Origin of the sequence: Paractinoplanes rishiriensis (assembly GCF_016862375.1) — a bacterium.
Lineage (GTDB): Bacteria > Actinomycetota > Actinomycetes > Mycobacteriales > Micromonosporaceae > Actinoplanes > Actinoplanes rishiriensis.
Window position 1 is genome coordinate 114,855 of the sequence record NZ_BOMV01000039.1, and the last position, 57,421, is coordinate 172,275.

General features: G+C 71.2%; 53 protein-coding genes (2 of these 53 only partly in view). 19 read left to right on the plus strand and 34 right to left on the minus strand.

Annotated elements, in window-relative coordinates:
- A protein-coding gene (locus tag Ari01nite_RS17415; RefSeq protein WP_239162816.1) for an LCP family protein crosses the window boundary here: on the plus strand, nt 1-544 show its 3' end. It extends 554 nt beyond the left edge of the window; the window shows 544 of its 1,098 coding nt (coding positions 555-1,098); the start codon falls outside the window, past its left edge; it ends in the stop codon at nt 542-544.
- Here the strand turns inward: Ari01nite_RS17415 and Ari01nite_RS17420 are convergent.
- From Ari01nite_RS17420 to guaB, 3 genes are read right to left on the minus strand one after another with little or no spacing between them, the layout of a single operon-like run.
- A complete protein-coding gene (locus tag Ari01nite_RS17420) occupies nt 534-1,955 on the minus strand; it encodes a M1 family metallopeptidase (RefSeq protein ID WP_203782307.1) in 1,422 nt (473 codons plus the stop codon). The two genes, Ari01nite_RS17415 and Ari01nite_RS17420, sit on opposite strands and share 11 nt — an antisense overlap.
- A gap of 9 nt (nt 1,956-1,964) precedes the next feature.
- Complete coding sequence (locus Ari01nite_RS17425; RefSeq protein ID WP_203782308.1) at nt 1,965-3,083, minus strand: GuaB3 family IMP dehydrogenase-related protein; 1,119 nt, start codon at nt 3,081-3,083, stop codon at nt 1,965-1,967.
- A gap of 20 nt (nt 3,084-3,103) precedes the next feature.
- Nucleotides 3,104-4,591, minus strand: coding sequence for an IMP dehydrogenase (gene guaB / locus Ari01nite_RS17430; RefSeq protein WP_239162817.1), 1,488 nt, complete (start codon nt 4,589-4,591; stop codon nt 3,104-3,106).
- A gap of 122 nt (nt 4,592-4,713) precedes the next feature.
- Here guaB and Ari01nite_RS17435 point away from each other — a divergent pair, with 122 nt between their 5' ends.
- A complete protein-coding gene (locus Ari01nite_RS17435) occupies nt 4,714-5,118 on the plus strand; it encodes a DUF5319 domain-containing protein (RefSeq protein ID WP_203782310.1) in 405 nt (134 codons plus the stop codon).
- A 35-nt stretch (nt 5,119-5,153) separates the two neighbouring features.
- On the opposite strand, the gene Ari01nite_RS17440 is transcribed toward Ari01nite_RS17435, so the two are convergent.
- Nucleotides 5,154-6,002 (minus strand): response regulator transcription factor, encoded by an 849-nt coding sequence (locus tag Ari01nite_RS17440; protein ID WP_203782311.1) that lies wholly within the window; start codon nt 6,000-6,002, stop codon nt 5,154-5,156.
- A gap of 231 nt (nt 6,003-6,233) precedes the next feature.
- On the opposite strand from Ari01nite_RS17440, the gene Ari01nite_RS17445 reads away from it, so the two are divergent.
- On the plus strand, nt 6,234-6,623 hold the full coding sequence (locus Ari01nite_RS17445) for a WhiB family transcriptional regulator (protein WP_203782312.1): 390 nt from the start codon (nt 6,234-6,236) through the stop codon (nt 6,621-6,623).
- A gap of 171 nt (nt 6,624-6,794) precedes the next feature.
- On the opposite strand, the gene Ari01nite_RS17450 is transcribed toward Ari01nite_RS17445, so the two are convergent.
- From Ari01nite_RS17450 to ybaK, 8 genes are all read right to left on the minus strand, one after another.
- Complete coding sequence (locus Ari01nite_RS17450; protein WP_438872188.1) at nt 6,795-8,528, minus strand: molybdopterin-dependent oxidoreductase; 1,734 nt, start codon at nt 8,526-8,528, stop codon at nt 6,795-6,797.
- 14 nt (nt 8,529-8,542) lie between these two features.
- The gene (locus Ari01nite_RS17455; RefSeq protein ID WP_203782313.1) at nt 8,543-10,231 is read right to left on the minus strand and encodes a peptidase M16 family protein; all 1,689 of its coding nucleotides are present in this window, start codon (nt 10,229-10,231) and stop codon (nt 8,543-8,545) included.
- Nucleotides 10,228-11,184, minus strand: coding sequence for a hypothetical protein (locus Ari01nite_RS17460; protein ID WP_203782314.1), 957 nt, complete (start codon nt 11,182-11,184; stop codon nt 10,228-10,230). The genes Ari01nite_RS17455 and Ari01nite_RS17460 overlap by 4 nt, the downstream gene beginning before the upstream one ends.
- 45 nt (nt 11,185-11,229) lie before the next feature.
- A complete protein-coding gene (locus Ari01nite_RS17465) occupies nt 11,230-12,408 on the minus strand; it encodes an ROK family protein (protein ID WP_203782442.1) in 1,179 nt (392 codons plus the stop codon).
- A 48-nt stretch (nt 12,409-12,456) separates the two neighbouring features.
- On the minus strand, nt 12,457-13,713 hold the full coding sequence (locus Ari01nite_RS17470; protein WP_203782315.1) for a sugar ABC transporter permease: 1,257 nt from the start codon (nt 13,711-13,713) through the stop codon (nt 12,457-12,459).
- Complete coding sequence (locus tag Ari01nite_RS17475) at nt 13,710-14,525, minus strand: ATP-binding cassette domain-containing protein (protein WP_203782316.1); 816 nt, start codon at nt 14,523-14,525, stop codon at nt 13,710-13,712. Before Ari01nite_RS17475 ends, Ari01nite_RS17470 begins: the two co-directional genes overlap by 4 nt.
- A gap of 125 nt (nt 14,526-14,650) precedes the next feature.
- On the minus strand, nt 14,651-15,757 hold the full coding sequence (locus Ari01nite_RS17480) for a substrate-binding domain-containing protein (RefSeq protein ID WP_203782317.1): 1,107 nt from the start codon (nt 15,755-15,757) through the stop codon (nt 14,651-14,653).
- 345 nt (nt 15,758-16,102) lie between these two features.
- Nucleotides 16,103-16,588: a Cys-tRNA(Pro) deacylase gene (gene ybaK, locus Ari01nite_RS17485; RefSeq protein ID WP_203782318.1), complete on the minus strand. Its 486-nt coding sequence runs from the start codon at nt 16,586-16,588 to the stop codon at nt 16,103-16,105.
- Between the two features lie 153 nt (nt 16,589-16,741).
- Here ybaK and Ari01nite_RS17490 point away from each other — a divergent pair, with 153 nt between their 5' ends.
- Nucleotides 16,742-17,305, plus strand: a complete 564-nt coding sequence (locus tag Ari01nite_RS17490) for a hypothetical protein (RefSeq protein WP_203782319.1) — start codon at nt 16,742-16,744, stop codon at nt 17,303-17,305.
- A gap of 113 nt (nt 17,306-17,418) precedes the next feature.
- Nucleotides 17,419-19,062, plus strand: a complete 1,644-nt coding sequence (locus Ari01nite_RS17495) for a hypothetical protein (RefSeq protein ID WP_203782320.1) — start codon at nt 17,419-17,421, stop codon at nt 19,060-19,062.
- A gap of 38 nt (nt 19,063-19,100) precedes the next feature.
- Here the strand turns inward: Ari01nite_RS17495 and Ari01nite_RS17500 are convergent, their stop codons facing one another.
- Entirely contained in the window at nt 19,101-20,294 is a 1,194-nt protein-coding gene (locus tag Ari01nite_RS17500; RefSeq protein WP_203782321.1) for a class I SAM-dependent methyltransferase, read from the minus strand.
- 233 nt (nt 20,295-20,527) lie between these two features.
- Between Ari01nite_RS17500 and groES the strand changes: the two genes are divergently transcribed.
- From groES to Ari01nite_RS17515, 3 genes are all read left to right on the plus strand, one after another.
- Nucleotides 20,528-20,836: a co-chaperone GroES gene (groES, locus tag Ari01nite_RS17505; RefSeq protein WP_034215116.1), complete on the plus strand. Its 309-nt coding sequence runs from the start codon at nt 20,528-20,530 to the stop codon at nt 20,834-20,836.
- 69 nt (nt 20,837-20,905) lie between these two features.
- On the plus strand, nt 20,906-22,558 hold the full coding sequence (gene groL / locus Ari01nite_RS17510) for a chaperonin GroEL (protein ID WP_203782322.1): 1,653 nt from the start codon (nt 20,906-20,908) through the stop codon (nt 22,556-22,558).
- Between the two features lie 83 nt (nt 22,559-22,641).
- Nucleotides 22,642-22,929 carry a DUF1707 SHOCT-like domain-containing protein gene (locus Ari01nite_RS17515; protein WP_203782323.1) on the plus strand — a complete coding sequence of 96 codons (288 nt, stop codon included), beginning with the start codon at nt 22,642-22,644 and terminating at the stop codon, nt 22,927-22,929.
- 928 nt (nt 22,930-23,857) lie between these two features.
- On the opposite strand, the gene Ari01nite_RS17520 is transcribed toward Ari01nite_RS17515, so the two are convergent.
- From Ari01nite_RS17520 to Ari01nite_RS17575, 12 genes are all read right to left on the minus strand, one after another.
- A complete protein-coding gene (locus tag Ari01nite_RS17520) occupies nt 23,858-25,636 on the minus strand; it encodes an ABC transporter ATP-binding protein (RefSeq protein WP_203782324.1) in 1,779 nt (592 codons plus the stop codon).
- Nucleotides 25,633-27,315 (minus strand): ABC transporter transmembrane domain-containing protein, encoded by a 1,683-nt coding sequence (locus Ari01nite_RS17525; RefSeq protein WP_203782325.1) that lies wholly within the window; start codon nt 27,313-27,315, stop codon nt 25,633-25,635. The genes Ari01nite_RS17520 and Ari01nite_RS17525 overlap by 4 nt, the downstream gene beginning before the upstream one ends.
- 57 nt (nt 27,316-27,372) lie before the next feature.
- On the minus strand, nt 27,373-27,627 hold the full coding sequence (locus tag Ari01nite_RS17530) for a hypothetical protein (RefSeq protein WP_203782326.1): 255 nt from the start codon (nt 27,625-27,627) through the stop codon (nt 27,373-27,375).
- The gene (gene tsaD, locus Ari01nite_RS17535) at nt 27,624-28,688 is read right to left on the minus strand and encodes a tRNA (adenosine(37)-N6)-threonylcarbamoyltransferase complex transferase subunit TsaD (protein ID WP_203782327.1); all 1,065 of its coding nucleotides are present in this window, start codon (nt 28,686-28,688) and stop codon (nt 27,624-27,626) included. Before tsaD ends, Ari01nite_RS17530 begins: the two co-directional genes overlap by 4 nt.
- The gene (rimI, locus tag Ari01nite_RS17540; protein ID WP_203782328.1) at nt 28,681-29,115 is read right to left on the minus strand and encodes a ribosomal protein S18-alanine N-acetyltransferase; all 435 of its coding nucleotides are present in this window, start codon (nt 29,113-29,115) and stop codon (nt 28,681-28,683) included. Before rimI ends, tsaD begins: the two co-directional genes overlap by 8 nt.
- Nucleotides 29,115-29,783, minus strand: coding sequence for a tRNA (adenosine(37)-N6)-threonylcarbamoyltransferase complex dimerization subunit type 1 TsaB (gene tsaB / locus Ari01nite_RS17545; RefSeq protein WP_203782329.1), 669 nt, complete (start codon nt 29,781-29,783; stop codon nt 29,115-29,117). Before tsaB ends, rimI begins: the two co-directional genes overlap by 1 nt.
- Nucleotides 29,784-29,793: 10 nt before the next feature.
- The gene (locus tag Ari01nite_RS17550) at nt 29,794-30,468 is read right to left on the minus strand and encodes a uracil-DNA glycosylase (protein WP_203782330.1); all 675 of its coding nucleotides are present in this window, start codon (nt 30,466-30,468) and stop codon (nt 29,794-29,796) included.
- Nucleotides 30,465-30,938, minus strand: a complete 474-nt coding sequence (gene tsaE, locus Ari01nite_RS17555; RefSeq protein ID WP_203782331.1) for a tRNA (adenosine(37)-N6)-threonylcarbamoyltransferase complex ATPase subunit type 1 TsaE — start codon at nt 30,936-30,938, stop codon at nt 30,465-30,467. Before tsaE ends, Ari01nite_RS17550 begins: the two co-directional genes overlap by 4 nt.
- On the minus strand, nt 30,935-32,011 hold the full coding sequence (locus tag Ari01nite_RS17560) for an alpha/beta fold hydrolase (protein WP_203782332.1): 1,077 nt from the start codon (nt 32,009-32,011) through the stop codon (nt 30,935-30,937). Before Ari01nite_RS17560 ends, tsaE begins: the two co-directional genes overlap by 4 nt.
- A complete protein-coding gene (alr, locus tag Ari01nite_RS17565) occupies nt 32,008-33,138 on the minus strand; it encodes an alanine racemase (RefSeq protein ID WP_203782333.1) in 1,131 nt (376 codons plus the stop codon). Before alr ends, Ari01nite_RS17560 begins: the two co-directional genes overlap by 4 nt.
- A gap of 72 nt (nt 33,139-33,210) precedes the next feature.
- Nucleotides 33,211-34,680, minus strand: coding sequence for an NAD(P)H-hydrate dehydratase (locus Ari01nite_RS17570; RefSeq protein WP_203782334.1), 1,470 nt, complete (start codon nt 34,678-34,680; stop codon nt 33,211-33,213).
- Nucleotides 34,681-34,752: 72 nt separating this feature from the next.
- Nucleotides 34,753-35,121, minus strand: a complete 369-nt coding sequence (locus Ari01nite_RS17575; protein ID WP_203782335.1) for a holo-ACP synthase — start codon at nt 35,119-35,121, stop codon at nt 34,753-34,755.
- Between the two features lie 144 nt (nt 35,122-35,265).
- Here Ari01nite_RS17575 and Ari01nite_RS17580 point away from each other — a divergent pair, with 144 nt between their 5' ends.
- Both Ari01nite_RS17580 and Ari01nite_RS17585 read left to right on the plus strand, forming a co-directional pair.
- On the plus strand, nt 35,266-35,553 hold the full coding sequence (locus tag Ari01nite_RS17580; protein ID WP_203782336.1) for a hypothetical protein: 288 nt from the start codon (nt 35,266-35,268) through the stop codon (nt 35,551-35,553).
- Nucleotides 35,550-37,115, plus strand: a complete 1,566-nt coding sequence (locus Ari01nite_RS17585) for an alpha/beta hydrolase (protein ID WP_203782337.1) — start codon at nt 35,550-35,552, stop codon at nt 37,113-37,115. The genes Ari01nite_RS17580 and Ari01nite_RS17585 overlap by 4 nt, the downstream gene beginning before the upstream one ends.
- Nucleotides 37,116-37,120: 5 nt before the next feature.
- On the opposite strand, the gene glmS is transcribed toward Ari01nite_RS17585, so the two are convergent.
- Entirely contained in the window at nt 37,121-39,004 is a 1,884-nt protein-coding gene (glmS, locus tag Ari01nite_RS17590) for a glutamine--fructose-6-phosphate transaminase (isomerizing) (RefSeq protein WP_203782338.1), read from the minus strand.
- A 186-nt stretch (nt 39,005-39,190) separates the two neighbouring features.
- Between glmS and Ari01nite_RS17595 the strand changes: the two genes are divergently transcribed.
- Complete coding sequence (locus Ari01nite_RS17595) at nt 39,191-40,093, plus strand: MmpS family transport accessory protein (RefSeq protein ID WP_203782339.1); 903 nt, start codon at nt 39,191-39,193, stop codon at nt 40,091-40,093.
- A 16-nt stretch (nt 40,094-40,109) separates the two neighbouring features.
- Nucleotides 40,110-41,294 carry a pyridoxal phosphate-dependent aminotransferase gene (locus tag Ari01nite_RS17600; RefSeq protein ID WP_203782340.1) on the plus strand — a complete coding sequence of 395 codons (1,185 nt, stop codon included), beginning with the start codon at nt 40,110-40,112 and terminating at the stop codon, nt 41,292-41,294.
- Between the two features lie 157 nt (nt 41,295-41,451).
- Here Ari01nite_RS17600 and glmM read toward each other — a convergent pair whose 3' ends face one another.
- The 3 genes from glmM to rplM form a co-directional block, all read right to left on the minus strand.
- Nucleotides 41,452-42,801 (minus strand): phosphoglucosamine mutase, encoded by a 1,350-nt coding sequence (gene glmM, locus Ari01nite_RS17605; RefSeq protein WP_203782341.1) that lies wholly within the window; start codon nt 42,799-42,801, stop codon nt 41,452-41,454.
- A gap of 144 nt (nt 42,802-42,945) precedes the next feature.
- Entirely contained in the window at nt 42,946-43,443 is a 498-nt protein-coding gene (rpsI, locus tag Ari01nite_RS17610; RefSeq protein WP_239162818.1) for a 30S ribosomal protein S9, read from the minus strand.
- A gap of 20 nt (nt 43,444-43,463) precedes the next feature.
- Nucleotides 43,464-43,907 (minus strand): 50S ribosomal protein L13, encoded by a 444-nt coding sequence (rplM, locus tag Ari01nite_RS17615; RefSeq protein WP_203782342.1) that lies wholly within the window; start codon nt 43,905-43,907, stop codon nt 43,464-43,466.
- A 597-nt stretch (nt 43,908-44,504) separates the two neighbouring features.
- On the opposite strand from rplM, the gene Ari01nite_RS17620 reads away from it, so the two are divergent.
- Nucleotides 44,505-45,650, plus strand: coding sequence for a uroporphyrinogen-III synthase (locus tag Ari01nite_RS17620; RefSeq protein WP_203782343.1), 1,146 nt, complete (start codon nt 44,505-44,507; stop codon nt 45,648-45,650).
- Nucleotides 45,651-45,653: 3 nt separating this feature from the next.
- On the opposite strand, the gene Ari01nite_RS17625 is transcribed toward Ari01nite_RS17620, so the two are convergent.
- Genes Ari01nite_RS17625 through Ari01nite_RS17640 form a run of 4 tightly spaced genes read right to left on the minus strand, consistent with a single transcriptional unit; the run spans nt 45,654 to nt 50,186 of the window.
- On the minus strand, nt 45,654-46,274 hold the full coding sequence (locus Ari01nite_RS17625; protein WP_203782344.1) for a GTP-binding protein: 621 nt from the start codon (nt 46,272-46,274) through the stop codon (nt 45,654-45,656).
- The gene (locus Ari01nite_RS17630) at nt 46,255-46,614 is read right to left on the minus strand and encodes a DUF742 domain-containing protein (protein ID WP_203782345.1); all 360 of its coding nucleotides are present in this window, start codon (nt 46,612-46,614) and stop codon (nt 46,255-46,257) included. Before Ari01nite_RS17630 ends, Ari01nite_RS17625 begins: the two co-directional genes overlap by 20 nt.
- 30 nt (nt 46,615-46,644) lie before the next feature.
- Nucleotides 46,645-47,052 (minus strand): roadblock/LC7 domain-containing protein, encoded by a 408-nt coding sequence (locus Ari01nite_RS17635; RefSeq protein WP_203782346.1) that lies wholly within the window; start codon nt 47,050-47,052, stop codon nt 46,645-46,647.
- Nucleotides 47,049-50,186, minus strand: coding sequence for a sensor histidine kinase (locus Ari01nite_RS17640; RefSeq protein WP_438872192.1), 3,138 nt, complete (start codon nt 50,184-50,186; stop codon nt 47,049-47,051). The genes Ari01nite_RS17635 and Ari01nite_RS17640 overlap by 4 nt, the downstream gene beginning before the upstream one ends.
- Nucleotides 50,187-50,614: 428 nt before the next feature.
- Here Ari01nite_RS17640 and Ari01nite_RS17645 point away from each other — a divergent pair, with 428 nt between their 5' ends.
- The 6 genes from Ari01nite_RS17645 (at nt 50,615) to Ari01nite_RS17670 (ending at nt 56,331) form a co-directional block, all read left to right on the plus strand.
- On the plus strand, nt 50,615-51,742 hold the full coding sequence (locus Ari01nite_RS17645) for an ABC transporter substrate-binding protein (protein ID WP_438872193.1): 1,128 nt from the start codon (nt 50,615-50,617) through the stop codon (nt 51,740-51,742).
- 146 nt (nt 51,743-51,888) lie between these two features.
- Entirely contained in the window at nt 51,889-53,118 is a 1,230-nt protein-coding gene (locus tag Ari01nite_RS17650; protein WP_203782349.1) for a hypothetical protein, read from the plus strand.
- Between the two features lie 50 nt (nt 53,119-53,168).
- On the plus strand, nt 53,169-53,609 hold the full coding sequence (locus tag Ari01nite_RS17655; RefSeq protein ID WP_203782350.1) for a ribonuclease domain-containing protein: 441 nt from the start codon (nt 53,169-53,171) through the stop codon (nt 53,607-53,609).
- 57 nt (nt 53,610-53,666) lie between these two features.
- A complete protein-coding gene (locus tag Ari01nite_RS17660; RefSeq protein WP_203782351.1) occupies nt 53,667-54,758 on the plus strand; it encodes a Gfo/Idh/MocA family protein in 1,092 nt (363 codons plus the stop codon).
- On the plus strand, nt 54,740-55,648 hold the full coding sequence (locus Ari01nite_RS17665) for a DUF6807 domain-containing protein (RefSeq protein WP_203782352.1): 909 nt from the start codon (nt 54,740-54,742) through the stop codon (nt 55,646-55,648). Before Ari01nite_RS17660 ends, Ari01nite_RS17665 begins: the two co-directional genes overlap by 19 nt.
- The gene (locus Ari01nite_RS17670; RefSeq protein WP_203782353.1) at nt 55,645-56,331 is read left to right on the plus strand and encodes a cupin domain-containing protein; all 687 of its coding nucleotides are present in this window, start codon (nt 55,645-55,647) and stop codon (nt 56,329-56,331) included. Before Ari01nite_RS17665 ends, Ari01nite_RS17670 begins: the two co-directional genes overlap by 4 nt.
- Here Ari01nite_RS17670 and thiC read toward each other — a convergent pair.
- Nucleotides 56,310-57,421, minus strand: the 3' portion of a protein-coding gene (gene thiC, locus Ari01nite_RS17675) for a phosphomethylpyrimidine synthase ThiC (protein ID WP_203782354.1). The gene runs 388 nt beyond the window's last position; 1,112 of the gene's 1,500 nt are visible here — the last part of the coding sequence; its start codon lies beyond the right edge, outside the window; the stop codon is at nt 56,310-56,312. The two genes, Ari01nite_RS17670 and thiC, sit on opposite strands and share 22 nt — an antisense overlap.

Sequence of the window (57,421 nt, forward strand, 5' to 3'; positions counted from 1 at the left end):
CGACCAGCTGGGCGGCGTCGACCTGCGGATCGACGAGAGGGTCGAGTCGCGGCACCGCAAGCCGGACGGCTCGATGCGGACGCTGCGCGGCGGCGATTACGTCGGGCCGCAGGCCGTCTACCAGCCCGGCGAGCGGCACCTGGAGGGCTGGCAGGCAATCGACTTCGCCCGGCAGCGGTACGGCCTCGACGACGGCGACTACGACCGCACCCGGCACCAGCGCCAGCTCGTCGAGGCGATCCTGACCAAGGCGCACGACCAGGGCCTCGGCCAGAACCTCAGCCAGCTCGAGGGCATCATCTCGGCGCTCGGCGACACCCTCGTCTACCTGGGCGGGCGCACCCCGCTGGAGTACGCGTACGCGCTGCGCGAGCTGACCGCGGACGGGATCACCGTGGTCGACCTGCCCGGCGCCGGCGTGGGTCGCGGCGGTGGCTACCTGGGCGAGCAGCTCACCGCCGAGAGCCGGGGCTTCCTCAAGGCGCTGGTGGCCGGCAACCCGGACGGATACCTGGCGAAGCACCCCAAGCTGATCAATAAGTAGGCTTCTTCTTGTCGTAGAGCCAGGCCTGGAAGAACGCGTCCAGGTCCTGCCCGGAGAGCCGCTCGGCCAGCGCGATCATGTCGTCGGTGTTCGCGTTGACGTCGCGGAACTCGCTGGTCCAGGTGGTCAGCAGCTCGGCGAACGCCTCCTCGCCGATGGTCTTGCGCAGCGCGTGCACGGTCATGCCGCCGCGCTGGTAGACACCGTCGCCGAACAGCCGGGCCGCGCCCGGGTCGCCCGGCGTCTGCTTCCAGTCGAAACCGGCGTAGGTGCGGTCGAAGCTCCGCTGCACGCTGCGGCCACCGTCGTGTTCCTCCCAGAGCCATTCCGCGTACGTGGCAAAGCCCTCGTTGAGCCAGATGTCGCGCCACTGCTCGATACCCACGCTGTTGCCGAACCACTGGTGCGCGATCTCGTGCGCCACCACCACCGCGTTCTCGCCGCTGGAGAAGAAGCCGGCACCGTACGCCGGGCGGGTCTGGGTCTCCAGCGCGTACCGGATCCGCTCGTCGGCCACCACGAAGCCCCCGTACGAGTCGAACGGGTAGGGCCCGAACTCGGTGGCCAGGAAGTCGGCCACCTCGCCGGTGCGGGCCAGCGACCTGGCGGCCGGGCCGGTCGCCGGCAGCGACTCGGGGACCGCGATCACCATGGGCTTGTCGTCGTGCGTGCTGGTGGTGACCCGGTACTGGCCGATCGCCACGGTCGACAGGTAGCTGGCCAGCGGCGAGCTCTCGGTCCACTGCCAGGTGGTCCAGCCGCCGGAGCTCTTCCGCTCGCCGGGGACACCGATGCTGATCACCTCGAGGCCGTCCGGCACGGTCATCGCCAGCTTGAAGGTGGCCTTGTCGGACGGGTGGTCGTTGACCGGGAACCAGGTGCTGGCCGATTCGGGCTGGCCGAGCGCGATGGCCCCGGCACCGGACTTCAGCCAGCCACCCTCGCCCAGCGTCTTGTTGGACAGCTGGCCGGGCTTGCCGCCGTAGTCGACCACCACGGTGAACGACCGGCCGCGGACCAGGCCGGCGGCGGGCGTCACGATCAGCTCGTTGCCGTCCTGCCGGGCGGTCGCTTTGGTGCCGTCCACCCGCACGCTCTTGGTGGTCAGGCCGGCCAGGTCGAGGTGGAAGCCGGCCAGGTCCTGGGTGGCCGTGGCGGTGATGGTGGCGGTGCCGCCGAGCTCGCCGCTCTTCGGGTCGTACCGGAGGGCGAGGTCGTAGCCGGCCACGTCGTAGCCGCCGTTGCCGTAGGTCGGGAAGTAGGGGTCACCGGCGCCGGGCGCACCCGGCCGGTACGCGATGCTGGCGGACGGACCGGCGACCGCTACGCCCGGTTTGTCGGCGGCGGGCGAACACGCCCCGCCGCCGATGAGCACCAGACACAACAGTCCCGACAGCCACACTCGCCTCATGCGGCGAGGTTACTTGTCGAGGACGAGAGCCACCTTCTGGAACTCCTTGACGTCGCTGTACCCGCACTTGGCCATCGCCCGGCGCAGGCCGCCGAACAGGTTGAGCTGACCGTCCGGCCGGTCGGCCGGTCCGAACAGCAGCTCCTCCAGCGTGCCGTCGGGCTCACCGGCGATGCAGAAGCCACCGCGCGGCAGCGACGGATGGCTGGCCGACGAGTGCCACCAGGCCCCGCCGGCGGGCGATCCGGCGGCCAGCGAGAGCGGCTCGCCCAGCATCACCGCGTCGGCGCCGCAGCCGATCGCCTTGGCGATGTCACCCGACGTGCTGATGCCACCGTCCGCGATCAGGTGAACGTAGCGGCCGCCGGTCTCGTCCAGGTAGTCCCGGCGGGCGGCCGCGGCGTCGGCGATCGCGGTGGCCATCGGCACCCGGATGCCGAGCACCGTGTCGGTGGTGGACCACTCGTCGGCGCCCACCCCCACGATCACCCCGGCCGCGCCGGTGCGCATCAGGTGCAGCGCCGTCTTGTAGTCGGTGCAGCCGCCCACGATCACCGGCAGGTCGAGGTCGGCGATGAACTCCTTGAGGTTGAGCGGCTCGTCCGTGGTGGACACGTGCTCGGCGCTGACCAGGGTGCCCTGGATGACGAGCAGGTCGACGCCGGCGTCCAGCACCACCGGGGCGAGCGCCAGGGTGTGCTGCGGCGAGACCCGGACCGCGACGGTGACGCCGCCGTCCCGGACCGCCTTGACCCGCTCGGCGATCAGCTCCGGCCGGATCGGCTCCGCGTACACCTCCTGGAGCCGCTTGGTGGCGTCCGCGTCCTCACCCAGCGAGGCCAGCTCCTCGAGAACCTTGGTGGGGTCCTCGTACCTGGTCCAGAGGCCCTCGGCGTTGAGCACGCCCAGGCCGCCGAGGCGGCCCAGGGCGACGGCCGACTCCGGGCTCATGGTGGCGTCGGACGGATGCGCGACGCAGGGGATCTTGAACGGGTACGCGTCGACGCGCCACTCGGTGGACACGTCGTCCACGTCGCGGGTGCGCCGGCTCGGGACGATGGCAATGTCGTCCAGGTGGTAACCGCGCTGAGCGGTCTTGCCGAGACCGATCTCCACGACGTCACGCATTTGGAATCCTCAAAGGTTTCTTAGCGGGAGTGATAATTCGGAGCTTCGACGGTCATCTGGATGTCGTGCGGGTGGCTCTCCTTGAGACCGGCAGCGGTAATCCTGATGAGCTGCCCCCGCTCCTGCAAGTCGGTGATGGTCTCGGCACCCGCGTACCCCATTGCCAGCCGCACGCCGCCGACCAGCTGAGCCACCACCCGCGACAGCGGACCGCGGTACGGGACCTGACCCTCGACGCCCTCCGGAACGAGTTTCTCCTCCGGCACATCATGCTGGAAGTACCGGTCCTTGGAGTACGACTTCGCCTGACCACGGGACTGCATCGCGCCCAGCGAGCCCATCCCCCGGTACGACTTGTACTGCTTGCCGTTCACGAAGATCAGATCGCCCGGGCTCTCCTCGGAACCGGCCAGCAGGCCGCCCAGCATCACCGTCTCGGCGCCGGCCACCAGCGCTTTCGCGATGTCGCCCGAGTATTGAATGCCGCCGTCGGCGATCACCGGTACGCCGGCCGGCTTGCACGCGCGGGTCGCCTCCATCACCGCGGTGATCTGCGGTACGCCGACACCGGCCACGATCCGGGTGGTGCAGATGGCGCCCGGGCCGACGCCCACCTTGACCGCGTCGGCACCGGCGTCGGCCATCGCCTTGGCGCCCGCGTAGGTCGCCACGTTGCCACCCACGATGTCGGTGGCGGTGTCCCGCTTGAGCCGGGCGATCATGTCGAGCACCTGACGCTGGTGACCGTGCGAGGTGTCCACGATGATCACATCGACACCGGCGTCGATCAGGCCGCGGGCCCGCTTGTACGACTCGTCGCCGACGCCGATCGCGGCCGCCACCCGCAGCCGGCCCTGGCCGTCCTTCGTGGCGTTCGGGTACTGCTCGCTCTTGGTGAAGTCCTTGACCGTGATCAGCCCGCGCAGCCGGCCACCCTCGTCGACCAGCGGCAGCTTTTCCACCTTGTGCCGCTGGAGCAGGGCCAGCGCGTCAGGCTTGCTCACCCCGACCGGCGCGGTGATCAGCGGCGACTTGGTCATCACGTCGCGCACCTTGGCGCTGTGGTCGGAGACGAACCGCATGTCCCGGTTGGTGACGATGCCGACCAGCGTGCCGTCGCCGTCGACCACCGGCACCCCGGAGATCCGGTATTTCGCGCAGAGCGCGTCGACCTCGCGCAGGGTGTCGTCGGGGCTGCAGGTGACCGGGTTGGTGATCATGCCGGACTCGGACCGCTTCACCAGGTCGACCTGGGCGGCCTGGTCCTCCGGCGACAGGTTGCGGTGCAGCACGCCGATGCCGCCCTCGCGGGCCATGGCGATCGCCATCCGGGCCTCGGTGACCGTGTCCATGGCCGCGGACAGCAGCGGGATGGTCAGTTCGATGTTCCGGGTGAGCCGCGTGTTCGTGTTGACCCGGCTCGGCACGATGTCCGATTCGCCTGGCTGAAGCAGCACGTCGTCGAAGGTCAGACCGAGCGGAACCGTGCGGGCCGAGTCAGTTTCCACGAGCATCCCTTAAAGGCCGGAGGAGGAAGAGTTCATGTTACCCATCCGCCTCGGGGGCTCTCGTGCGACGGACAGGACGTGCGGGCCAGCACACATCCGCCCGAGGTGAGTACGGTAAGGGGGTGCACGAAGAGCCCATCGACCCGTTCAACGGCGATCCCGCCGACCCGGCCGCCGGTCTCGACGACCTCACCGAGGACGCCGAGAACGAACCGCTGACCGAGGCCGAGCGGCAGGACGTCCTCGAGGACCTCTCCGACCTGGAGATCTACCAGGCGCTGCTGAGTCCAACGGGCATCCGCGGGCTGGTCATCGAGTGCGAGGACTGCCACGAGCCACACTATTTCGACTGGGATCTGCTCCGCGGCAACCTGCGGCACCTGCTGACCAGCGGGCGCCCGCGCGTGCACGAGCCGGCCTACGACCCCGATCCCGACCACTACGTCACGTGGGAATATGCCCGTGGCTACGCCGACGGCGTCCACGACACGTTGACCGAGGGCACCGACGAGGACCAGCAAAAATAGCCGGCGCCCGGAGGCGCCGGCTATTCACACCGGAATCAGGCGACCAGGCCGGCCCGGAAACCGGCGGCCACCGCGTGCGCCCGGTCGCGGGCGCCCAGCTTGCGGAACAGGCGCCGGGCGTGCGTCTTGACGGTGTCCTCGGAAACGAAGAGTTCCCGTCCGATCTCCGCGTTGCTCTTTCCGTCGGCCATCCCGCGCAGCACCTGCAGCTCGCGCTCGGTGAGCGTGAGCCGCCGGCCGGCCGGAGCCGGTTCGGCGACGCCCACCTGGGCCTCGTTGCCGGGCCAGGCCACCACGGGCCGCCCGGTGACCGGGTCGATGGGTGCGTCGCCACGCTGCGCCGGCACCATCGGCGAGTTCGGCAGCATGGCCGGCACGGCCGCCGCGTTCGGCGCGCCCATGCCCATGCCGTTCTGGTACGCGCCGCGGGCCGCGGTCGAGTTGCTGTTCCGGGCGCCACCGGCCACCGCGGCCGGCTGCGCGTTGGTGCCGTTGATCGGCATGCCCTGCGGGCGCACCGGCAGCAACAGCAGAAGTAGGGCCTTGGCGACCACACTGACCAGGTCGTGCTCGACGCCGCGGATCACGCCGCGGGCGCCGGCCGCCACGGCCGCTGCGGCGACTCGTGGATCTTCGGCACCGAAGAGCACCACCTGCGCCTGCGGGGCGCGGGCGAGGACGCGACGGGTGAATCCGACGCTGTCGGGACGGGTCACGGCGGTGTCGGCCAGGACCACTTCGGCCGGCCGTTCAGCCAGTCGGATCATGGCCTCGGTCTCGCTGACCGCGGTCCGGACGACGCCGGTCATGCCGAGCCGGGCCGCGGTGGACGCGACGGTCTGGGCCGCCAGCGGGGTACGGACGCACACGAGGACGGTACGCACAGTGATCCTCCTTCTCTCTCAGAGGAGATCACGCGAGGGCCGCAGCATTACGCGCTTTAGATGGAAAAAATGGGAAAGATCGGTATGAGTTGCTTGCCCGATGTCATGCACCTGCGGAACACATCGACGAGTCGGGTGTGAGTGGCCCACCACCGGGGTAAGAGCGCGGCAGGCCTGAGCAAGGCCCCTCAGAACGACACTCCGCGGTGCCGCGCGGGAGGAGGGTGTTTTATGTCGAACGTACGCAGACTGCCCGGGCCCATCGCTGACCTTTGGGACTGGCAGAGGCTGGGTCTCTGCCGCGGCCGGGATAGTGCGCAGTTCTTCCACCCGGACGGCGAGCGCGGTTCGTCCCGCAACCGCCGGGAGGCCAAAGCCAAGAGCATGTGTGGCGCCTGCCCGGTTCGGGCCGAGTGCGCTGCGCACGCCCTCGCCGTGCGGGAGCCGTACGGGGTCTGGGGAGGTTTCAGCGAAGCGGAGCGGCTGCGGCTGCTCGCGGTCGGCTGGGAGGACCTCGCCGACCGCCATCACGGACGTGTCGACCTTGCTCGGCTCGAGGCTCGTCTCGGCCGGCCCCACAAGTCGGCCGTGCCGGCGCAGCGGCAGGCACCCGCGGCCTGAGTCCGCACGGCCCGAGTTCGCGCGGCACCGGGCATCACCCCGACGACCCGGTCCCCGTAAGGGGGCCGGGTTACGTTGTTCGACGGTTCTTCAGCAACCGCATCGGTGGACATGCAAGCCACCGTATGAGCGACTTGCGGATTCGAGTCGGACCGCAAGTGCGTCCTTCAACTAACCGGCACGTACCCGGATCGTGTGCCATCCGGTAGCCCCGTCGGGTGCCGTCGACGAGGGTGAACTCGGCTGCGTCTCGCCTCGCGTGTCGGTCGCGCGTACCCGGATCGTGTGGTCTCCCGGCGCGGCCGCCCACCGATGGCTCCACTGCCGCCAGGTGTCGCTGGACACCGTGGCGGCGAGCGTCGCCTCCACCCATGGACCCTCGTCGACCTGCACCTCGACCTTCGCGATGCCACGCTGCTGCGCCCAGGCCACGCCCGCCACCACCACGGTCCCGCCGGCCACCGGGTCACCGTCGCGCGGCGTGTCGATCCGGGACTGTGTCTTGATCGGTGCCTTCGGTGCCCACCCGCGCGGCACCCAGTAGGCGTCGAAGTCGGCGAACCGGCTCAGCTCCAGCTCGGTCACCCACTTGCAGGCACTCACATACCCGTACAGTCCCGGCACCACCATGCGCACCGGGAACCCGTGCGAAACCGGCAGCGGTTCGCCGTTCATCCCGATCGCGAGCAGCGCGTCCCGCCCGTCCCGCAACACCTCGGTCGGCGTTCCGCAGGTCCACCCGTCCACCGACCGCTGCACCACCTGGTCGGCTCCCGGCAGCGGCTCGGCGCGGTCGAGCAGGGCCTGCACCGGCGTACCGAGCCAGAGCGCGTTCCCGACCAGGTCGCCGCCCACCTCGTTGGACACGCAGGCCAGCGTCACGTACCGCTCGATCATCGGCAGCTGCAGCAGCTCCGCCCAGGTGATCGTGATCGGGTTCCGCACCAGCCCGTGGATCTTCAACTGCCAGGTGGCCGGATCCACCTGCGGCGGGTACAGCGCGGTGTCGATCCGATAGAAGTCCCGGTTGGACGACACGAACGGCACCGCTCCCGGCGCCTGCACATCACTCGCCAGCGGAGCCGCCACCTGCCGCGCCACCGGCAGCACCACCGCATCCCGCGCACCGCTCACCGCCCGCCGCGCGGTCAGCAGCCGCCCGGCCACCCCACCGACGACCGCCAGGCCCGACGTGATCCCGAGAGCCCGGAAAAAGACCCGACGATCAAAATCAATGCGAACGTACGCGTCGGCACGAGCGCCCCGGTCTTGCGCATCGGCGCCGTCGTCCTCCCGGCCGTCGGCGGCCGCCGGGCTCTCCTGCGTGCCCACCCCGCCGCCCGAACCCGGCGCCCCCAGGTCCCCGGCCCCCGCCTCCCCCACGGAAGCCGGAGCCCGCCCGCCCAAGTCCCCACCCGAAGCCGCGCGTCCGCTTTGAGCCGCGCCGCCGACCGCAGCCGCTCTCCCGCTTCCCAGGTCCGCCCCTGCCAGTTTCAGCAGATAGCGCAGGACGACCGCGGCCAGCACCCCACCCACCAACGCCGGCAGCGCCGCGACCACCCCGGCGTCGTGCCGGGTCACCGCCGCCGCCACCCCCACCGCGGCGAACAGCGCAATCCCCGCCAGGGCCAGCCGCCACGAGCGCAGCGCCACCACCCCTAGCCCGTAGGCATACGCCGCCAGCAGCAGCGCGGTCCCGGTGATCAGGGCCGTCTTGTCGTGCACGCCGAACACCGCGACGCCGAAGTCCTTCACCGCGGGCGGCACCGAGTCGACCACCACCCCGCCGACCGCCAGCAGCGGCGCCGACAGCGGCCCGGTCCGGACCGCCACCAATTCGGCCGCCGCCATCGCCACCGCGGCCGCCACCACGCCGGACAGTCCGGCGCGTACCGAAAGCTTCACCCCACCATGGTGACTCAGCGGCCGAAGCGCCGCCTCCGGGCGGAGCGCCGGATGAAGTACCCGCCCAGCGCGGTCACGCCGAGACACATCAGCGCCACCGCGATGATCAGGCCGGCCTCCTCGGTGTCGGTGGTCAGCGAGATGAACAGCAGCGCCGCGATCGCACCGAAGAACAGCGAGACCGGCCACCAGAAGAGCAGACCGGCCATGCCGACCACCCGGTCCTCGGTGGTGGCGGCGCCGAGCGGCGGGACGTGCGGCTGCGGCTTCGGGATGCGTTCCGGATCGCGGGCCGGCTGGTCGACCCGCACCTCGGCCCGGACCCCGGCGTCGATGGCCGGCACCGCGGTGTGACCGTCGGCGAACAGGGTGGGCTCGATCCAGACCACGATGCCGTCCGCGCCGACGAACTGCCGGCCGCCGTCCGGCCACGCCCGCACGATGACGCAGTCCTGGTGGCGTACGGTCAAAATCTGCCCGCCCTCGACGAGGCTGACGCCCGCCGGACCCACCACCAGCGTCTCGCTGGGGTTTTCCAGCGAGACGAACGAGACCCCGGCCACCGCCGACTCGGACCGGCTCGGCGCCAGGGTAAAACCGGCCCACTCGCCGCGGGCCGGCGACATCATCAGCCCGGCCGGCCAGGCCGCGGCCGCAACCTTCGCCACGTCGGCCACGGTCACCGCTCGTACGTCCGCAATCATCTGCTCGACGTCCTGGACCTCGCGCCCCACCAGCAGGCCGAAGGCCTGTCCCGGCAGCCGCGCGCCGACGTCGTCGGCGTGCTGCATGGCGTCCACCCGCTTGTTGACCACCGCGGTCACGTCGGCCGGGTCGATCCGGCCGGCCCGCAGCGTGGCCAGCACGTCGACGAACCCGCCGACCACCGCGCCCTGCTTCTCGGGCAGCGCGTCGGCGACCGCGGTGACGATCACGCTGTCGGTGCTGAACGGCTGGTAGTCGGTCTGCACCGTGTAGGACAGGCCGGCCTCCTGCCGCAACTCGCGGAACAGCATCCGCTCCAGCACCGCGGTGTAGACCCAGGTGGCGGCCGAGCGCGGCAGCACGCTGTCCCACACCACGCCGCCGGCCGAGCCGCAGAAGTAGGCGGGCGTCTCGGGCAGCGCCGACGAGGGTGCCGGCGTCGGCTGCCGGACGCCGGACGGCAGGTCCAGCCGCAGGTCTTCGGGCACCGCGTCGCCGGCCACCCACAGCACCGCGTTCTCCCTGGTGAAATAGCGATCCACCCAGGAGCGCAGGTGGTCCGCGGTGATCGCCGGCAGCCCCCACTCGGGATAGCTGACCGTGCCGTAGTCGAGGGCGCCGTGCCGCCACAGCGCCATCTGGTCGGCCACGCCCTGGCTGCGCCCGTTCGCCTCGGCCTGGAGCAGGTCCTTCTCCACCGCGAGCCGCTGCATCGGCAGGTTGCGCAGCGACGCGCAGACCCCGTTGAGGAACGCGACGATCTCGTGCTCGGCGCCCTGCATGTGGAAGAAGGTGAACTCGATGCCGGTGGCGCCGTTGTAGTGGTAGTCGGTGATGCCGACCGAGTGCAGCGCCAGATGCTCGATCAGGTGGGTGATGCCGCGCCGGGCCAGGGGTTCGTCGGCGAACCCGACCCGGAAGGCGAGTCCGGCCTGTGTCGGTCCGGTGGTCGGCGCCAGCAGCGTGTCGACGCCGTCGACCACGAGCCGTTTGATCATGTTTCTCCTCCCGCGCCCGCCAGCGCCCAGTGCCGGCGGGTGTTGAAGTTGTCCAGCGCGCCGCCCTGCAGGTAGCCCCACGGTAGTTCGGTCGCCAGATTGCCGAGCATGGCGAACACCGAAGCCGCGGCGCGCTGGTCGTCGAGGAGACCGAACACCATGGCGAAGCCGTTGGCCACCTGAACCCAGCCGGGGTCGCGGCGGAAGTCGGGATGCCAGACGGATCGCTGTGCGGCCTCATAGATCTCGGCCCGGACCGGACCGTCCTGCAGGTAGCGCAGGCTGGGTTCGTCGCCGTCGAGGTCCAGCCAGTGCTCGATGTGCCCCTCGACCACAAGGCCGGCCTGCAGCGCGCCGGGCGGTGCGGCCAGCATCGCCTCGCGGCACCACGGGTGCAGCAGTTCCCAGCTGCCGCTCCACTTGGGACACAGACGCTGCAGGAACTGGATCTGGCCGGGCAGGTGGTGCGGGTCGAGCGCGGCCAGCTTGTGGTAGCGGCGGCGGGTCTCGGCCAGGCCCATCTCCAGGCCGCGGGCCGAGATCAGCCGGGCCGTCCAGAGCGCCGGGTCCGCCGGGTGCCGGGCCAGGCCGTCGAGCAGCACCACCTCGGCCCGGCGCAGCCAGTCGTGGAAGGTCGAGAACTGCTCGGACGAGACGTGCTGGGCGCGGGCGCCGGAGCGGATGCCCCAGCCGATCCGGATCAGATGCATGCCGAGCATCGCGGCCGCGCCGCTGTCGTCCGGGTCGGTCAGCACCACGTACCGCAGAAGGTCCTCGAGGTCGTCGCTGTCCGCACCGATCCGCAGCAGCATCGTCCGGCCCACCGGCGACGCCGCGTCGACGACCCGGCGCACCCCCGCCCAGTCCCGCGCGGCCAGCGCCGCGCGGACCGCGTTCACCTCAGGATATGCGGCCGCCGGGTCGAGTGTCGCGGCAGTGGCGGTGTCGGACATGCGCGGCAGCATAAATGAGTCGGACCATTTACGGTGCCCCATATCTCAGGGCACCAGCGGGTCCTCCAGCAGCCGCTCGAAGGCCAGCTCGGCGGCGCCGATCAGGGCCGCGTCGTTGCCGAGTTCGGGGGTACGCAACCGGATGTGCTCGCGGCACGCGGGCAGCGCGATCGCGTTGAGCCGGCTGCGGATCTGTGCGGCCGCGACCAGGTAGAGGTCGCGCAGCGTGCCGCCGAAGATGACCGCCTCGGGGTTGAAGATGTTGACCAGGTTGCCGACGCCGAAGCCGATCCACTCGCCGATCTGGCGCACCGCGAACTGGGCCTGGCTGTCCCCGCGCATGGCCGCCTCGACCACGCCGAGCACCGCCTCGCGGCCCGTCTCGTCGCCCCGGCCGGCGTGCTTGAGCAGCGCGTACTCGCCGATCTCGGTCTCCCAGCAGCCGCGCGAGCCGCAGCTGCACTCCCGGCCGTACGGGTTGACCACCATGTGGCCGACCTCACCGCCGTACCCGCCATGCCCGGCGATCCGCCGGCCGTCCGCGATGATCCCGGCGCCGACCCCGACGTCGCCGTACAGGTAAATGACGTTGTCGCAGCCCACCGCAGCGCCCCGGCTGTGCTCGACCAGCGCGGACACGTCGGCGTGGTTGCCGACCGTGAGCTTGCCGGTGTCGCCCAGCTCGGACCGCAACGCGGCACCCACCGGCTCCTCGACCCAGCCGATCGTGGGCGCGAGCCGGACCACGCCGTCCTCCCGCCGCACCATGCCGGCCACCGCCACCCCGGTGCCCACGTAGCGGGCGTCGCCGGGCACCTCGCGGCGCATCTCGTGGACGAACTCGGCCAGCGGCTGCACCGCGTCCAGTACCTGCATGCCGCGCGGCCGGTCGGTCTCCCGGCTGTCCAGGATCTGCCCGCCGAGGCCGACCCGGGCCGCGCGCAGCCGGTCCACCTCGATGCTGAGCGCGTACGCGTAGACCTTGGCCGACTCCGGCCGGACGACCAGCGAGGGTCGCCCGGCCCGGCCGGTCTCCCGCGGAGTCCCCTCGGAGACCAGGCCCGCGGTGGTGAGCTCGGCGGTGAGCGCGCCGATGGTGCTGCGGTTGAGCCCCAGCACGGTGGTGAGTACCGCCCGGGACGTCGCGCCGTGCACGTGTACGTACCGCAGCAGCGTCCCGAGGTTGTGCCGGCGGACCTCCTCCTGACTGGGGGCCGGACGCATCAGCGTGCCGCCCCCCATCCGAGGCTATCGTTCATCGGATTCCGGCGTTCATCGGTTTCCGGTTGCTGCCGCCCTGCGCCGGGCGAAGGCGTCGACACTCGCCGCGATCAGCAGGATGATGCCGGTGAAAATGTACTTGGCACCGGACTCCAGGCCCATCAGGCCCATGCCGTTGTCGATCACGGCGATCACCGCCCCACCGACGACCGCGTTGATCACCTTGCCCTTGCCGCCGAAGAGGCTGGTGCCGCCGATCACGGCCGCGCCCACCGAATAGAGCAGGATGTTGCTGCCGCCGGTGTTCGGGTCGACCGAGTTGGCCCGGCTGACCGCCAGGATGCCGCCGATCGAGGCCATGAAGGAGCCGATCACGAACACCGAGATGCGGATCCGGTCCACCGGGATACCGGCCCGGCGGGCCGCCTCGGTGTTGCCGCCGACCGCGTAAACGTGCCGGCCGTACGTGGTGCGGCCCAGCACGAACGTCCAGAGCACCAGGAACACCGCGATGATCGGCGCCACGATCGGCACGCCCTTGACCGAGTTGAGCACCGGGTTGATGCTCCGCTCCTGGGTCAGGATCGCGGTGGCCACCAGCACCACGATGGCGAGCGCGGCGATCCGCATGAGCACGATGCCCATCGGGTCGGTGACCAGTCCGCGGGCCGCCCGGCTGCGGACGTTGTTGAGCTGGACCAGGGCGTAACCGATCACACCCACCAGCGCGATGCCCCAGCTCAGCCCGACCGGGAGGTTGCTGTTCGCCAGATTCAGCACGAACTCGTCGCTGATCGAGATGTTCTTGCCGCCGCCGAGCAGCAGCAGCAGGATGCCCTGGAAGCCGAGGAACGCGGCCAGGGTGACCACGAACGACGGGATGCCGAATTTGGCGACCAGGAAGCCGAGCAGGAAACCGATCACGATGCCGGTGACCATCGCGGCCGGGATGGCGACGTACCAGGCCATGCCGTGGGTGGTGAGCAGGATCGCCATGATCGCGCCGCACACGCCGCTGGCGAAGCCGGCGGACAGGTCGATCTCACCGAGCAGCAGCACGAAGACCAGGCCCATGGCGATGAAGACCACCTGGGCGCTCTGCGAGAAGAGATTGGCGAAGTTGAGCGCGCTGAAGAACTGCTCGCGCGCCACGCCGAAGATCAGGGCGAGGACGATGAGGCCGGCGACGGCCGGGATGCTGCCGAGGTCGCCACCGCGCACCCGGCCCCAGTAGTCGTTGAGGTGGCTCGCGACGGTCGGCTTGACGACCTTGACGCCGCCCGCCGTGGTGGTCGTGGTCGTGCTCACTTGTCGCCTCCCGGCGTGATGTCCACGATGTCCCCGTTGAAGTCGGCGGGCTTCTCCGGCGGCAGGCCGATGTTGCCGCTGCGGCCGCTGGTGATCAGCTCGACGACCTGGGCGTGGGACACCTCGGTGGCCTTGACCTGGGCGGCCATCCGGCCGAGGTAGAGCGCCGCGATCCGGTCCGACACCGCGAACACGTCGTTCATGTTGTGCGAAATCAGTACCACGCCGAGTCCGTTGTCCGCGAGACGGCGAACCAGCTCCAGCACCTGGGCGGTCTGCGCGACGCCGAGCGCCGCGGTCGGCTCGTCCAGGATCACCACCCGGGAGTTCCAGAGCACCGCCTTGGCGATGGCCACGGTCTGCCGCTGGCCGCCGGAGAGGCTCGCGACCAGTTGGCGCAGCGACTTCACGGTCCGCACCGAGAGGCTGGCCAGGGTGTCGCCGGCCATCTGCTCCATGGTCGGCTCGTCCAGCACGATGCCGCGCTTGCGCTCCCGGCCCAGGAACATGTTCTGGACGATGTCCAGGTTGTCGCAGAGCGCGAGGTCCTGGTAGACGACCTCGATGCCCAGCCCGGACGCGTCCCGCGGGCTGTGGATGGCCACCTGGTTGCCCTCGAAGGTGATCGTTCCGGCGTCGATGGTGTAGATCCCGCTGACGCACTTGACCAGCGTGGACTTGCCGGCGCCGTTGTCGCCGACAAGCGCCGTGACCTCGCCGGGATAGACGCTGAGGCCGACGTCATGCAGAACCTGGACGGGACCGAAGCTCTTGTCGATCCCGTTGAGTTCCAGAAGGGGTGTCGCGGCCACGCTGGTTCTCCTTCGCGCTGAGTGACCGGGGGGTTGGGGGTGGACCCGACTCCGGCGCCGCCCACCCCGGAGGGTGAACGGCGCCGTCGTCAGTCGTACGGGACCAGCCCGTCAACAGCTAGCGGTCAGATGCCCGCTTCGGTGCACTTGGCGGCGAACTCGCCGGTGCACAGCTCTTCCTTGGTCACGAAGCCGTCGGCGACGACGTCCTTGACGTTGGCCTTGGTGATCGTCACCGGGGTGAGCAGCACCGACGGAACATCCTTGCCCGACTTCGGGTCCTTGATGGTGCCGGTGGCCGTGGTCGGCTTCTGGCCCTTGACGATCGCGATGGCGAGTTCGGAGGCCGCGTCGGCCTCCTTCTTGATCGCCTTGTAGACCGTCATGCACTGGTCGCCGTTGAGGATGTTCTGCAGGCCCTGCACGGTCGCGTCCTGGCCGGTGACCGGGACCTGGCCGTTCAGCTTGTTCTTCTTGAGCACCGCGATGGCCGCGTTACCGAGACCGTCGTTGGCGGCCAGCACGCCCTTGATGTTCTTGTCCTGGGTGAGCATCTGCTCGAAGATCGTGCCGGCCTGCGCGTTGTCCCAGTCCGGAACGGACTGGTCCGGACCCTTCACGTACTCGCCGCCCTGGTACTTCGGGTCGAGGACCGAGTCGTAGCCCTGCTTGAACAGGGTGGCGTTGTTGTCGGTCGGGGAGCCGTTCAGCTCGGCCACGACCGGCTTGGTGGCCTTCTTCTCGGTCAGGCAGTCGACCAGGCCCTGACCCTGCAGCTCACCGACCTTCACGTTGTCGAAGGACACGTAGTAGTCGGCGCCGCCGTTGGGCGTGAGCCGGTCGTAGTCGATGGTGGCGATGCCGGCGCGCTTCGCCTTGTCGAGAACCGCCTTGCCGGTGCCGTCGTCCAGGTTCACGATCATCAAGACCTTCACGCCGCTGGAGATCATGCCGTCCGCGATGGTCTGGAAGGCGGTCTTGTCGCCCTGGGCGTTCTGGATGTCGGCCTGCACGCCGGCCGCGGCGAAGGCCTCCTTGAGGTACTTGAGGTCGGCCGTCGCCCACCGCGCCGAGCTCTTGGTGTCGGGGAGGATGACGCCGACCTTGCCGGTGGCGGCGGCGGTGCTGCCAGTGCCGGCGCTGCCGGCGTTATCGCTGTTGTCGCCGCACGCGGCAATGCTGCCGGTGGCGAGCAAGCCGACCGTGGCGAAAGCGAACAGTCCCTTACGCATTCCTGTGTCCTTTCGGATATTCCGGGCCTTCGATCGGATGCGGTGTTGCGCTGCGGGAGGCTGTCGCTCCCCAAGACGCGGTCAGTTCAAGGGCTAGTTTGTTGTGCCCGGCAACGTATTCCCGTTACGGCCCGTCGCACAAGGAGCGCGCCCGGCCGATCTGGTCACCCGGGATAACAATCCGGCAACACGGCAGTGACAGTGGGACCGCCTGGACTCTCAGCCGTCCACCGCGAATGCCGGTGCCCCGCTTCCCTAAGTGACGCTAGGTCACGCCGCGGTGCCGCTTCTCCGAACTTGGCGACAACCAGTTACGCGGAGGGTAACGATGTGGTAACGGCACGCTCAGGCCCGCACGGCGGCGGTCGTCGCTCCGGTCAGCCGGATCAGTTCGGCCGGGGCCAGTGCCACCTGCAGACCACGACGACCGGCCGAGACCAGGATCCGCTCGTGGGTCAGCGCGGACTCGTCCACCACCGTGGGCAGCTTCTTCCGCTGCCCCAGCGGACTGATCCCGCCGCGGACATATCCACTGCTTCGCTCGGCCACGGCGCGATCAGCCAGCCCGGCCCGCTTGCCGCCCACCGCATGGGCGAGCGCCTTGAGATCTACGTCACCGGCGACCGGCACGACGGCCACCACGAGGTCGCCGTCGACGTCCACCACGAGCGTCTTGAAGACCCGTTCCGGCTCCACGCCGAGCGCCTGCGCCACCAGGGCTCCGTAGTCCGGTGAGCTGGGTGAAACCTGGTAGGAGCGCAGCTCGAAATCCACCCGGGCCGCCGCAAGGACGGCGGTCGCCGGGGTGCTGGCGATGGTCTTCTTTCCCATGCCGAAGACGCTACTCAGCCCCTCGCATGCACATCGACGGGCCTCACGGCAACCGCCGTTCGGACGATGATCCCGGGGCTAAAAGATTGATGATCTTCAACAAATCGGCTCTTAGATTCATGATCGATAATGTCCTTAATTCAAGGAGCGGTTTTGAGCAACGTACGACGGGGGATGCTGGGCGCGGCGGTTGTCGCCGGTGTGATCGCGATTGCTGCGACGCCTGCCCAGGCAGTGAAGCTGTACGACTCGAACACCCAGTGGTTCCAGACTTCGGGGTCGGGCTACTACGCCTCGATGACGATCAACACGGACACCAGCTACTCGAACTCCAACAAGAACATCCGTCTGGCATCGGCGAGCAGCTCGGGCGGCGTCTACTACTACGGCCCCTACGGCGACACGCCGCAGACCGCCACGGATCTGGTGCAGACGTGGACCGTCAGCGTGAACGGCTCCAGCGCGGTGGCCTGCAGCGTGGGCTACCCGTCCGGCGCTTCCTGCTCCATCAGCTCGGACAGCAGGACCCTGACGGCGACCGACAGCACCGACTTCAACGCGAGCAAGCCGACGTCCACGTCGCTCCCGGCGACGAACTTCCTGGACAACACCGGCTTCAACTACATCCAGATTCAGTCGAACTGGAAGGCGTCCTTCAAGATCAACGGGACGACCGTTGTGCGCAACGTGGGCGAAAACAACTACCACCACGCGTAACAGGTCCGGCACGGCAATGACGTGCCGGTATCTCTGACAGCTTCGACAGGTATGGACGCCAGATGCCCAGCACCATCAGATGGTGGCGGTCCGGTCGGAGCCGAACTTGGACGGTGGCAGCGGGAGTCATCGCACTCCCGCTGCTCGCCCTTTTCGTGGTTCGGCTCACCACCGCGGACGAGGAACCGGCCAGCACCCGCCCCACGCCACTGACTCTGTCGGCGGAAGCGGCTATCCGGTCGGCCGACAACCTCGGCCAGCTCGCGCTCGAACGAACCGACAACCCGGACCCGCTGATCGGCATCCAGGCGCTGGCGGCGTTCGAGAGCCTCGCGCGCCACAGCGCCGCTCCAGCGCTGCGTCAGCACCTGATCGCCGAGGCACTCGGGAGCTACGGCTCCACATCGGCCGCGTCCACCGAGGATGAGACCCGCCGGCTGAGCCTCCTGGCCGCCCTCGCCACGGTTTCCGGCGACCACCAGAGCAAGATCGACGTGTCGGCCGTGGACCGGCACATTGCGGCGGCCGCAGCCGATTTCGACGCACGCCTGCAGACCGATGTCGGGCAGCTCTCGACGGTCGAGGCGGCCGTTCTCGCCGCCCGGTTGAAAACCTCGTCCGGCAATGATCTGTTCCGCGTGGCGTGCCAGAAATTCCAGAACTCCACGGTCTCCCAGCAAACCGCGCGGCAGCTGGCCACCGCACACGTCATCGTCGCGTTGATCGGCCAGGAATGCGCCGGCGCCGCCGCCGCACTTCCCAAACTGGCCCCCTTCGTGCGGCCGGCGGAAATCGAAGGCTGCTATCTGTTCATGCCGGCCGCGTCGCGGACCGGCGGATCGGCTTTCGTGTCCGCGTGCTGGGACAGCATCGCCGCCTCCACCAGCGAGACGTCCCCGGCCGCATCGGTACGGGTCATTTTCGCAGCGTCGCGGTTGCTCGCCGGACTTCCGGCCGATCTGCGCACCGGGACCGTGACGAGACTGAGCAGCGCGCTGAGCAACGGCACGTACTTTCGGGGGAGCCTTTCTCCGCGGATCAACTACGACGCGTTCGGCCGCGTCCTCTCCGGACAGCTGGCGCAACGCCTGACCCCCGAAACGGTCCGCCCGTCCGCCGCCCAGCCGGTGCCCAGTTTTGCGGTTCCGGCGAACGACGAATACGGCCGGGTCATCATGAGCCTGGGCCTTCCCGGAGCCCGCACATCGGGAAGTTCCATCGACTTCCCGGCCATGCCGCCGGCGGAGCGGGTCGAGATCGGCGCCCTTGTTGCGCGGGCTGCCGACGACTGCTCCAAACTGCCGGCGGACTGGCACCGGCTGGCCGACGACTACATCGCGAACGCCGCGAAGAAGAGCCAGCCCTCCTATCTGAAGTCGAGTGCGCTGGGCGCCGTCATCAATCGGCGAACGGCCTGCTTCAGCCCCGTTCCGGTGGCGAGCGCGAATGCGATCAAACGGTTGACGACCGCCACGAAGACGGCCGTCGGGCGCCAGGTCAAGACGGACGAGAGCGCGACGACGGTGAACATCTACGCGCTGGCCACCTCGTTGGAGCTGCTGTGCGCCGCCGACTCGACGTCGCCGGTCGCCGTCGCGGCACGCGAGCAACTGCTCAGCCACGGCGACGACTACATCGCGGGCGTGCGGGACGGCAGCATCCCCGGCGCCTACAGCCTTGCCAACCTCTATGCGGCGTTCCGCGTCCGCGAAATCGTCACGACCGGCTGCACCGGCGCTTGGTGGCAGAGCCGATAGCAGACGGCCGGTCATCCGGCCGGCCGATCAATCGGCTGTCAGAGCGGACGGCACAGCAGCGATGTGGGCGCCCCCGCTACCCGGGTGAGCACCAACGAGGCCGCTTCCGGACCGGACAGGCGCAGGTCGCGGCGCAGGCGCTCGGGTTCGAGCGCCGAACCCCGTTTGCGGATCTCCAACCGGCCCACTCCGCGGTCGCGGAGAACCGCGCGCAGCCGCTTCAGCGAGAACGGCAGCACATCGGTTACCTCCAGCCGCCGGCCGAACGGGGTTTCGGCGGGCTCGTCGGCGTAGACATAGGCGATCTCCGGGTCGGCGAGGCGGCCGCCGACCGTCGCGGCGAACTCGGCCACCAGGTGGGCCCGCACCACGGCCGGGTCCGGGTCGTACAGAAAGCGGCCGACTGTGCCGACCGGCGCCCGCTCGACGCCGCTGCCGGTCAGCTGAGCCGGTTCATCCTGGTCGGCGCCGCCTGGGCGCAGCACGGTGGCGCGGCGGGCAACCTCGGCCAGCGGCCCGCACCAGAACGCGGCCTCCACCAGGTCGCCGCCCACGCTCACCCACTCCCCCTCGGCGCCGGGCGGCAGCAACTCGTGGCCGATGCCGGGGGCAAGCTTCAGCACGGTGCGCGGGACCCGGCCGGCGAGCCCGGTGACGAAATCCCACGGCGGCGAATACGACCGCGGGTCGAACACCCGGCCGCGACCCTCGCGCCGGCGGGCCGGATCGGCGAAGACCGCGTCGTAGTCCTCGACAGGCACCGACGTGGCGTCCGCGCAGTCGACCCGGATCCGGTCGGCCAGCCCCGCCACGGCGGCGTTGGCGGCGGCCATCTCGGCGGTCAGGGGATCGGCCTCCACGGCGTACACCCGAATGCCGGCACGTGCCGCAGCCAGCGCATCGGAGCCCAGCCCGCATCCCAGATCCGCCATGACCCCGACCCCGGCGGCGGCGAGGCGCGCCGCCCGGCGATCCGCCACCACCGCGCGGGTCGCCTGCTCCAGCCCGGCGCGGGTGAAGAACATCTCGCCGGCCGCCGGACCGAACTTCCCCGCCGCACGGCGGCGCAACCCGACCTGGGTGAGCGCGGCGGCCGCCAGCTCCGGATCGACCCCCCTGGACCGCAAGGCGGACGCTGCGGCCAAGGGATCGTCGCTGGTCACGGTGATCGCGGCGGCGAGGGCCCGCGTCCCTTCGGTGGTACGCAGGCGGGCCAGCAGGGCAGGGGTCACGCAGGCATTCTCCACGGCGTGACGAATTGGCACTCTGGTTGACGGAGTGCTAGTTCCGGCATAATCTCCGGTTAGCACTCTCAACATGAGGGTGCCAGCCGCGCGCCCGACGGGTGCACGGTTAGGCACCAGGCGGACCGGCACCCGCGACGACGGCTCCGCCCGGTGGCATGAGGCATTAGACCGGTCAATTCCTTTGATCGGCGACAACCTGTACCCAGGAGGGTATGCCCGTGACTACCGCGACCAAGGTTGCGATCAAGCCGCTCGAGGACCGCATCGTGGTCCAGGCGAACGAGGCTGAGACCACCACGGCGTCGGGCATCGTGATCCCCGACACCGCCAAGGAGAAGCCGCAGGAGGGCACCGTCCTCGCTGTCGGCCCCGGCCGCATCGACGACAAGGGCAACCGGGTTCCGGTGGACGTCCAGGTCGGCGACACGGTCCTTTACTCGAAGTACGGCGGCACCGAGGTCAAGTACGCCGGCGAGGAGTACCTGGTGCTCTCCGCCCGCGACGTCCTCGCGGTCATCGAGAAGTGACCTACTGACAGTGCTGACCGCCCTGGCCCACCCCGTGGGTCAGGGCGGTGGTGCGTGAAGGGACCACATATGGCGAAGATTCTCAGCTTCTCGGACGACGCCCGGCACCTGCTGGAGCACGGCGTCAACACGCTCGCCGACACGGTCAAGGTCACCCTCGGCCCGCGGGGCCGCAACGTCGTCCTGGACAAGAAGTTCGGCGCTCCCACGATCACCAACGACGGTGTCACCATCGCCAAGGAGATCGACCTCACCGACCCGTACCAGAACCTCGGCGCCCAGCTGGTCAAAGAGGTGGCGACCAAGACCAACGACGTCGCCGGCGACGGGACCACCACCGCCACCGTGCTCGCCCAGGCGCTGGTGCGCGAGGGCCTGCGCAACGTGACCGCGGGCGCCAACCCGCTCGGTCTCAAGCGCGGCATGGACCAGGCCGCCGAGGCCGTGTCCAAGGCGCTGCTGGCCAAGGCCGTCGAGGTCGACGACCACAAGGCCATCGCGAACGTGGCGACCATCTCGGCCCAGGACGCGACGATCGGCGAACTGATCGCCGAGGCGATGGACCGGGTCGGCCGCGACGGTGTGATCACCGTCGAGGAGGGCTCGGCCATGGCGACCGAGCTCGAGGTCACCGAGGGTCTGCAGTTCGACAAGGGCTTCATCTCGCCGAACTTCGTGACCGACGCCGAGTCGCAGGAGGCCGTCCTCGAGGACGCGCGCATCCTGATCACCACGCAGAAGATCGGCAGCATCGAGGAGCTGCTCCCGCTGCTGGAGCAGGTACTCCAGGCCAGCAAGCCGCTGCTGATCATCGCGGAGGACGTCGAGGGCCAGGCCCTGTCCACCCTGGTGGTCAACTCGATCCGCAAGACCCTCAAGGTCGCGGCGGTCAAGGCGCCCGGCTTCGGCGACCGGCGCAAGGCGATGCTCCAGGACTTCGCGATCGCCACCGGTGCCGAGCTGATCGCGCCTGAACTGGGCTACAAGCTGGACCAGGTCACCCTCGACATGCTGGGCACCGCCCGGCGGGTCGTGGTCGACAAGGAGAACACCACGATCGTCGACGGCGGCGGCAAGTCGCCCGAGGTCGCCGACCGGGTCGCGCAGATCCGCAAGGAGATCGAGGCGTCGGACTCCGACTGGGACCGCGAGAAGCTGTCCGAGCGGCTGGCCAAGCTGTCCGGCGGCATCGCGGTGATCAAGGTCGGCGCCGTGACCGAGGTCGAGATGAAGGAGCGCAAGCACCGCATCGAGGACGCCATCTCGGCCACCAAGGCGGCGGTTGAGGAGGGCACCGTCCCCGGCGGCGGCGCCGCGCTGGCCCAGGTCGCCAAGGAACTCGACGGCGACCTCGGCCTGACCGGCGAGGAGGCCATCGGCGTCCGCATCGTCCGCAAGGCGCTCGTCGAGCCGCTGCGCTGGATCGCCCAGAACGCCGGCCACGACGGCTACGTGGTCGTCGGCAAGGTCGACGAGCTGGGCTGGGGCCACGGCCTCAACGCGGCCACCGACGAGTACGTCGACCTGGCCGCGTCCGGCATCATCGACCCGGTCAAGGTGACCCGCAACGCGGTCACCAACGCCGTCTCGATCGCCGGCCTGCTGCTGACCACCGAAAGCCTGATCGTGGAAAAGCCGGCCGAGCCGGCTCCCGCGGCGGGCGGCCACGGCCACAGCCACGGCCCCGGTGGCCACGGCCACCAGCACGGCCCGGGTTTCTGACCCGAACGTTCCAGGAAGGGCGCGCCGCGAGGCGCGCCCTTTTCTCATGTCGTCCCCTTCCCCCGCGGCGGTAGAGTGCGGCCGTGACCATCCGGGCCTCCGACGACGACCGGCAACGCACCGTGACCGCCCTCGAGCGGCACACCGGCGCCGGGCGGCTAACCCTGGACGAGTTCGCCGAACGCGCCCGCCTGGCCCACGACGCCCGCACCCTGGACGACCTGGCCGCGGTGGTGCAGGACCTGCCGGCCGACCCGTCCCAGGGTCCGCCCGACGCCGACCGCCCCCGCCGCGACCTGCTGATCCTCTTCGCGATAGCCGCCGCGACGCTGCTGCTGCTGGGCGTCTTCATCGCCACCACCCGCGGCTGAGCCGCTTCCGGTCGGGTTCCGCCCCGGTCCGTCCCGGCGGCGTTCCAGCCCTGGCAAACTCACGCCGCACGTTATGGTGCGGTGGAGTCGCGACGTCACCCCGCCCGGCAGTACGGCGCTCGCCCAGCCCTTTTGGCCGCAAACCTCCCCGCGCTGGCGCTCGTCCGCGACGCGATGGTGTCGATCTGCTGTTCGGCGATGACCGAGATCGCCAAGATCTGCCCCGGCGGCCCGCAGCTTCGCCGCGCACATCAGCAAGCCCTCTCTAGAAGTCTCAACCGGTGGCCTTGCAGCCAAGTTCCTATTCCCCGTCCCCGAAAACCCTCATGCCGAACCCGCTCCCACAGCGAGGCACCGTCCTGCCCAGTGGACGAACTGTCCCACCAGTCGACAGACTCACTGGAACAAGAGCCATAAATACACCTATAAAGCCCACTGCAGGTAGACCTTGGAAAGTTCCTGTTCCACCGAACGCAAACTTTTCACGATCGCGACTCGGAGCCACCATCGCCAGGCGTCTGCGGGCATCGGTGCAGTCGGCAACTCCCCCAACCGCGCTAACCGAATGGTGAAGTCGAGCGGCCACCCGCGCACCCGTCACCCGCACAACCCGGTCACCCACACACCCACCGCCCACGCACCCTGGCGGACGCACCCCGTCACCCACGCACCCTGGCGGACGCACCCCGTCACCCACGCACCCTGGCGGACCACGCACCCCCATCGCCCACGCACCCCGTCATCCACACACCCTGGCGGACCACGCACCCCCATCGCCCACGCACCCCGTCATCCACACACCCTGGCGGACCACGCGCCCCGGCCGCCCACGCACCCAGCCACCGCACGCACCCGCCGCCAGCCAGTGGGCGTCCCCCGCACGCGGCAGGCAGCACCCCCAGGTCGGCCCCGCCGCCGGCCGAGGGGGTCAGTGGCTCGTGCGGAGTTCCGCGTCGGGGACTCGCTCGCCGTGCCAGGAGCGCCACAGCGCGGCGTAGGGGCCGTTCGCCGCGACCAGGTCGTCGTGGGAGCCCAGTTCGGTGATGCGGCCGTCCTCGACGACGGCCACGCGGTCGGCGTCGTGGGCCGAGAACAGGCGGTGGGCGATCGCCACTACCGTGCGGCCGTGCAGGACCGCGGCTAGCGAGCGTTCCAGGTCGCGGGCCGCCCTCGGGTCGAGCAGCGACGTGGCCTCGTCGAGCACCAGCGTGTGCGGGTCGGCCAGCACGAGCCGGGCCAGCGCGATCTGCTGGGCCTGCGCGGCGGGCAGCGGGTGTCCGCCGGCACCGACCGTGGTCTCCAGGCCGTCCGGCAGCGCCAGCACCCAGTCGAGCGCATGCACCGCGGCCAGGGCCGCGCGTACCTCCTTTTCGGCGGCACCGGGCCGCACCATCGCGATGTTGTCGCGCACCGTGCCGATGAAGACGTGATGCTCCTGGGTGACCAGGGCCACCTCGGCGCGCAGCCGGTCGAGCGGCAGGTCGCCGAGCGGCACCCCGCCGACCGTGATGAGCCCGGCGGTCGGCTGGTGCACGCCGGCCAGCAGGCGGCCCAGCGTCGACTTGCCGGCACCGGACGGGCCCACGATGGCCAGCCGCTCCCCCGGTGACAGCGTGAGGTCGATGCCGTGCAGCACCTCGCGGCCCGGCACGTACGCGAAGTGCACCCCGGCCACCTCGATCCGGGTGCCGTCCGGCTCGGCAGCGCCCGCCCCGGCCGGTGCCGGCTCGTCGGCGGCCACGCCCAGCAGCCGGGCCAGCGCGGCCCCGCCGACCTGCAACTCGTCGAGCCAGCTGAGCAGCCGGTCGACCGGGTCGATCAGCATCTGCACGTAGATCACCGCGGCGGTCAGCTGGCCCAGCGTGACCGTGCCGCGCAGGTAGAGCACGCCGCCGGCCAGCAGCGTCGCGACCACCGGCAGTACGTAGCTGAATTCGATGATCGGGAACCAGACCGTGCGCAGGAACAGCGTGTATTTCTCGGCCAGCCAGGTGCGATGCAGGTCGGCGTCGGTGCGCTCGATCCGCCGGCGCTGGCGGCGCAGCGCGTCGACCGTCCGCGCACCCTCGACCGACTCGGCCAGGCCGTCGGTCACCGTGGAGTAGACCGCGTTCTGGCGCAGGTAACCGGCGGGGGCGCGGCGCAGATACCACCGGGTGCCGGCCACCATGATCGGGACGGCCACGAAGAGCGGCAGCGCCAGCAACGGGCCGGCCAGCACCAGCGCGCCGATCACCAGCAGCATGGTGAGCAGCGCGATCATCGTTTCCGGTACGGCGAGACGCACGCACCTGGACAGCGCGTCGACATCGCGGGTGGTGCGGGTCAGCAGGTCGCCGCTGCCCGCCCGCTCCACCGTGGACAGTGGCAGGGCCAGCACGCGCTCGATGAACTCCTCGCGCAACGACGCCTGCACCCGCTCGCCGAGCCGGGCCGACGCCACGTGGGCGAACCGCACCAGCACCGCCTGGAGCACCACGAAGCCCGCGATCAGCGCCGCCAGCCGATCCACCACGCCGACGCCCTCGCCCTGCTGGATGGCCTCGACCAGATCGCCGAGCAGCCGCGGCCCGACCAGCCCGGCGACCGCCGCGAACACGTGCAGGCCGACCACCCCGGCCAGCGTCCGCGGGTGCCGGCGGAACAGGTCGCGCGCGTACTGGCGGACCTGGGCGGTGCCGGCCACCGGCAACAGGTTGCTACTCACCGGTCCTCCCGCAACACGGTGCTCGCGTATCGCGGTTCGGCGTCGAGCAGGCCGTGATGGCTGCCCTCGGCCACCACCCGGCCGCCGTCGACGAAGCACACCCGATCGGTGCGGTCGAGCACGAGCGGGCTGGTCGTGCAGATCACCGTGGTGCGGCCGGCCCGGGCGGTGACCAGGCGGTCGGCGATCCGCGCCTCGGTGTGCGCGTCGACCGCGCTGGTCGGCTCGACCAGCACCAACGTCTCGGGGTCGGCGACCAGGGCCCGGACCAGCCGCAACCGCTGCTGCTGACCGCCGGAGAAGGTGCGCCCGCGCTCGGCCACCGCACTGTCGAGGCCGTCCGGCAGGGCCTCGACGATGTCGCCGGCCGCGGCCGCGTGCAGGGCCGCCGGCAGAGAACCAGAACCCTGCGGGTCGAGATCGGCGTGCAGCGGACCGGTGAAGAGGCGGTCGTCGTTGTCGGCCACCAGGACGCGTTCGCGCACGGTGGCCAGGGCGAACTCGGACAGCGGCCGGCCACCGGCGGTGCCGCCCTCGGCGTAGCGGCCGAGCCGGTCGGCGATGCGGGCCGCGTCGGCCGGAACGGTCGCCACGATCGCGGTGATCTCGCCGGGCCGGATGACCACACCGGACTCGGGATCGGCCAACTCGCCGGTGAGGTGTGCGACCGGTGCCGCCGGGTCGGGCAGATCGGTGCGGGCGGCCAGCATCGCCACCACCCGGCGACCGGCCACGTGGCCGCGCGTGATCTTGTCGAGCGCCTCGGTCAGCTGGCGCAGCGGGGCGACCAGGAACGCCGCGTACGCGTAAAAGGAAACCAGCTGGCCCACCGTGATGTCGCCGGACAGCGCGAACCGGGCGCCCAGCCAGGTGACCAGCACCAGGAACACGCCGGGCAGCAGCACCTGGGCCGCCTCGAGCAGCGCCTCGACCCGGGCCGTGCGCACGCCGGCGACCCGGAGCTCCTGCGACTCGGTGCGGTAGCGCTCGGCCATCACCGCCTCGCCGCCCACCCCGCGCAGCACCCGCAGGCCGCCGACCAGATCGGCGGCGCGACCGGTGAGCCGGCCCTGCCGTTCGCGGGTCTGCTGCTGGCGCCGGTGCAGCGGGCGGATCAGCAGGCCCACCACCGCCATCAGCAACGGCACCCCGAGCACCACCACGAGCCCGAGCGGCACCGAGGTGACCAGCAGAACGACCGTCACGGTGACGACCGCGACCAGCGAGCCGGTGCCGCGCGCGGTGATGTCGATCGCCGAGCCGATCTGCCGGATGTCGGAGGTGCCGATGGCAACCACCTCGCCGGTGTCGAGCCGGCGCGGCAGCGCGGACCCGAGCCGGCCGGCCTGGCGGACGGTCACCTGGATGGTGGTGAAGGTGGCGCCCAGGAAGTTGACCACCGTGAGCCGGTGCCGGCAGATGTTGGCGACCGACTGCACGACGCCGACCCCGAACAGCACCAGGCACCAGGTCAGCAGCGGACGGCCCTGGTGGGCGGTGGCCGCGTCGATCGCCAGGCCGATGATCGCCGGCACCGCCGCCTGGCACAGCATCCACAGCACGCCCAGGGCCATCGCCAGCAGGACGGTAGGTCGGTAGCGCCAGATCAGCCAGCCCAGATAGCGGGTGGCGGACCGGCCGTCGGGCGTGCCGGGATCGGCGTCGGGCAGGTGTCGCATCAGGGCACCGACGTTACGGGCCGGGTACGACAGTTCGCGATCGGTTATCCCACCGGGTCAGCGGTCGACGGGTGTGAAGTCCCATACATGCGGGGCCCGGGCGACCAGCTTGGCGGGCGGGGCCGGCAGGCTCTCCGGATTGCTGCGCCAGCGTGAGATGACCACAATGCGGTTGTCGGTGGACGAGTACACGTCGCTCGAAACATGTTGCGGCAGCACCTCGATCCGGGGCACCGCCACGTCGCAGACCCAGACCAGCAGCTCGTCGAAGCCGCTCGCCAGCGCCCGCACCTCCCACATCCGTGCGATCATGCTGGCTTCCTACCCGGAACGCTGACCGCGGTCAATGCCATCGCGGAATCGGCAGGCAGATCGAGATGGCTGGGCGCCACGCCGGCCGCGACCAACCGGGAACCGAGGGCGGCCACCATCGCACCGTTGTCCGTGCACAGTTGCGGCCGTGGCACGCGTACCTCGATGCCGTGTTTTTCCGCTCTTTGCTCGGCGAGCACCCGCAGCCGCGAGTTGGCGGCCACCCCACCACCAATAACCAGAGTTTGTACGCCGTGCGTCCGGCACGCGTCGATCGCCTTGGCGGTGAGCACATCGCACACCGCCTCCTGGAAGCTGGCGGAAACGTCAGGCACCGGCACCTTTTCGCCGGCCCGCTCGCGCGCCTCGACCCAGCGGGCCACCGCGGTCTTGAGCCCCGAGAACGAGAAGTCGAACCGGTGCGCCGCCTGATCCTTGGGCGCGGTGAGTCCACGCGGGAACGCGATGGCGGCCGGATCGCCCTCGCGGGCCGCCCGGTCGATCAGCGGGCCACCCGGGAAACCCAGCCCGAGCAGCCGCGCCACCTTGTCGAACGCCTCGCCGGCCGCGTCGTCGATGGTCGCGCCGAGCGGGGTCACGCCGTTGGTCAGATCGTCCACCAGCAGCAGCGACGAGTGGCCGCCGGAGACCAGCATGGCCACCGCGGGCTCGGGCAGCGGGCCGTGCTCCAGCGTGTCCACCGCCACGTGCGCGGCCAGGTGGTTGACGCCGTAGATCGGCTTTTCGGCGGCCAGTGCGTAGCCCTTGGCCGCGGCCACCCCGACCAGGAGCGCACCGGCCAGCCCCGGCCCGCTGGTCACCGCGATCGCGTCGAGGTCGGCGAGGGTGACCTTGGCCTCGTCGAGCGCGCGCTGCATGGTCGGCACGATCGCCTCGAGATGCGCGCGACTGGCCACCTCGGGCACCACGCCACCGAACCGGGCGTGCTGGTCCACACTGGACGCCAGCGCGTCGGCGAGCAGGGTGTGCCCGCGGACGATGCCGACCCCGGTCTCGTCGCAGGAGGTCTCGATCCCGAGGACCAGGGGCTCGTCAGGCATCGCGCATCATCACCAGAGCGTCGGTGTTGCTGGGTTGGTAGTAGCCGCGGCGGATCCCGACCGGCTCGAAGTCGTACGTCGCGTACAGCCGCTGGGCCGGCTCGTTGTCGACCGCCACCTCCAGCAGGGTCTGCTTGATGCCGCGCCGCTCGGCCTCGGCGAGCAGCGTCTCCAGCAGTTCGCGACCGACCCCGCGGCGTTGGGCGGTCCGGCGCACCGCGATATTTTGCACCCAGGCCTCGCCGTCGCCGGCCGCGAGTCCGGCATAGCCGAGCACCTCGTCGCCGTCGAGCGCCACCACGTAGTAGTGCCGCTGCGCCAGCTCGTTCCAGAACATGGTGGCCGACCATTTCTCGACGCCGAACAGGTCCTCCTCGACCGGCAGCACCTCGGCGATGTGCCACCAGCGGAACCGTTCGATGCGCATCAGGTCAGCACCGGCTTGCGTGCCGCGGGCTCCACGGCATCCGGTCGCCGCAGGTAGAGCGGGGTCAGCGGCTCGCTCGGCGCAGCCTCGCGAATCCGCTCGGCGGCGAGGGCCACGAGGGCGGCTCCGGGTGGGTACAAGAGATCATCAAGCACGGGTACGCCGAACAGGTCGCCATATTTGAGGCCGCCCTCGCCAGCCACGCGATCGAAGCGCCCCGCCAGCCGCGCGGCGACCTCGGCCGGCTTGTCGACGTCGGGCCCGGCCTCGCGGACACCGTCCACATAGGTCGCGTAGTAGACCTCGCGGCGCCGCGCGTCGGTGGCCACCAGCACCCGCCCCGGACCGGCGGCCCGGCCCAGGCCGTCCAGCGAGCACACCCCGTACGTCGGAATGCGCAGCGCCTGCGCCATGCTCGCGGCGGTGGCCAGGCCGACCCGGAGCCCGGTGAACGGGCCGGGCCCGACCCCGGCCACGATCGCCCGCAGGTCGGCCGGGCGCACCCCGGCACCGGCCAGCGTCGCGGCGATCTCCGGCGCCAGCTTTTCGCCGTGCGCGCGGGGGTCGACCGTCCGCTGCTCGGCGATGCCGGCCAGGCCGTCGGGGGTCACTTCGACCAGCGTGGCGGTCGACGCCGGGGTGGCGGTGTCCAGGGCGAGTACGAGCACGTCCCCGACCCTAACGCCGGGCCCAGTCGATCAACTCGCGGCCACCGTCGGCCAGCGCCTTGTTGGCCGCGCTGAACGGCTTGGCACCGCGGAAGCCCTTGGGGTTGAGCGGGCTCGGGTGGCCGGCCTCCAGCACCACGTGCGCCGGGTTGGTGATCAGCGTCGCCTTCTTGCGCGCGTACCCGCCCCAGAGCAGGAACACCACCCGGTCGTCGCGGGCGTTCAGGGCCTGGATGGTGGCATCGGTGAACGCCTCCCAGCCCTTGCCGCCGTGCGAGGCGGCCGCGCCGGCCCGGACCGTGAGCACCGCGTTGAGCAGCAGCACGCCCTGCTCGGCCCAGCCGGTCAGGTCGCCGGAGAGCGGCGGCGCGACGCCGACGTCCTCGGCCAGTTCTTTGAAGACGTTGCGCAGCGACGGCGGGATGCGCACCCCGTCGCGCACGCTGAAGCTGAGCCCGTGCGCCTGGCCGGGACCGTGGTAGGGGTCCTGGCCGAGGATCAGCACCCGGGTCTGCTCGGGTAGGCACAGCCGGTAGGCCGCGAACAGGTCCTCGATCGGGGGATAGACGGTGTGCGACGCGTACTCGCTCGCCACGAAGGCACCCAGCGCGGCCGTGGCGTCGGCGTCCAGGTAGCCGGCCAGCTCGGTGCGCCACTCGGCCGGCAGCAGGTCAGGCAGGTTCAAGCTGTCTCTCCTGAGGATGGGTCCAGGTCGCGCAGCCGGTCCGCCCAGTCGCCGCCGTGCGGCACCAGCTCCACCACCCGGGTGTCGTCGTCCAGGCGGTCGATACGCACCTGGAGGTATTCGTCGTTGAGCTGCTCGACCAGCCCGGCGCCCCACTCCACCACGGTGACCGCGTCGTCCGCGGAGGCGTCCAGGTCGAGGTCGTCGATCTCGGCGCGCGGGTCGGGCCGGTCGCCCAGCCGGTAGGCGTCGGCGTGTACGAGCGGGGTCGGCCCCCGGTGCACCCGGGCGATCACGAAGGTCGGCGAGGTGATCGCGCCGGCCACTCCGAGACCGGCGCCGATGCCCTGGACCAGGGCGGTCTTGCCGGCGCCCAGCGGTCCGGTGAGCAGCACCAGGTCGCCGGCCCGCAGGACCCGGGCGAGTCGCCGGCCGAAGGCGTGGGTGTCGGCCAGGGTGGGCAGTTTCACGAGAGTCTCTCCACGAAGGACATCAGCGCGGCGTTGACCTCGTCGGCCTTTTCCAGCATCACCACGTGTCCACTGTTTTCGACCTTGATGTATCGGGCGTCGGGCAGGTGTTTGAGGATCTCCTCGGAGTGGATTACCGGGGTCAGGTAGTCCCGGGTGCCGACCACCACCAGCACCGGCACGCCGCGCAACGCGGACAGCGCCGGGTAGCGGTTGTGGCTGTAGAGCGTGTTCAGGTATTTGGTCAGCGTCTCGGCCGAGGTCTTGGAGTTCATCCCCTCCACGAAGGAGACCAACGACGGGCTCGGCTTCGGGTCGCCGAAACCGTACCGCCGGGTCAGCAGCCAGGCCAGGTCGGAGGAGGCCACCCGGGCCCGGTCGATGGCACCGCCACCCAGGTTGGCGGCCCTGCCCCAGAGCGGGAAGAACGGCGCGCTGGCCCGGGCCACCAGCGACGGCACGGCCAGCTTGGCCCGGTCGAACAGCCGGGCCGAGGTCGAGATCAGCGCCACACCGGTGACCCGGTCGCCGAACCACTCCGGGTACTGCTCGGCGAACGCCATGATCGTCATGCCGCCCATCGAGTGTCCGACCAGGATGATGCGGCCCTCGGGCACGGTCGCGTCGAGCACCGCGGCCAGCGACTTGCCCAGCCCCGCGATGTCGTAGTTGCCGGATTTCAGCTTGCTGGACCGGCCGTGCCCGGGCTGGTCGTAGAACACCAGCCGGTGATCGGCCCGCTCGGCGAACTCCTTGCGCTGGAAGTAGAACGTGCCCATGTCGAGCGCGAAGCCGTGCACGAAGACGATGGTCGGCTCGCCGGTGGGCGCGGCCGGCTCGACGATCTCGACGTGCAGGTTGGTGCCGTCGGCGGCGGTGACCGTCATCTCCCGGTCAAACTGCTGATCGCCGAACGGCTCGTCGAGGTATTGATCACCCGGGGCGTTGACCGACCGGCGCACCAGGGCCCGCTCGACCGCGAACGCGGTGGCCAGGCCGGCGGCCACCACACCGGCCGCGGCACCGGCGATGCCGACCTGTTTGCGGCGCCGCCGCGACGATCGCGAACTCATGCCGGCTCCCCGGCGGTGCCGTCGTAGACCCGCGGCACCCGGCTGCTGCCGAACCTCGTCACGATCTCGTAGTTGATCGTGCCGACCACCGCGGCCCAGTCGTCGGCGGTCGGCCCGCCGTCGTCCCCCGGCCCGAACAGCGTGGCCACGTCGCCCGCGACCACCGGATCGTCGCCGACGTCCAGCACGATCTGATCCATGCAGACCCGGCCCGCGACGGTGCGCCGCTTGCCGCCCAGCTGGACCGGCCCGGCGTTGGACCCGGCCCGCGGCACCCCGTCGGCGTAGCCCAGCGGCACCAGCGCCAGCGTCGTCTCGCGCTCGGTGACGTAGGTGTGCCCGTACGACACGCCCTGCCCGGCCGGGACCCGCTTGGTCTGCGCCACCCGGGCCCGCGCGGTCATGGCCGGCCGCAGCCCGAAGGTCTCGCCTTCGACCGGCGACAGACCGTACACGGCGATGCCCGGGCGGACCAGGTCGTAGTGCGCGTCCGGCCGGGTCAGGGTGGCCGCCGAGTTGGCGATGTGCCGGTAGCGCGGAATGATGCCGAACCGCTCGGCCGTCGCCAGCGCGTCGGCGAACGCGGCCAGTTGCCGGTCGATCGTCTCGTGCCCGGGCGAGTCCGCGGCGACGAAGTGGCTCCACACGCCCACCACCTCGAGGTCACCGTCGGCCTGCGCCTTGGCGGCGTCCTCCAGCATCACCGGCCATTCGGCCGGGGTGGCGCCGCCGCGGGCCAGCCCGGTGTCGATTTTGAGGTGTACGCGCGCGGTCCGCTCGGCCCGGCGTGCGGCCGCGACCAACTCGCCGACCAGGTGCGGGCTGCCGGCGCTCAGGTCGATGCCGGCCGCCACCCCGTCGTGCAGCGGCATCCCGGGCGAATGCAGCCAGGCCAGCACCGGCACGTCGGACAGACCGCCCCGGCGCAGCGCGAGCCCCTCGTCAAGGGTGGCCACCCCCAGCCAGGTCGCACCGCCGGCCAGCGCGGCCCGGGCCGACGGCAGCATGCCGTGGCCGTACCCGTCGCCCTTGACCACCGCCATCACCTCGGCGGTGGTGCCGGCGCGCAGGATCGCGACGTTGTCCCGGATGGCGTCCAGATCGACCCGGACCTCGGCTTGCCACATGATTCCCAGCCTACGTTTCTCTCACTCCAGCAGCCCGGCCTCGCACCCCGGCAGCCGGCCTTCCCATCCCGCTCATCCCCGCGGCCCGGTCTCTTCCAGCAGGCCGGCGAGCACCGGGCGAAGCGCGGCGGCCACGTCCGGCGCGGTCGCCGGTCCGGCCCCGGCCGCCCAGCGGCCGGCCAGGCCGTGCACATAGGCCGCGGCGACCGCGGCCCGCTCCGGCGGCAGCCCGGCGGCCAGCAGCGAACCGAGCAGGCCGGCCAGCACGTCCCCGCTGCCCGCGGTGGCCAGCGCCGACGTGCCGGTCGGGTTGGCCCACACCTCACCGGACGGGGTCGCCACGATCGTCCGGTCGCCCTTGAGCAGCACCACGCCGTTGATCCAGGCGGCCAGCTTGCAGGCGGCACCCACCCGATCGGGACCGGGCGCCTCGCCGGCCAGCCGCTTGAACTCCCCGTCGTGCGGCGTGATCACCAGCGGCGCGTCCCGGCGCAGGTCGTCGGCGTGCCGGCCGTCCACCAGCAGGGTCAGCGCGTCGGCGTCGAGCACCACCGGCAACGACGTGGCCAGCACGCTGCGCAGCGTCCGGCGGGCGTCGTCGTCGGTGCCCAGGCCCGAGCCACACACCCAGGCCTGCACCCGGCCCGCGTGGCCGACCCGGTCGACCGCCACCACGGACGGGTGAGCCCGGACCACCTCCTGGTGGGCGCTGCCCGCGTAGCGCACCATGCCGGTCGGCCCGGCCAGCGCCCCGCTCACCGAGAGCAGCGCGGCACCCGGATATTTCGCCGAGCCGGTGGCGATGCCGACCACGCCCCGGGTGTATTTGTCGGAGGCGGCCTCGGGTCGCGGCCACCAGCCGGCGACGTCATCGCCGTCGGACACCCGCAGCGCCGGGTCGGCCCGCAGTACCGGCGCCAGGCCGATGTCGACCAGCTCGACCTGCCCGCAGCGGGCCGCGGCCGGCCCCACCAGATGCGCCGGCTTGTGGCAGCCGAAGGTGACCGTGACGTCGGCCGTGACCGCCTCGCCCGGCACGTCGCCGGTGTCGACCGCGACCCCGCTCGGCACGTCCACGGCGACGACGGCAGCGCGTACGCCTGAATGCCCACGCAGCTCACCCAGCCGTGCCACCAGCGCGGACGCGGGCGGACGCAGGCCGCCGGCCGCACCGATCCCGACGATGCCGTCGAGCACCAGGTCGGCCCGGCCGGGCAGGTCGGACACGGTGAAGCCGCCCGCGGCCCGCAACGCGGCCAGTGCGGCCAGGTGCACCCGGTCGGACCGCAGCAGCAGGGCCCGCACCTGAGCACCCCGCCGGGCCAGCGCGGCACCGGCATAGAGCGCGTCTCCGCCGTTGTCACCGCTGCCCACCAGCAGCAGGACGCGGGCGCCGTAGACACCACCGCCCTCCTCGAGGAGCAGCGCGCACCGCCGGGCCAGCCCCGCCGCGGCCCGCTGCATGAGTGTGCCCTCCGGCAGCGACGCCATCAGCTCCTGCTCGGCCGCCCGCACATCGGCGACCCGCCATGCCTGTCGCATCCGACCTCCAAAGCCCGTTGGTGCTGCCGTCGGTTTTAGGCCCCGGGTACGACAGTTTTGCGTCGGTCCTGGTCAGGACTCTGCTACCACCATCGCCGAGGCGATGCCGCCGTCGTGCGAGAGCGACAGATGCCATCGGTTGACGCCCCGCTCGGCGGCGGCGGCGGCGACCGTACCGGAGACGGTCAACCAGGGCCGGCCGTCCGGGTCGGCGACGATCTCACAGTCGTGCCAGCGCAGGCCGGCCGGCGCACCGAGCGCCTTGGCGACGGCCTCCTTGGCGGCGAACCGGGCGGCCAGCGACTCGGCGGAGCGCGGGTTGCCGGACCCGGTCAGCCGCTCGCCCTCGGTGAAGAGGCGGTCGGCCAGCAGCGGCGTCCGGTCGAGCGCGCGGGCGAAGCGTTCCACCAGGACGACATCGATACCGACAGCCACGATCACGGCCCAACCCTATCGGTTGTCACATTCGCAAGACCTGTGGACAACTTTGCCGTCCGCGGGACGCCATCCGTCCACAGGCACCGCGCCGCCGGTCCCCGGAGCCCTAATCTCGGCGCCATTCCGTTCCCCGCATGGAGGTTGCCGATGAATCCCGATCTCGAGGTCGACATGGACGAACTGGGTCGTGCCGCCTCCGCATTGGCCGCCACCGCCGACCGGATCGCCGCCGGGAGCGCGCCGGCACCGGCGGTCCCGACCACGCCGCGCTGGCACGCTGTCGACGCCACCGCCCTGGCCTGCGCGGCGGCCCGGCAGCAGCTCGCCTGCCTCGGCGCCGACGTGGGCGAGACCGCTCGCCTGATCGAGGCGGCCGCCGCGGCGTATGAGGTGGCCGACGCCCGTGCCGCCACCCGTTTCCGGTTGACCCGATGAGTGCCGCCGCGGTCTATTCGCGCTTGCGGGCCACCGATCCGGACCGCTGGCGGGTGGTCGCGCTGGCCTGGCGCCGCTGGGCGGCCCGGGCCGGAGCGCTGGTAGCCGACCTGGCCGCCGGCGCCGAGCGGGTGGCCGCCGACTGGTCCGGCGCGGCCGCGGCGGCCTGCGCGGCCCGGCTGGCCCGGCTGCGGCGCGGGCTGGTGCTGTTCCGGGTGCTGTGCTGGCAGGCCGACCAGGCGGTCAGCGAGTTCGCCGCGGCCCTGGCCCGGGTCCGCCTGCTGCTGGCCCGGGCGCAGACCGCCGCGTCCCGGGCCGGTCTGACGATCGACGACCAGGGCATCCTCCGCGGAGCAGTTCCGCGGACGGCCGGCACCGGCTCAGGCGGACCGACCGGTGTGGGCGCTGCGAACCCCGCCGTGGTGGACGAGATCACGGCCGACCTGGGCGCCGCGGTCGCGGTGGCGGCTCGCGCCGACGCCGTGGCGGCCGCACGGCTCGGCGAAATCGAGGCGGCAACCCGCGCGGCACTACAGTCAGCGGCACCCCGGTCGCCCGGGCCGGACCGGCCGGACTGCACGGCCTCCCCGGCCGAGGTGGCGCGCTGGTGGGTCGGGCTCGACCCGGCCGCGCGGCGCTGGCTGCTGATCACCGAGCCGGGCTGGCTCGCCGCCCTGGACGGCCTGCCGGCCGCCGACCGCGACGCGGCCAATCGGTTACTGCTGGACCAGGCCCGCGACGGGTCCGGCGAGCTGCGGCGCGGACTGGACGCGCTGACCGACCGGCTGGCCGACGACCACGGTCCCCGGACCTACCTGCTGCGACTCGACCTGGCCGGCGACGGCCGGGTCGTGGTGGCGCTCGGCGACCCGGACCGGGCCGACAACATCGTCACCCACGTGCCGGGGATGACCGCCGACCTGGGGTCGTTCGGCGGCGAGCTGAACCGGGCCGCCCGGGTGGCCGAGCGGGCCGGCGAGGTCGCACCCGCCGCGTCGACGAGCGCGGTGCTGTGGCTCGGCTACGACGCGCCGGACTTCGTCGACGAGGCGGCCGGCGCCCCGCGGGCCGAGGCCGGTGCGCCCGCGCTGCGCAGCTTCCAGGAGGGGCTGCGAGCCGGTCACGAGGGCCCGCCGGCGCGGCAGACGCTGATCGGTCACAGCTACGGCTCGCTGGTGGTGGGCCGGGCCGCGGCTTCCGAGGGGCTGGCGGCCGACGAGGTCGTCTTCATCGGGTCGCCCGGCGTCGGCGTCGACGCGGTCGGTGAGCTGGCCGTCCCGCCGGACCGGGTGTGGGCGACCACCTCGCGCACCGACATCATCCAGTACGCAGCGGTCGCGCCCGGCGGTCTGCTACGTGACCTGGCGGTGGCCGGCTTCGCGCCGCTGCGGGTGTTGGCCCGGCCGGAGCGCGACCTGTGGTTCGGCCACAACCCGAGCGATCCGGGCTTCGGCGCGCGGGTGTTCGCCAGCTCGCCCGGCGCGGGCCACCTCGGCTACTGGGACCGGGGCAGCCCGTCGCTGGACGCGCTGGCCGCCATCACGCTGGGCACAGCGCGATGAAGCGGCTATTCGACCGTGACCGACTTGGCCAGGTTGCGGGGCTGGTCGACGTCGAGGCCGCGGGCCGCGGCGATCTCGCAGGCGAGAATCTGCAGCGGGACCGTGGTCATCAGCGGGGCCAGCAGGGTGGGCGTGTGCGGCACGGTGATCAGGTGGTCGGCGAAGGCGCGTACGTCCTCGTCGCCCTCCTCGGCGATCACGATGGTGCGGGCGCCGCGGGCGCGTACCTCCTGGATGTTGGAGACGACCTTGTCGCGCATCACGCCCCGGCCGGCCGGCGAGGGCACCACGCAGACCACCGGCGTGCCCTGGTCGATCAGCGAGATCGGGCCGTGCTTGAGCTCGCCCGCCGCGAAGCCCTCGGCGTGCATGTAGGCGAGTTCCTTCAGCTTCAGCGCGCCCTCGAGCGCCACCGGGAAACCGACGTGCCGGCCGATGAACAGAACGGTCTGCGCTTCCTTGAGATCGCGGGCCAGCGCGCGCACGTCCTCCATCTGGCCGAGCAGCTCGGTCAGCAGATCGGGGGTGCGGCGCAGCTTTTCCACCACGGCCGCGACCTCGTCGGCATACATGACCCCGCGGATCTGGGCCAGGTGCAGGCCGATCAGGTAGCAGGCCACCAGCTGGGTGAGGAACGCCTTGGTCGACGCCACCGCGATCTCCGGACCGCCGTGGGTGTAGAGCACGGCGTCCGACTCGCGCGGGATGGTCGAGCCGTTGGTGTTGCAGATGGCAAGCACGCGGGCCTTCTGCTCCTTGGCGTGCCGCAGCGCCATCAGCGAGTCCATGGTTTCGCCGGACTGGCTGATCGCGATCACCAGGGTGGAGCGGTCCAGGATCGGGTCGCGGTAGCGGAACTCACTGGCCAGTTCCACCTCGCAGGGGATGCGCACCCAGTGCTCGATCGCGTACTTGGCGACCATGCCGGCGTGGTAGGAGGTGCCGCAGGCCACGATGAAGACCTTGTCGATGTCGCGCAGGTCCTGGTCGGTGAGACGCACCTCGTCGAGGACGATCTCGCCGCGGTCGGAGAGGCGGCCGAGCAGGGTGTCGGCGATCGCCTGCGGCTGCTCGGCGATTTCCTTGAGCATGAAGTAGTCGTAGCCGCCCTTCTCGGCGGCGGACGCGTCCCAGTCGATGTGGAACTCGTGTGCCTCGGCCGGACCGCCGTCGAAGTCGGTGATCCCGATGCCGGCCGGGGTGATCAGCACCACCTGGTCCTGGCCCAGCTCGATCGCCTCGCGGGTGTATTCGATGAACGCGGACACGTCGCTGGCCAGGAAGTTTTCCCCGTCGCCGCGGCCCACCACGAGCGGCGAGTTGCGGCGCGCGGCCACCACCGCGTCGGGCACCTCGACGTCGACGGCCAGCAGGGTGAACGCGCCCTCGAGCCGGCGGACCGTGCGGCGCATGCCCTCGGCCAGCAGTTCCGGTCCGGAGGTGCCACCGGCCTCGCGCAGCGCGCGCATCTCGGCGGCCAGCAGGTGGGCGGCGCACTCGGTGTCGGTGTCGCTGGCGAACTCGACACCGGTCGCCTCGAGCTCACCGCGCAGGCGGGCGAAGTTCTCGATGATGCCGTTGTGAATCACCGCGACCCGGCCGTCGGCGGACAGGTGCGGATGAGCGTTGCGGTCGGTCGGCCCGCCGTGCGTGGCCCACCGGGTGTGCCCGATCCCGGTCGTGCCCGCGGCGATCTGGTCGCCGCCGCGCTCGGCCAGGGCCTTTTCCAGGTTGGCCAGCTTGCCGGCCTTCTTCTCGGTCTGGACGGTGTCCCGGTGCACCACGGCGACCCCGGCGGAGTCGTATCCGCGGTACTCCAGACGGCGCAATCCGTCGAGAACGATGCTGAGTGCCGGACGACTGCCGACGTAACCCACGATGCCACACATGCGGGGCAGCGTAACCGACCTCCGCTCACCCGTCATGCGCAAGAGACACACTTTCGAGCAGACGGAATGCTCAAAAGTGTGTCCAAGAGTTGACTGCCGGGTCGGGTACCGGTGCGGCCGGTTGTGGTGCTATTGGCGTACCGTCGGGCGTGCGCGCCCCAAGCAGCGCCCGCACCGGGAGACACGTTGACCAACCAGCCCGACCACCCGCAACCGGACCGCACGCCGGACCAGCCCGCGCCACCCTTCGGCACGACGGGCAACGACGGCGCAGCGCCCGCGCCCGTCTCCGGTCAGCCCTGGTCCACGCCGTCCGGCGACGCGGTCTCCCCGCAGCCCTACCAGCCGCCGGCCTACACCCCCGGCTACGCCGCCATCCCGGAGCCGTCCCCCGACCCGCCGACCTCGCAGTTCCCGCCGGTGAACTACGCCCCACCCGGCTACACCCCCGACTACGGCCAGCCAGGCCACGGCCAGGGCGGCTACCACCAGAGCGGTTACGACCAGAGCGGCTACGACCAGGGCGGATATCCGCCGCCGGGTGGGTACCCGCCGCCCGGACACCCCGGCTACGGCCAGCCCCCGCCCCCACCGCCGAAGCGCAGCAACGTCCCGCTCATCGCCGTCATCCTCGCCGTCAGCCTGCTGCTCTGCGGCGGCGTCGCCACGGCCGCCGTGCTGATCGCGCGCAACGTTGCGGACCGGGCGCAGGAGGCCGTCGAGCCGATCACCGACCTCCCGGACCTGCCGACCGAGATTCCCGACCTGCCCACGCTGCCGACCGAGGTTCCGGGTGGTGGGCACAAGATCAGCGTCACGTACGAGGTGAGCGGGGACGGGCCGGCGCAGATTCTCTACATCGAGAAGATCGGGGACGCCCCGGTCCGGCTCGACCAGGTCAAGCTGCCGTGGAAGTTCACCACCGAGATGGAGACGCCCGCGCTCATCTCGGTCGTGGTGGTGCGGGCCGGCACCAGCGAGGGCAAGGTCAGCTGCCGCGCCCTGGTCGACGGCGACGAGGTCAAGCAGACTTCGTCGGGACAGGCCACCTTCGCCACCGCCTCGTGCACCCACCTGGCCCTCAACTAGCAGCTGGAGAGGCACCGTGACGAACGACCCGCTGGTCGAACGCATGCGCCAGTTCGGCACCACGATCTTCACCGAGATGTCAGCGCTGGCCGTGCGCACCGGCTCGATCAACCTGGGCCAGGGCTTCCCGGACACCGACGGGCCCGCCGAGATGCTCGCCGCCGCGGCCGACGCGCTCCGGTCCGGCGCCAACCAGTATCCTCCGCTGCCCGGCATTCCCGCTCTGCGGGCCGCGATCACCGCGCACGAGGAACGCTTCTGGGGCCTCACCCGCGACCCGGACAGCGAGGTTGTGGTCACCGCCGGCGCCACCGAGGCCGTCGCCGCGGCCATTCTGGGGCTGTGCGACGCTGGTGACGAGGTCGTCTGCTTCGAGCCCTACTACGACTCGTACGCCGCCTCGATCACGCTGGCCGGGGCCGTGCGACGGCCCGTCACCCTCCGCCCGGGCCCGGACGGCCGCTATCGCTTCGACGAGGCCGCGCTGCGTGCCGCCTTCGGCCCGCGCACCCGCCTGGTCCTGCTCAATTCCCCGCACAACCCCACCGGCAAGGTCTTCACCCGGACCGAGCTCGAGCTGATCGCCACGCTGTGTCAGGAGCATGACGCGTACGCCGTGACCGACGAGGTCTACGAGCATCTCGTGTTCACCGACGCGCCCGAACCGCATGTGCCGCTGGCGAGCCTGCCCGGGATGCGCGACCGCACGCTGCGCATCTCCTCGGCCGGCAAGACGTTCTCGTGCACCGGCTGGAAGGTCGGCTGGGCCACCGGCCCGGCCCCGCTGGTCGCCACGGTGCAGCGGGTCAAGCAGTTCCTGACCTTCGTGAACGCCGGCCCGCTCCAGCCCGCCGTCGCCGTCGCGCTGGCCCTGCCCGACGACTACTTCACCGGTTTCCGGGCCGGACTGCAGGCTCGCCGCGACCGGCTGGTGATCGGCCTCACCGAGGCCGGCTTCACCGTGCTGCCCTCCGAGGGCACCTACTTCATCACCGCCGACATCACCCCGCTCGGCGGCACCGACGGCGCCGACTTCTGCCGGTCGCTGCCCGAACGCTGCGGCGTGGTGGCCGTGCCCACCCAGGTCTTCTACGACCACCGGGAGGCCGGCCGGCACCTGATCCGCTTCGCCTTCTGCAAACGCCAGGAGGTCATCGACGAGGCGGCCCAGCGCCTCACGAAGCTGGGCCGCGTCACCTAGCGGTCAGGCAGGGCCGGTCAGACGGGGCCGGTCAGACGGGGCCGGCCAGACGGGGCCGGCCAGACGGGGCCGGCCAGACGGGTCTGGTCAGACGGGGCCGGCCAGACGGGGCCGGCCAGACGGGGCCGGCCAGACGGGTCTGGTCAGACGGGTCTGGTCAGACGGGGCTGGCGGTGCGGACCTCGTCCGCGATGCGCTCGGCGACCTCGCGGGCCTGCTCCTCGGTGCCGGCCTCGACCATCACCCGCACCAGCGGCTCGGTGCCCGACGGCCGGAGCAGCACCCGGCCGCTCTCGCCCAGCTCCTGCTCGGCCTTGCCGACCGCGGCCAGCACCGCCGGTGCGGCCGCGCCCGCCTCCCGGTCGCCGACCTTGACGTTGATCAGCACCTGGGGCAGCTTGTGCACCACCGCGGCCAGGTCGGCCAGTGACTTGCCGCTGGCCGCCAGCTGGGCCATCAGGTGCAGACCGGTCAGTACGCCGTCGCCCGTGGTCGCGTACGCCGGCATCACGATGTGCCCGCTCTGCTCGCCACCCAGCGCCAGGCCGTTGCCGTTCAGCTCCTCCAGCACGTACCGGTCACCGACCTTGGTCTCGACCAGCCTGATGCCGGACTGCTTCATCGCGATCCGCAGGCCCAGGTTGCTCATCACGGTGGCCACCAGGGTGTCCTCGGTGAGCGTGCCGGCGTCCCGCATGGCCAGCGCCAGGATCGCCATGATCTGGTCGCCGTCGACAATCTCACCCGATGCGGTGACTGCCAGGCAGCGGTCCGCGTCGCCGTCGTGCGCCAGCCCCAGGTCGGCGCCCTCGGCCACGACCCGCTCCTGCACCTTGTCGAGGTGGGTGGAGCCGCAGTCCTCGTTGATGTTCAGACCGTCCGGTTCAGCGTGGATCGCGATGACCTCGGCGCCGGCCTCCTCATACGCGGTCGGCCCCACCTCGCTGGCCGCCCCGTTGGCGCAGTCGACCACGACCTTGATCCCGGCGAGCGAGTGCGGCGTGGAGGTCACCAGGTGCTTCACGTAGTGTTCGGCACCGTCGAGCAGGTCGTGCACCCGCCCGATGCCGGCGCCGGTGGGCCGCCCGACCAGGCCGTGCCCGTCCTCGACGGCCTGCTCGATCCGGGCCTCCAGCTCGTCCGGCAGCTTGGCGCCGCCGGCCGCGAAGAGCTTGATGCCGTTGTCCGGCATCGGGTTGTGCGAGGCGGAGAGCATCACCCCGAGGTCGGCGTTGGTCTGCGCGACCAGGAAGGCGACCGCGGGGGTGGGCAGCACGCCGACCCGCACCACGTTGGCGCCCGCGCTGGTCAGTCCGGCGACCACGGCCGCCTCAAGCATCTCGCCGCTGGCGCGGGGGTCACGGCCGACGATGGCGAGCGGCTGGTGGCTGCCGTCGCTCTCGACGAGGACCCGCGCGGCGGCGACCGCGACGGAGAGGGCCAGTTCCGGGGTCAGGTCGCCGTTGGCGAGCCCGCGCACGCCGTCGGTACCGAACAGTCGCCCCATGGCGGCTTCCTTTCGCCGGTCGATCACCTACAAATATGGATCTTCCCGGGCAAGTTGAGGGGACGGAAGGAAACAAAAACGGCCGGGCCCGCCCCCGAGGGTTGCAGGGGGCGAACCCGGCCGCCGTTCAGACGCGGCGCAAGGTCAGCGCTTCGAGTACTGCGGAGCCTTACGAGCCTTCTTGAGACCGTACTTCTTGCTCTCCTTGACCCGGGGGTCACGGGTGAGGAAGCCGGCCTTCTTGAGAGCGGGGCGGTCGTCCGGGTCGCTCGTGACGAGCGCGCGGGCGATGCCGAGGCGGAGGGCACCGGCCTGGCCGGTGATGCCGCCGCCGCCGAGGTTGGCGATCACGTCGAACTGCTCGGCCTTTTCGGCGGTGCTCAGCGGCTCGCGGATGAGCTGCTGGTGCACCTTGCTCGGGAAGTAAGCCTCGAGGTCACGGCCGTTGCAGACGATCTTGCCGCTGCCGGGCACGAGGCGCACCCGGACGATGGCCTCCTTGCGGCGGCCAACGGTCTGGATCGGACGGTCACCGGGACGCGGGGCGCGGACCGGGGCCGGCGCGGGCGTCTCGACGACGACGACCGTCTCAGCGGGCTCCTCGACGGTCTCGACGACCTCGGGCTCGATGATGTCGGACATGCTGCTGCCTTCTCCCGCGCTCACTGCGCGATCTGGGTGATTTCGAACGGCTTCGGCTGCTGCGCCGCATGCGGGTGCTCGGCGCCCGGGTAGACCTTCAGCTTCTTGATGATCTGCCGCGCGAGCTTGTTGTGCGGGAGCATGCCCTTGACGGCCAGCTCGATCGCCTTCTCGGGGCGCTTGGTCAGCAGCTCTTCGTACCCGATCTGCTTGAGGCCGCCGGGGTAGCCGGAGTGGCGGTAGGCCACCTTGGTCTGCCGCTTGTTGCCGGTGAGGGCCACCTTGCCGGCGTTGATGATCACCACGAAGTCGCCGGTGTCGACATGCGGGGCGAACGTCGGCTTGTGCTTGCCGCGCAGGAGGCTGGCGGTGTGGGTAGCCAGGCGGCCCAGGACGACGTCAGAAGCGTCGATAATGTGCCACTGACGCTCGATCTCACCCGGCTTCGGGCTGTACGTACGCACAGAATTACCTTGTCTTGTCGTCGGTCTGGGGTCGCGCGCTGGTCGCGTCAAGCGCGACTGTCAAGCGTACCCGAAGGGGAACGCTCGCAGCTGCTGCACAACAGCAGGCAACAATACCTGGCCCCGCGGCGCGTGGTCAAAACGGTGGCGGCTCCATATAGCGGGCCAAGCATACTCCGGGCCTCGGACGCGCCCGCGGGCGGGATCCAAGGTCGCGAAGGTCACAGGTCGATACCTCTTAGCAGGCTCGAAACAAACGGGACGCGAGGTCGCAATACCCCGGCGGCACGCTTCGGTCATGGCCAACGGCGCGCACATTCAGATCACGCGAGCCGGGCGTGGCCAATACGTGCATGGACAGCGCACTATAGAGAGGCCATCGTCAGGGTTGAGGACGGACCTGACGATGACCGCCGGGCCGGCGTGCCGGTTCGGCGAGGAGGAGTCGCGGTGTGTGCCGGACGGAGGTACGGCGGAGAACGCAAGCGTGACATGGGAGCGGGTCGACGCTGAGGACGGCGAGCTCCGAGCGTGCCCTTCGGTGGACCGGTCGGCCACGCCGCGACTTCTCGAGATCAACAGCAGGGCCCCGTCCGGATGACCGACCGGGCGGGGGGAACGCGCCGGACGGTGATCACGGCGGCCGCGCTGGCCGAACCGACAGCGTCACTGTCCGGCTACACCGTCGGTGTCACCGCCGACCGGCGGCGCGACGAGCTGGCCGGTCTGCTGGAGAGCCGGGGCGCCCGGGTGGTGCTGGCTCCCGCATTGCGCATCGTCCCGATCGCCGACGACGCCGAACTGCGCGCCGCCACCCGCGCCTGTCTCGACACCCCGCCCGACATCGTGCTGGTCAACACCGGCATCGGCATGCGCGGCTGGCTCGAGGCGGCCGAGGGCTGGGGCCTGGCCGAGCCACTGCGGGCCGCGCTGGCCCGCGCGCACCTGATCGGCCGCGGCCCCAAGGCCCGGGCCGCCATCCGCTCGGCCGGCCTGCAAGACCAGTGGTCCCCCGAGGGCGAGAGCTACGAGGAGGTCGTCGACCACCTCCGGGCCCGGGGCATCGCCGGCCTGACCGTGGCGCTCCAGTTGCACGGCGAGAGCCAGCCGGAGTACACGGCGGCGCTGGAGACCGCCGGGGCCCGGGTCGTCGAGGTGCCGGTCTACCGCTGGGCGCCGCCCACCGACCCGGCGCCGCTGCACAGACTGGTCGACCTGATCACCGGCCGGCTGGTGGACGCCGTCACCTTTACCGCGGCACCCGCCGTGAATGCGCTGCTGCGTGCCGCCGGCCCGAGCACCGACGCGCTGCTGGAGGCGCTGCGCGGGCACATCCTGGTGGCCTGTGCCGGCCCGGTGACGGCCGCGCCGCTGCGCCGGCACAACGTACCCATCGTCGCCCCCGCCCGGGCCCGCCTGAGCGCCCTGGTCCGGGCCATCGTCGAGGAACTGCCGAAGCGGGCACTGTCGCTGGAGGTGGCCGGTCACACGCTCACCCTGCGCGGTCACGCCGCGATCGTGGACGGGGAACTGCGGCCGCTGGCGCCGGCGCCGATGGCGGTGCTGCGCGCGCTGGCCGCCGCGCCGGGCCGGGTGCTGTCCCGGGCCGCCCTCCTGCACGCCCTGCCGCGCGGTGCCGACGAGCACGCGGTCGAGATGGCGGTGGCCCGGCTCAGAGCCGGGCTGGGCGCCTCGGGAGTGGTGCAGACGGTAGTCAAACGCGGCTACCGTCTGCCCGCCTGAGAATCAGCCGACCACCGCGGGATAGCCGCCGGACTGCTCGGCCATCAGCACGGCCATCGCGTGCTCGACGACCTGCACGAGGACCTGCTTGACCGAGTCGCGGTGCCGGGCGTCACACATGATCAGCGGTACGTGTGACGGGATGGCCAGCGCCTCGCGTACCTCGTCCGGCTCGTAGCGCGGGGCACCGTCGAAGCAGTTCAGGGCCACGATGTACGGCAGGTGCCGGTTCTCGAAGTAGTCGAGCGGCGCGAACGCGTCGGCGATGCGGCGGGTGTCGACCAGCACCGCGGCACCCACGGCACCCCGGATGAGCTCGTCCCACATGAACCAGAAGCGGGTCTGACCTGGGGTGCCGAACAGGTAGAGGATGAGGTCGTCGGCCATCGTGATACGGCCGAAGTCCATCGCGACCGTGGTGCTCTCCTTGCCGGGCACCTTGGAGGCGTCGTCGACGCCGGCGCCGGCCGAGGTCATTATCGCCTCGGTGGTCAGCGGTTCGATCTCGGAGACCGACCCGACCAGCGTCGTTTTACCCACGCCGAAGCCGCCGGCAATGACGATCTTCGCGGAGGTGATCTCCTTGGGTTGCGCCCCCGCCCGCTCATAGCTTGCGAAGTCCACTCAACACCCTTTCCAGCAGATCCATCCGCTCCGTGAATCCCTTTCGGGGAGCGGCGCTGTGCAGCGACAGCAGTCCGTCGGCAACCATGTCCGCAACCAGCACCCGGGCCACACCCAGCGGTAGCCGGGTGAGGGCCGAGAGCTCGGCCAGGGACTGCGGCTTCGTCTCGCAAAGCACGGCGATGCGGTACTTGTCATGCCCGGCGAAGCGGGCCTCTTGCACGGCGGCCTGGCTGGCTACCAGGACCGCCTCGATCGGGATGTCCCGGATCGGTTCGGTCCGTCCGCGAGTGACCGCATACGGGCGCACCAAATTGCCCCTCGGGTCCTGCGAACCCACGCGATCACCCCCTTCCGGCCGGCAGTCGGTTTAATAACTGACTGTCTCGCGGGGCACCGGCGACAGTGCCGCACCGACCCGTTCGACGAGCAGTGCCATCTCGTACCCGACCTGGCCGACATCGCAACTGCGGGCGGCCAGCACCGCCATCGACGAACCGTCGCTGATGGACATCAGGAAGAGATACCCGCTGTCCATCTCGATGATCGTCTGCTGCACCGTGCCGGCGTTGAACATCCGGGAGGCGCCCTCGGTGAGGCTCACCACGCCGGACGCGATGGCGGCCAGCTGATCGGCTCGGTCCTCTGGCAGATCGCGCGACGCCGCCAGCAACAGGCCGTCCGCCGACACCGCGATCACGTGCGCGATGCCGGCGACGCTGTTGGCGAAGTTGTTGAGCAGCCAGCCCATGTCCTGCATGGTGGGGGGCCTGGTCACTTGTCCTTCTCCTTAGCCTGGAAGGCGGCGGCTGCGGCACTGCCGTCCGTCCGCCCACGTTGCACACCACGGTGGTACGCGGACAGGAGTCCACGGACCTCGTCCGGGCTGCGACGGTTCTCGGTCTTCGTTCCGCCCTGTACACCGCCGGGCACCAGCTGTGCCTGCGGTACGCGCTTGGGCAGACCGGACCGGGTGGTGCCGGCATCCAGTGGTTCCGCCGCCGCCATCGCCCGTTGCCATCCCTCGTCGGCTGCCGTCCTCCATCGGTCCTCGACCGCGGTACGCGGCTTCGGAACCGACCCGTTCTGCGCCGAACCGTTCTGCGCCGACCCGTTCTGGCCCGCGCCGTTCTGGCCCGACCCGTTCTGGCCGGCACCGTGATGGCCAGCACCGTTCGACGACGATCCGTTCGCGGCAGCGGCGGGAACCCGGGTGGCCGCGGTGGGCACCGGAGCTGCGGTCGTCGCGGCGGCCGGCTTCCGGATCGTCGCCGACTGCCGGCCCTGCACGGGAGCCGGAGCGGGCGGAGCGGGAGCCGGAGCGGGAGCAGCCTTGGCCGCGCTGGAGTTGGGCGGCGGAGCGTACCCGGCCGTCGGCATCCCCCACTCCTCGGGGCCGCTGTCGTGGTTGCGGAACCAGCTCTGCTGCATCTGCACGAAGATCGGTGCCTCGTTCCGATCCTCGACCGGCGAGGCGATCGGCGGGGACGGCACCGGCGGCATGGCGGCCAGGGCGGCCCCCCAGCCACCCGAGTCCACCGGTGGCGCGGGCGGCACCGGTGGCGGTGCCATCGGCGTCGGTGCCGGCCGGAAGCCGTTCATCGGCGCGGCCTGCGCCGGCGCGGCCGCGTGGATGACCGGCACCGCCTGAGTGACCTGTGTCTGCGAGTACATGTCGGCCGCGGTGACCGGACGGGCCGGGCCGCCCCGGCTGGGCAGCGGCGGACGGTCCGGAGTGGGCTGCACTTCGGGCAGCGAGGTGGGGCGCTGCGACGGGAACATCGGCAGCTGCGGGTGGGCCGACTGCTGCGGCGCGGACTCCCGCCACGGCTCCGGCGCGATGGCCGGCAGCGTGGCGGTGGCCGCCCGGCTGCTCTGCCCCTCCCACAGACCCGACGGCGTCGCGCCGAGTTCGGCCGCCGGCATGCCGGGCACGGTTTCCCGGCGGTTCGGCAGCACCACGATGTTGCTCGGCAGGATCACCTGGGCGACCGTGCCGCCCTCCAGGTTGGCCCGCAGCTCGACCCGGATGCCGTAACGCGACGCGAGCCGGCTCACCACGGCCAGACCCATCAGCCGGAACGCGGCGACGTCCACGTTGGGCGGCTCGGCCAGGCGGCGGTTGAGCTGGTCCATCTGCTCCTCGGACAGGCCGAGGCCGCGGTCCTCCACCTGGATCACCACGTAGTCGCGGATGCGCCGGGCGTCAGCGACCACCGTGGTGTTCGGCGGGGAGAACCGGGTGGCGTTGTCGAGCAGCTCAGCGACCAGCCGGACGACGTCGTTGACGGCGAGCGCCGCGATCGCGATGTCGGTGTCGACCGTGCCGAACTCGATCCGGTTGTACAGCTCGACCTCGGACTGGCTGGCCCGCAAGGCGTCGACCAGCAGGGCGTCCTCACGACGCGGCGCGCTGGAGTCGGCGCCGGCCAGGACCAGCAGGTTTTCGTCGTTGCGGCGCATCCGGGTGGCCAGGTGGTCGAGCTCGAACAGCCGGGCCAGACGCTTCGGGTCCTCCTCGGTCCGCTCGATGCTGTCCAGCTCGCCGATCATCCGGTCGACCAGGGACTGGCTCCGGCGGGCCAGGTTGAGGAACATCGCCGAGACGCTGGTGCGCAGCGCGGCCTGCTCGGCCGCGATCCGGACCGCTTCCCGGTGAACCACGTTGAACGCCTGGGCCACCTGGCCGATCTCGTCCTTGTTGCTGAGCCGGATCGGATCGCGCAGCTCGTTGATGATGTCGTCGGCACCGCCCTCGCCGAGGGCGCGCGCGTCGCGCAGCCGGGCCACCGCGTCCGGCAGGTCGCGGTTGGCCACCGCGAGGGCGCCCTCCCGCAGCCGGCGCAGCGACAGGTTGAGCGAGCGGGCCAGGATGACGGCCAGCGCCACCGCGACGATCAGCACCAGCAGGACCAGACCGGCCTCGATCGCGGCCTGCCGGACCACGTCGCTGCGCACGTCCGCGGCCTGGGTCACGTTCTGCCGCTCGAGCTGCTGCTCGGCCCAGCGCATCAGGTCGACGACCGCGCCGAAGGCCTGGGTGACCTCCTCCGGCGCCACGGCCACACCACGGCCGAGCTGCACCGAGATCTGGTCGGCGAGGTTGACCGCGTCACCGGTGACCACGGTGTCCACCAGGGACTGCTGGGCCGGGGTGGCGAACGCCGAATAGGTGAGCAGGCCCTCCTGCTGGCTGGTCTGGGCCGCGATGAACGCGGTCCGCTGCTCGTTGCTCAGATCGCCGGCGACCAGCGCGGCGTACGAGATCGCCTCCTGCTCGGCAGCACCGGCCTTGGCCCGCGCGAACGCGCCCGTGGCCCGCAGGCTGTCGCCGACACCGACCTCGTCATCGCCGGCGTACTGGCTCACCGCGTCGCCGTAGCCGAGCAGGTCGGTGAGAACCACGCCGTACCGGGACATGGCCTCGGCCACGCCGATGCCCTCCCGCTTGCTGACCTGGTTGCGGGTGGCGTCCAGCGTGTTGAGGTTGTCGTCGATCTGCAGCAGCCTGGTCTGCACGGCGGCCGGCGGGTCGGCGAGGTCGCGGCGGTGTGCGCGGTAGTCCTGAACCTCGGCGTCGCTGGCCCGGACGGTCGCGTTGTACGCGTCGGCCTTGCTCCGCGGGTCGGCCAGGAACGCGGCGGCAGCCATCCGCTCCAGATGCAACAGCTGGGTCAGGTTGGATACGTCGGTACCTAGTTCGGTGAGTTTCTCAACCTGGCCGGCCTCGTCCGCCCGCTGGCTCACGTCGACCAGGCGGGCGGTTGCCAGCACGATCACCGCGGCGAGCGGAACGAACAGAATCAGAGCCAGCTTGGCGCGGATGCGGGCGTCCCGAAGACGAGGGAAGGCACCACGGCGCGTCACCTGGGTCGAAGATCCGGTGCTCACGTCTTCTCCTCCGTGGTCAATCCCCGTCTCTCTTCGCGCGCCAGTAGCTTGCGGCCCGGGAATTTCATCAGAGAGCGCAGCAGTTTGGGAAGCCTGAGAGCTCCCGGAAACCAACTTGTTGCCCGATCAGTAACTACCTTTTCGGATCCACAATCGACAGAGTCGATGCGTTGACGTGCACGAATATGCACGCGGACACGCAATGTGATTTCACGGTTACCTGAGACCGTCAAGATTCCAACCATTATGTGAGACGGGCGTCCCGTTCCATCGATGAGCAACAGCTTGACCAGTCGCGTTCACGTTGGCAAGGTTTGGCGCGATCAGACGGACACATTGTCCGTGCCGGCGTGCCCGCCGGCGGACACCGTTGCTGCCGCCGACCCCGCCGATCCGCCCCCCGAGGAGGCACCGAAGTGCGGCTTCCCCGCCCCGCCACGGCTTTCGTCATGGCCTCGACCGTCCTGCTCGCCGGCCTGGCCGGCTGCACCACGGACGAGGGCAACAGCGGCTCCGAGGTCATCGTGATCGGTGCCGACCTGAACAACTCCTCGGCGGTGGACGTCGCCTACTCCCGGGCGTTGCAGCTGCGGGTCGAGCAGATCAACGCGTCCGGCAAGCTCGGCAACCGCAAGCTGCTGCTGCGCACCCAGGACAATCGGGCGGACGCCACCGCCTCGCTGCGCAACATCAGCGGTTTCGCCGACGACCCGAACGTCGCGGCCGTGGTCACCGGCTCGTGCGACCAGTGCATCGTGGGCGCCGCCAAGACCATCAACGACAAGAAGATCCCGACCATCGGGCTGGCCGCGGCGAGCGAGGTCACCGAGCCGATCGCCGAGCGGCAGTACGTCTTCAAGCTGGGGCCGAACTCGCCGGACAGCGCCGCCGCCATGGTCGCCGAACTGAGCCGCACCAGGGCCGCGAACGTGGCCGTCCTGCACACCGACGACCTCTACGGCCGCGGTGGCAACCGGGCCCTGGAGAACGAGCTGTCCAAGGTCAACATCGAACCGATCAGCACCCGTTCGGTGCGGCCGACCGCCACCGACCTCACCCAGGTGGTCGGCGAGCTGACCGCGGAGAACCCGGCCGCGCTGGTCGTGCTCTCCACCCCGGACCAGGCCATCCTCGCCGCCACCACGGCCAAGGCGGTGGGCTACACCGGCAAGATCTACTTCGACGCGGCGGCCGCGAGCGACCTGTTCGTCCCGCAGGCCGCGGTGGCCGCGGTCAACAACGCCACGCTGGTCTTCACGCAGACCCTGGCGATCGACGACGTGATCGCGACGACCCCCGCGAAGGCCACCCGCAAGCAGTGGTTCCGCGACTACATCTCGCGGTACGGCAGCTACTCGGGCGTCGCCGCGTTCGCGGCGGACGCCGCCGACCTGATCGGCACCGCGGTGGCCCGGGTGGGCGGCGACCGCGCCCAGATCCGCGCCATTCTGGAGACCTCTCAGGTGGACGGCGTTTCCGGACCGATCCGGCTGACCCCGGCCAACCACTCCGGTCTCATGCCGCAGGCGCTCACCCTCCTGGTGGCCCGCAGCGGCCGCTGGCGGCTGGCATCTTAGCCAAGAATCTTTCAAAGTATCCGATCACTGTCCGTGAACTCGGTTTCTAAGATGGGGATCGATTTCCGCTAATCCGGATTTTTGGCTGTCTTAAGAATCGAACCCGGAGTGGCGGGGGCGGCCGAGCATTCCGTAACGTGCCTGGCATGCCATTCCGGACCTGGGCAAAACTATTGGGAGCCACTCTCGGCGTGGCCGCGCTGGCGGGTGCGAGCCAGCTCGGCCTCGCATACGGCCTCGGCATCCTGCGCCTCACGCGTGTCCTCGACGTCACCACGCGTGACCATTGGACTGCGCAACTCGCCTGGGTCGCCTGGTTCGCGATGACCTCGGCGGTGATCGGCGCGCTGGCCGGCCAGGTCCGGCTGCCGCAGCGGTCCGGTGCCGGCACCCGCATCCTCACCGCGGTAGCGGCCGGTCTCGGCGGCGCCGTCGTGGTGCCGCTGACCATGCAGCCGGCCCGCACCGCCCAGGTCGCCGGCGTGCACCCGGTGTTCGTGATCGGCGTGTGCGCCTTCCTCGGCGCCCTGGTCGGCGGGTTCGCCGCGTACGCCGCCCTCAGCCGGCAGGTGGCCCGCTGGAGCTTCGTCTCCGTGGGCGCCGCCATCTGGGCCATCGCCGCGCTGTCGGTGCTGCCCTCGCTGGCGCCCAGCGACCCGCTGCCGGCCATCCGCCTCGGCGTGTTCGACGCCGGTTACCTGAGCCCGTCGGTGACCCAGCGGACCGCGCTGTTCACCATGCCGGCCCTGGCCCTGATCAGCGGCGCGGCGCTGGGCTGGATCGCCCGTCGCCGGGAGATGTCCACCCTGACCATCGCGCTGTCCGGACTGGCCGGACCGGCGCTGCTGACGCTGGCCTACCTGATCGCCGGCCCGGGTTCCGGCCCGGACCGCTACCAGGTGGTGCCGTACTGGGCGGCGATGACCGCGGCCGGCGCCGGCGTGCTCGGCTCGGTGCTGGCGGCGGTGGTACGCCGCGAGCCGGCGGCCGACTCCAGGACCTCGTCCGGTTCCGGCAGCGGTCCGGGCGGCGCCGGCGAACCGACACCGGACCGGCCGCCGCTGCCGAAGCGCGACGCGCAGCCCGAGTCGGCCATCGCCCAGGCGGCGTCGGCGGCCGCGCAGCGCCCGCCGGAGCAACTGCGACCGTCGGACACCGCGGTCATCGCGTCGGCCGCGGTCCCGCAGGCGGCGGTGCCCCCGGACGGAACGCCGCCGCCGATCCGGCCCCGGCCGGAGCCGCAGCAGATCAGCGCCCCGCTGCCGAACCCCACGCCGATCGCGCCGCCGCCCCAGGTCCGGGGCCGCAAGAACGACGCCGACGGCGAGTTCGTCGACTGGGTGAGCGGACTGGGCAACTCGAGCCAGCCCCGATAGGACCAAATGGGGATGTACCCGCCGGTAGCCCCAGCACCGACCATGTCTGCATGACTGCTGACCGGAAATCTCGCACCCGCCTCGGCCGCCTACTCTCCGGCTTCGCCCTGGTCGCCACCCTGGCCGGCCTCGCCCTGGTCGGCCCGGCCGTGGTGGCGCCGACGCACACCGACGCCGCGCAGGCGGTGGTCTACAACAGCTGCACGGTCTCGCGCTGCTCGGCGGCCCGGACGGCGCGCACCGGGTGGAGTTCGCTCGGCTGGCCGGCCAGCGCCGGTTGGTACTCGTGGCCGTACGGGCAGTACAACTACACCGGCGGCCGGTTCTACAACCGCGAGGGCCAGCTGCCGGCGAACGCGACCTACGGCGAGTACGACGTCTACTCCCGGGCCCGGGGCGCGTCCCGCGACGCGTACCGGATCGTGGTCAACCGGAGCACCCGCGAGACCTGGTTCACGCCCGATCACTACGTCACGTTCTACAAGCTCTGATCCCGGGCTACACTCCCTCCCTAGGTCAGGAAAACGCTTACCTAAGGGAGTTGTCCGATGGCCAGGTATCGCGCCGCGATCGTCGGGACCGGGGCGATAGCCACCGCCCACGCCGCCGCACTCCGCGCGCTGGGTGACCGGGTCGAGCTCGCCGCGGTGGTCGACGTCGACCGGGCGCGGGCCACCGCCTTCGCCGCCGAGTGGTCGGTGCCGACCGTCGCGGCGGACCTCGCCGGCCTGCTCACGGGCGAGCACCTGGACCTCGTCCACATCTGTACGCCACCGGCGGCGCACGTGCCGCTGGCCCTCGACTGTCTGCGGGCCGGCGCGCACGTGGTGGTGGAGAAGCCGCCCACGCTGTCCCTTGCCGATCTGGACGTTCTGGTCGAGGCGTCGCGGGAAACCGGTTCCCACCTCGCCACGATCTTCCAGCACCGGTTCGGCGCCGGCGCGGCCCGGCTGCGCGGCCTGATCGCGGCCGGTGAGCTGGGCCGCCCGCTGCTCGCGACCTGCGAGACCCTCTGGTACCGCGACCAGGCCTACTACGAGGTCCCGTGGCGCGGTAAGTGGGAGACCGAGGGCGGCGGCCCGACCATGGGCCACGGCATCCACCAGTTCGACCTGCTGCTCTCGGTGCTCGGCCCGTGGGAGCAGGTAACCGCGGTGGCCGCCCGGCAGGCCCGGCCGGTGGTCACCGAGGACGTGTCGATGGCCCTGGTCACGTTCGCGGACGGCACGGTCGCCTCGGTGGTCAACTCGGTGCTCTCGCCGCGCCAGGTGTCGGCGCTGAGGTTCGATTTCGAGTACGCGACCGTCGAGCTGTCGCATCTGTACGGCTACACGGACGCCAACTGGACCATCACCCCGGCGCCCGGCCACGAGGATCTCGCCGAGCGCTGGGCCAAGGCGTCCGACTCCACCGAGATCACCGACCACCTCCCCCAGCTGACTGCGGTGCTCGACGCCCTGGACGCCGGCGCGCCGCCGCCGGTGACGCTCGCCGAGACCCGGCAGACGATGGAGTTCATCGCCGCGATCTACGCCTCGGCGTTCACCCGCCGGCCGATCTCCCGCGGCGAGATCGGCGCCGGCCACCCCTTCGCCACGAGCATGAACGGAACCGGTGCCCCATGGGAGACCTCCAGGTAGACCACGCGCTCGGCCGCTCGGTCACCGCCGCGTCCGGCGGCATCGACCTGTTCACGTACGTCTACACCCCGGACACGGTCCAGCTGGAGTCGCCCAAGCCCTATCTCCACCCGGTCCGCACCCTGGCCGGCGAGCTGGTCACCGCGTTCCGCCCGCACGACCACGTCTGGCACAAGGGCTTCGCCTGGTCGCTGCCGCACGTGGGCGCGCACAACTTCTGGGGCGGCCCCACCTTCGTGCGCGACCGCGGCTACGTCCAGCTCGACAACAACGGCAGCGGCCGGCATCGCGACCTCACCGCGCTGACCGCGAACGGCCGGTCGGTCACGCTCGCGCACGAGCTGGACTGGTTCTCCCAGCAGGGCGCCAAGGTGATCGACGAGCGGCGGCAGCTGACCGCGGCACTGATCGACGAGCGCACCTGGGTGCTGGTCTGGGAAACCGCGATGACCAACGTCTCCGGCGAGACCCTGGCGTTCGGCTCGCCCACCACCAAGGGCCGGGAGAACGCCGGTTACGGCGGCCTGTTCTGGCGGGGCCCGCGGTCGTTCACCGGCGGCCTGATCCAGTCGCCGGTCGCGACCGGCGGCGACGACCTGCGCGGCAGCCGGGCCGAGTGGTTCGCGTTCCGCGGCCGGCACGACGGCTCCGGCGACGCCTCCACAATCGTGCTGGTCGACGATGCCGCCAACCCGCGGCACGAGCCGCAGTGGTTCGCCCGCAGCACCGACTTCGCCTGCCTCAACCCGGCGCCGTTCTTCAGCGAGGAGCTCGATCTCGCGCACGGCGCGGAGCTGTCATTCCGGTACGCCGTGGTGATCGCGGCCGGCGACCACGGCGACGACGGAACCGCAGCGCTGGCGCAGCACGGCCGGGACGCCCTCTCGTGACGTTCCCGGGCGGTACGTCGATCAGCCGGCTCGCGGTCTACGACGACGCCGGTGGCACGCCGCACATGCACACCGTCTCGACCGAGGCGTACGTGGTCATCGGCGGAGCCGGCGCCGTGCAGACGCTGGACCGGTCCGGCTTCCGGGAGACCCCGCTGGCCACCGGCAGCACGGTCTGGTTCGGACCGGGCGTGATCCACCGGGCGGTCAACCACGACGGCCTGCGGGTCCTGGTGATCATGTCGAACGCCGGGCTGCCCGAGGCCGGCGACGCCGTGATGACCTTCCCGCCGGACGTGCTGGCCGACCCGGAGCGGTTCCGGGCGACCAGCACGTTGCCAAAAGGCGACGGGGTGAGTGAGGCGGTACGCCGCCGCCGCGAACTCGCGGTCGGCGGCTTCGAATACCTGGTCACCCGGATGCGGGCCGGCGATCCCGGCCCGCTCGAGGACTTCTACGCGAGTGCCGCGGCGCTGGTCCGCCCCCGGATCGGGGACTGGCGCAGGATCTGGCAGTCCACCGTGGAGGCTGACGTCAGGCGTACCGCTGCGGTTTTGGATGCCCTTGATCGTGGCGACTTCGGCCACCTGAGCAACGGCAGCGTGCGGGAGTCACCACAGAGCGCCGAGACCCGCTGGGGGATGTGCGGCCACCTGCACACTCACGACGTCAGCGGCAGGTAGACCCGGCCGCCCGACTCGACGAACTCGGCCGACTTCTCCTGCATGCCGCGCTGCCGGATCTCGTGGCTGATCCGCATCGAGCAGAACTTCGGCCCGCACATCGAGCAGAAGTGCGCGGTCTTGGCCGGCGCCGCGGGCAGCGTTTCGTCGTGGTACGCCCGCGCCGTCTCCGGGTCGAGGGCCAGCTCGAACTGGTCCTCCCAGCGGAACTCGAACCGCGCCTTGGACAGTGCGTCGTCCCACTCCTGCGCCCCCGGGTGGCCTTTCGCCAGGTCGGCCGCGTGCGCCGCGATCTTGTACGCGATCATCCCGGCCTTCACGTCGTCCCGGTTCGGCAGCCCGAGGTGCTCCTTCGGCGTGACGTAGCAGAGCATCGCGGTGCCGAACATGCCGATCATCGCGGCGCCGATGGCCGAGGTGATGTGGTCGTACGCGGGCGCGACGTCGGTGGTGAGCGGCCCGAGCGTGTAGAACGGTGCCCCGCCGCACAGCTCGACCTGGAGGTCCACGTTCTCCTTGATCTTGTGCATCGGAACGTGGCCCGGACCCTCGACCATGACCTGGACGTCGTGCTCCCAGGCCCGGTGGGTGAGCTCGCCGAGCGTGCGCAACTCGGCGAACTGCGCCTCGTCGTTGGCGTCCGCGATGGACCCGGGCCGCAGGCCGTCGCCCAGCGAGAACGTGATGTCGTACTCCGCGAAGATCCGGCACAGCTCGTCGAAGTTCGTGTAGAGGAAGTTCTCCTCGTGGCGCGCCAGGCACCAGGCCGCCATGATCGAGCCACCGCGGGACACGATGCCGGTCACCCGCTCCGCGGTCAGCGGCACGTACGGCAGCAGCACCCCGGCGTGGACCGTCATGTAGTCCACCCCCTGTTCGGCCTGCTCCAGCACGGTGTCCCGGAACAGTTCCCAGGTCAGCTGGAGCGGGTCGCCGTTCACCTTCTCCAGCGCCTGATAGATCGGCACGGTCCCGATCGGCACCGGCGCGTTCCGGATGATCGCCTCCCGGGTCTCGTGGATCCGCGGCCCGGTCGAGAGATCCATCACGGTGTCGGCGCCCCACCTGGTGGCCCAGGTCATCTTGTCCA

Bases quoted from the DNA above. Each gene is read 5' to 3' on its own strand.
- Ari01nite_RS17420 (WP_203782307.1), bottom strand. From the start codon at position 1,955: ATGAGGCGAGTGTGGCTGTCGGGACTGTTGTGTCTGGTGCTCATCGGC.
- ybaK (WP_203782318.1), bottom strand. From the start codon at position 16,588: ATGGGAAAGAAGACCATCGCCAGCACCCCGGCGACCGCCGTCCTTGCG.
- Ari01nite_RS17425 (WP_203782308.1), bottom strand. From the start codon at position 3,083: ATGCGTGACGTCGTGGAGATCGGTCTCGGCAAGACCGCTCAGCGCGGT.
- Ari01nite_RS17560 (WP_203782332.1), bottom strand. From the start codon at position 32,011: ATGAGTTCGCGATCGTCGCGGCGGCGCCGCAAACAGGTCGGCATCGCC.
- Ari01nite_RS17585 (WP_203782337.1), top strand. From the start codon at position 35,550: ATGAGTGCCGCCGCGGTCTATTCGCGCTTGCGGGCCACCGATCCGGAC.
- Ari01nite_RS17455 (WP_203782313.1), bottom strand. From the start codon at position 10,231: ATGATCAAACGGCTCGTGGTCGACGGCGTCGACACGCTGCTGGCGCCG.
- rimI (WP_203782328.1), bottom strand. From the start codon at position 29,115: ATGCGCATCGAACGGTTCCGCTGGTGGCACATCGCCGAGGTGCTGCCG.
- alr (WP_203782333.1), bottom strand. From the start codon at position 33,138: ATGTGGCAAGCCGAGGTCCGGGTCGATCTGGACGCCATCCGGGACAAC.
- Ari01nite_RS17660 (WP_203782351.1), top strand. From the start codon at position 53,667: ATGGCCAGGTATCGCGCCGCGATCGTCGGGACCGGGGCGATAGCCACC.
- rpsI (WP_239162818.1), bottom strand. From the start codon at position 43,443: ATGTCCGACATCATCGAGCCCGAGGTCGTCGAGACCGTCGAGGAGCCC.
- Ari01nite_RS17655 (WP_203782350.1), top strand. From the start codon at position 53,169: ATGACTGCTGACCGGAAATCTCGCACCCGCCTCGGCCGCCTACTCTCC.
- tsaD (WP_203782327.1), bottom strand. From the start codon at position 28,688: ATGCCTGACGAGCCCCTGGTCCTCGGGATCGAGACCTCCTGCGACGAG.
- Ari01nite_RS17580 (WP_203782336.1), top strand. From the start codon at position 35,266: ATGAATCCCGATCTCGAGGTCGACATGGACGAACTGGGTCGTGCCGCC.
- Ari01nite_RS17460 (WP_203782314.1), bottom strand. From the start codon at position 11,184: ATGTCCGACACCGCCACTGCCGCGACACTCGACCCGGCGGCCGCATAT.
- glmM (WP_203782341.1), bottom strand. From the start codon at position 42,801: ATGGGGCGACTGTTCGGTACCGACGGCGTGCGCGGGCTCGCCAACGGC.
- Ari01nite_RS17570 (WP_203782334.1), bottom strand. From the start codon at position 34,680: ATGCGACAGGCATGGCGGGTCGCCGATGTGCGGGCGGCCGAGCAGGAG.
- Ari01nite_RS17445 (WP_203782312.1), top strand. From the start codon at position 6,234: ATGTCGAACGTACGCAGACTGCCCGGGCCCATCGCTGACCTTTGGGAC.
- Ari01nite_RS17665 (WP_203782352.1), top strand. From the start codon at position 54,740: ATGGGAGACCTCCAGGTAGACCACGCGCTCGGCCGCTCGGTCACCGCC.
- Ari01nite_RS17525 (WP_203782325.1), bottom strand. From the start codon at position 27,315: ATGCGACACCTGCCCGACGCCGATCCCGGCACGCCCGACGGCCGGTCC.
- Ari01nite_RS17480 (WP_203782317.1), bottom strand. From the start codon at position 15,757: ATGCGTAAGGGACTGTTCGCTTTCGCCACGGTCGGCTTGCTCGCCACC.
- groL (WP_203782322.1), top strand. From the start codon at position 20,906: ATGGCGAAGATTCTCAGCTTCTCGGACGACGCCCGGCACCTGCTGGAG.
- Ari01nite_RS17465 (WP_203782442.1), bottom strand. From the start codon at position 12,408: ATGCGTCCGGCCCCCAGTCAGGAGGAGGTCCGCCGGCACAACCTCGGG.
- Ari01nite_RS17650 (WP_203782349.1), top strand. From the start codon at position 51,889: ATGCCATTCCGGACCTGGGCAAAACTATTGGGAGCCACTCTCGGCGTG.
- glmS (WP_203782338.1), bottom strand. From the start codon at position 39,004: ATGTGTGGCATCGTGGGTTACGTCGGCAGTCGTCCGGCACTCAGCATC.
- Ari01nite_RS17530 (WP_203782326.1), bottom strand. From the start codon at position 27,627: ATGATCGCACGGATGTGGGAGGTGCGGGCGCTGGCGAGCGGCTTCGAC.
- Ari01nite_RS17645 (WP_438872193.1), top strand. From the start codon at position 50,615: ATGGCCTCGACCGTCCTGCTCGCCGGCCTGGCCGGCTGCACCACGGAC.
- Ari01nite_RS17620 (WP_203782343.1), top strand. From the start codon at position 44,505: ATGACCGACCGGGCGGGGGGAACGCGCCGGACGGTGATCACGGCGGCC.